This window comes from Xenorhabdus kozodoii (assembly GCF_002632875.1).
GTDB lineage: Bacteria > Pseudomonadota > Gammaproteobacteria > Enterobacterales > Enterobacteriaceae > Xenorhabdus > Xenorhabdus kozodoii.
In genome coordinates this window covers 20448-78118 of sequence record NZ_NJCX01000022.1, presented here as the reverse complement: position 1 = coordinate 78118, position 57671 = coordinate 20448, and the positions used below count along the sequence as shown (strand labels likewise).

The window sequence follows — 57671 nt, the reverse complement described above, 5'->3', positions numbered from 1 at the left end:
GCAGATAGGCATTCAGCGGGGACACACTGAATGCCGCTCGCACGGGCTGCAATCCGGCGGTCAATAACGTTGAGGAAAGCTGGTGCACCCGATGTTCCAGGTCAGCCACATCCTGACCGCGCACCAGACAGGTCAGCGCACTGCGGTACAGTTTATGCCGTCGTCCCAGCAGTTCTTTTACTTCCTGAACATCCTGCCGGACGCGGGCCGATTCGGTATTCTCCCCCACCGCATTTTTTGCCAGCCGGGTAAAACGCTCTTCCAGTGTATCCTGGGCCTGCGCCACGATGGTCAAAGAAACCACGGTGCCTTCCGGCAGCATATCCATCAGGGCGTTGATATTATCGCCCCGTTTGACTTCCCCCGTCAGCGTACCCGGTGCCGGCGGACGGCGCAGGCGTTCAACCGGCACCGCGGTGTGCGGCAGGCCATCAAACCACCAAATGCCCTGGTCAGGATCAGAGACTGGCGGCGTAAACCACAGGCTTTCGGCAAAGTCATTACGTACCGGGAGATCGTGCGGCCTGGGCGTTTCATAGCGCACCGTGTGGTAAAAATCGGCTTTTGCCATGCCCCAGTCCGGTGCCGGGTTAAAATGACGTAACAGCCAGCCGTGAATTTGCCCGCCATGTTGCCGAATAGCCATGACCCCGGCAGACGCCAGCGACGACACCAGACGCTCGCAGACCTGATTTAGCGCGGCAACCGAAGCGAGGGTTGGGGTGTTGGCCTGTGATTTGTGAGCAGGCAGCCAGCGATAGACGACCATCCGCGTCTGGCGCTGCTGCCCCCGCCACGGTTGCCCGGTGATTAAGCTGTCGTGAAATATCCCCGCCGGCAGGGCAATGCTGTTCAGGTGGCGTTCCGATTCCGCCAGAAACGCCTGTGTAAAAGCGCTACCTTGCGCCCACGGTTTAATATAGTCACGTAACGTGTTGAGGTAACCGGTAGGATCATTCTCATCCTGACAAAAAAACTGCACCACCCACGGCGACATATCGTCTTCCTCCAGGCTGTCCTGGATCGCATCTTCCAGTTGATCGCGGATTTCAATCAGTCGTTCCATGGGACGCCCTTCGGTGGCCACCGGTTCAATCCGATAGACCGCACCCACGGAAACTCCGTCATCCAGCAACAGGCATTGCCCGTCTTCCAGATATTCCACCCAGGGCAGGTAGTCGATGATGGAGGGGTTCGCCCGGTAAATCGCGGCTTCATCGGCGTCACGCAACTTGCCGGGGCGATGCAGCGGTTTGGGTTTTTCCATTACTGTGCCTCCGTGCGCTCACCCGGCAGGGCATACTGCACCTGCTGATAAAACGGGAACACGGTACTGTAGCCCGGTATCGGCGTATTGCCTGCCGCCAGATGCGGGAAGACATACATCACCATATCGGGATTGGGCAGACGGGGAAATAACTGGCTGATTTCCTGCATCGCCGAACGGCTGTAATGGTCAGGTTCTTCCAGCGCCCGGTGCCGTTCGGTTTCAGTCAACGTTCTGCGCAAGGCGGTTCTTGCCTGTGCTACGCTATGGCCTGCCTTGTTTCCCTGCCACATCGCCAGCACCGTCTGCTCGCCGGCCGGGAGTAAGGTCTCTTTCGAGGTTGAACAACCGCCCAGCAAGCCTGCCAGACACAACACCATCGCATAGGTTATTTTCTGCATTCGTTGGTCTCCGTCGTGCCAATCGCGGTAAAGGTGGCAAATTCGGGGTGCACGGCCAGCTCGGATAAAGTAAAAGGCATCGGTTCCCACTGTTCAGGGTGCGCCCCTGCCTTGCCTTCAACCACCGCCTGCCACTGGGCGGTTGTCAGACGAAAGACGGTAAAATCACCGTCACCGAGCCATCGGCACTCCCGGCCCACTGAGAGAGACAACCGGGACACTTTTTTACGGACCGGCCGCCAGTCAAGCTGAACCGGTACGGGTTCAGCCTGTGGGGGACGATTAATTTGCAGGCAATAAGGTGGGTTGGCGATGAATAGCCATTGAGCAGAAATCTGTTCCATTAATCTAAGGCTTCCTGAGTATGATCATATTGAGTGGGTTCACTCATGTCGTAGCGCACCTTACGGCCTTTTGTTTCGTAATCCAGCGCCAGACTTTGGGTGATATGCACCACAACACGGGCACCGGGCGGCACGTAAACGGCATCGAATGTCTGGCGGTAGCGCTGCTTAAGCCATTCGCTCATCTCATTCATACCACCGGCCATCGCCTTCCCTAATGCCGCCTGGCCGGCGTTGCCCGTTAAAGCGGACGTGATGCCGCCTGCGCCGTTGGTTTGCGCGGTTTGCTGGCTTTCGTTCAGGGCGTTGCCGGCGGAATTCATCGCTGAGAGGGCAAACAGCGTCGGCAGATAAGTACTGGCGTTAGATTTGCGCTCACCGCTGATACAGGGAATGCCGTTTTCATCAGACAACCAGCCGATGCCGCGGGTGCCCCCGTTTTTGCCCTGACCGGCACCCGGCAAGGTGCGCACCGTGCCATCCTGAAACACAAATGTGATGGCATTGACCTGCCCGCGCACGCAGGCCAGTGTCCAGTCACCACTGGCTGAACCGGAAACCACTGCCCCTTCCACTTCCGGCAGCTCAATACCGTTGGCGGTCAGGTTGTCTTTGCCAATCAAAATCTTGAACGGATAGGGGTCTGTGACCGTGCCATTGACCGGCACCCGGCCGAGCAACGCAGTCATCGCCTGACTGCCCACCAGGGTGGCATTTTCCGGCAGGGTATAGACCGGGGTTTCGCTCTTTTCCTCAAGCGCGGGCGTGTCCTGCACTTTTTGCCCGGCTGTCGGTTGTTCGCTTAAAAAAGCAGTGGGATATTGCGGTGTCGATTGACCATTCCCCATCGCTTGCAACGCGGTCGGTTTTTCATCGGCCGGTGTGACCCAGATAATGTCATCCTGCCCGCTGACTGCGCCGGCAGAATACGGACTCCCAGCCAGCCCGGTGCCCAGTGGTATCTGATTATCCGGTGCCGACAAAGGCGTGGCATTTAACCGCTCCGTGAGCAGGTCAATCTGTGCCAGTAACCCCTGCTGCTCATCCTGCAACGTGCGCTGACGCTGTTCATCGTCTTGACGAATAGCCGCAACCGCCGCCTCGATTTGGCTGGCAACATCAAGGCTTTGGTGCTTTAACTGGTCATTTTCTTTCAGAATATCGGTATTCTGCTGGCTTAATTTTTTCTGCTCGGCACGCACTTTATTGAGAGCGCCTATCAGGGTACGCAGGGTAAACTCCGTGGATAAAAATTGCAGCTCCGTTTTCATCATCATTTGGCTGTGAGACGCGCCCTGTTCCGGCCAGAAAAAGGTCATCCCGACATATTCCAGTAACAGACTGAATAGCCATGACATCGTAATAAAACCAATAAGTTGCCACGGCCATGCCCATAACACACGATATAGCAGGCCATGCTGGCGAGGCGGCTGGGAAGGTGGGCGGGAGTGATTTTCTGACGGTGCCATGACGTGAAATTATCCCTTATCTTCCCACCAGGCTTCACGGGTGCGATAGTGACGCCGCATCAGTTCGGCGATTTTCTGCAAACTCGCGGGCATCAGGGCATCGTCGTCATCCCCGGTGGGCAAAGGCATGCGAATTTTCCATAGCTGGCCGCCTTCCAGCAGGGCAAATGCCTGACCTTTCGGCAGGTTAATCATCTCAGCCGGCGTCACCAGCGGTGTTTTGACGGTGCCGACCCGATCCTGCGTGGAGGAGGTAAAATCCTGTCCCTGTTCAACATCGGCGATATCAGAGTGCCCCGAGACCAGTGTTTTACTGTAGATTTCCACTTCGGGCAACTGGCTGGTGAGCAGTTCGGCCGTCCGGTTATCCCGTACCCGCAGCATCATCAGGGTATTGAAGTTACCAATCACCTGCGCGGTTTTGGCCGGACTGCCGAGACGGGCTTCGATATCCGATGAAGTTTGGGTATAGGCCGTGACCTGCATACCGGCGCCACCGCCTTTATTGATCAGCGGAATAAATTCATCCCCCATCAGTTCATTGAACTCGTCACAATGCAGGTTAATCGCCAGCTTGCCGTCATGGCGCACTGGCAAGCCGGCATTCATGCCATATTTATAAATCTGCCCCGCCACACTGACCAAGTCCGCAAACATGCTGTTGCCTACTGCCGAGGCCACATCGCTGTCAGACAGTGCATCCAGCCCGATATAGACAATGCCGTTCTTGCGGATCACCTGTTCCCAGTCGAAGATAGGGCGTAAATCAGACATATTGAGGTAATCCGGTGAGAGCAGTTCTGAGATTTTACCGGTGGTCAGTTTTTCCAAGAGCGGCAATAAGGATGCAACAATTTTGTCAAAATAGGTGCGGTCATGCGGTCATAACGCACGGCAGAGCGTAATCCATCCAGGATAGGGTCATAGAGTTGCTTACCCGCTTCTGAACTCAGCGTGATTTCCATCGCCCAGAGTCGCAACGCATCCGGCTGTCCCTGCATATTGCGCGGGATATCTTTTTCTTTCAGCTTGCCGAGGGACTGACGGATATGTTCCAGCAGGGCGGGCTGCCGGTCTGCCATTATTTTAGTGGCATACAACTGATACAGTTCACTGATATTATTGACGTAACGGGTGATCAGCGTGTAATCCGGCCGGTGCCCCAATGCCACCAACGCACGAGCGACAATATTGACAAACCGCCAGGCAAATTCCCGAAAAGCCGCACTGTTCCCTTCACCACTGAGCTGCCCGGCCAGACGAGAAGCCACTTCCGAGACCCGGCCAAACCGCCCGACCGCATTATAGCGTGCCGAGATTTCCGGCCAGCCCAGATGAAAGAGGGAAAGTGCATTGCTACGACCTGCCCGGTGCGCTTCCGCCCAGATGCGCCTTAACAGGTCAGCATCCCCTTTGGGATCGAAGACAATCACTACCTCGCCGCGCCGGATATCCTGCGTTATCAGCAACTCCGCCAGACGGGTTTTCCCTACACGCGTTGTTCCCATTATCAGCGTATGCCCGACCCGCTCGCGCAGATCCATAAACACGTCGGTTTCCTGTGGCTCAATACCGTGGATCATCGGATTACCGCCCACCGGTGGCAGTGGTCGCACCGGATTGAACGGGGAATCGTTGCGTAACAGGGTCGACAATGTCGGCCAACGGTATTCCGTTCGGCGCTCCAGCAAACGGGCAAGCTGATAAACCTTAGATGGTTGCACAAAGCGTTCGACTTCCGGTCGCCGCGTATCCTGCAAACGCTGGGTATGCTTTTGCTGCCAGCGAAATCCCCTGCCCAGAAACAAGCGCTGATGGCTGACGGGGATCTGTTTGGTGCTCATCTGGTAACGCGGCAAACGGCGCAGGTTTCGGCGATAGCGGATCACCTGAATGCCCTGCCACGTGCGTATCATCGCCAATACCGCAAAACCCCCTGCCATCACCTCACTGACTGACGGTGCCAGTGCAATCGCCCAGGGTGCGCGGATACAGATAAACGCGGCCACGGCTGAGACCACCGCGGTATTCAGCTCGACGGCAGGCCGTAACAGGGCTTCAACCACATAGCGGCGGCTCATGGTGATAGCTGCTGCGTGAGTGCGTTTTCAGTGATCAGCACCGGATAATGGTGCAGTTGCAAACGACGAGCCAGCTCTGAGCCGGAAGCCGGTGATAACAGGATATCCGGCGCTAAGGCGCGCAATGACTGTAAGCCTGCCATCTCACTGACATTGACGACCAGTCCCACGGCGTGTAATTGCTTGAGTCGTGCTGCATGTTGACTTAACCACCGGCGAGAGGCGGGATCATCCCCTATCAAAAACAACGCGCCAATGCCCGGCAGTTGCAGTGGCCGGCTGACGACTTCTCCCGGCGTGAGTTCCGGTGTCTTGACGGGCATCCGCATAGTGATGAACATTGAAAGCTTTGACCGTACTTAAATGCAGCAGGCGGTATTTCTTCCCGATATCAGGAAGTGACTCCACAAGCTGACGTGCAATGGTTTCATTGGCATTTCGTTGTTGCTTGATTTTTGCCAGTCCTACCCCCGAACAGTTAATGATGGCCACACAACTTTTCACCATTTCCTGCCAGGCGCTGTCGCCTAGTTCACAACTAAAAAACCCCTGATGCGGACGTCTGGTATAGCGTATTACGTCAAATTCTTGTTGCTGAATCAGATAGTCAGCCACTTTTTTGCCAATAAAACCGGTGGCGCCTACGATCAGGATCTTTTTCATTTTTCCCAAATCTCCGCGGTAAAACAACCCTGTTTAAACCTGTCTTTGACGTGGTAGCGATTTTTTTTCAAATGCTTTTTCAGGTAGTGCATTAGATAACCGTGTGAAACAATTGCCACATCGTCATGCTGTTCAAGAAAAGGAAGCAGTGCTTCAGAGCGTTGTAACGCATGCCCTATTTTTTCCTGTGCATGGTTCATTCTCAACAGCCAGGCTAATCGAGACAGTAAAAACCACGTCCTGATTTTCATTTTTAATAGCGGTAGTGGAGTGATTTCAAGCCCAACTTCCCGCAGTTCAGAATGAATTGTATAGCCATCAATGTGTCCAAAAACCAATTGACAGGTACGCTCTGCTCTACCCACTGGTGAACTGTAAACCACCGGACGTCTTGCCTTGATCTCTTGGAAAAGTGCAGAGGAAAGAAACGTTTCTATTTCCTGCTCTTCCACATCTTGTGTTTGATTATATTCCCTCAGCCGTTGCTGAGCCGTTTGGTAATTACATGATGAATAATCAATTTTAGGTGTTGCATGCCGGATTAATACAATCATATTAAATACGCACAAGTAATAATTAAATTGCCGACAAAGAACAGGAATGGCGTATCCCAAGTGTGTGGGGATTTCGCTTCTGTCAACGTCATCGCTAGCGGAAACTCTCTTGCTCAGCATCATAGACAAATAACGCTTTGAGGTAGATTTTTCGGGGGCTCTGTCGGTTTGAATTTTCAGAGCAAAACAGCCGGATCTGATATTTTTGTGTCTCCGCAATCACCGCGTCATGGAAATAACCGGCATCCAATAACAATTTGTCCGGATGATAGAGAGCCATCCAATACAGGTAACTGCTGCGCTTTGACAAATTGACGTTTGGTGTAAGTAGACGGTTCCAGTTTTCAAGTGAATAAGGTCATAAAAGATCTGCGCCTAAAGGAAGAGCACAGATTTTAATGGATAACATGAGCTTTTGCGACACCCTCGATAGGACGAGGGTTTACGGCAGATTTTGCTAAGTATTCTAATGCCTTATCCTCGAGTGTTCTTCACTAATGCGACAGAATCGAATCACCAAGCATCCGGCCCAACCCACAGAGATGTAATATAGTTATTATTATCGCATTCGGCATAAATTTTTTGGCCACTAGAAGCAGCAAAAATTGCCGTTGAAAGCAGGGATTTTCCTGCATCAGTATTGTTTAGATGAGCTGCCCAGAACCAGCTCTGACCACTTTTATTTTTAATTGTAAAGGCCAACCAATTTTTATTTCCCTTATATCCTGTGGAAACGGAAATAATATAGCCTGTAATGGATTTATTGCAGTTTATTGCATCATTCTTACCTGTAGAAACGGAGATATTTGGCTTTAATTGGCTGCCAGTTATCTTGTCTCCATTCCCCTCCGCTGACACACTGCAAGCAAAAAAACAAAATAATACGAACAAGTAAATTGATTTCATAGCAATTCATTCCTTTTCAATTAACCCGAATTCCTTATCAAAAATTCGGGTTAGTTAATTTATTCATATGTAATGTATTCAATTTTCCAGCTTATTACTTTTGGTTGTGATGTACAGGCACTAAAAAAACCATTATTAGTTTCTACGGTAAACGCACGATCAAGATCTGGTTTAATTTCCATGAAAGAGGGGCCTGTACTATAGTAACAAGTTGAATCAACATATGAAATTTTGGCTATGCCACTACCTTTATTTTCAAATTTCATATTATTAGTTGATGAGAAATTTGTTATTCTTGACATTGTGTCGTTTTTTTCTGCACTTCTAGCACTTATGGTGAGCTTTTCGTCATTGATTGATTGGTCATCATGTATGATTAATTGGAATTTATTATGTGACGAATAGTCTCCGCTGGAACAGGAACTTTCACTTCCATCGCATTTTAAACTCAGATTGACCTGACATCCATCCTTGCGGGTAAAGGTGGTATACCACTGACTATAAAAAATAAGCTCTATCTCGTCTGTGGTTTTAAGTTCAACTGTACAAATCTTAACTTTTGGTTTTGGCTTAGGCGTGGAATTACTCAACAATATACTGACAATGGGCACCATTGTTTTTGCTAATGGATGAACAATATTATAATCACAATCTGCATTATTTGAACGTTCACAAAATCCAGAAACCTGATTGAATAAAAACCTTCTTTCATGTTCTGATATAGAAATATTATTAATATTTAATGGCCTGCCAAGCTGTTGATGCAAAGTTAGTAAAAAATAAATTGGATATTCAAGCATTACTGGTGCTTGTGGAACATTACTCTCTAAATCTCTGTATACAGCAAAATCATTTAACCGACTAAACATCGGGTGAACATCTGTACTCGTAAGGTTTATCCCCCGGAGTACATCATCAGGATGACCCAACCCTAAAGCATGACCCATCTCATGAAGTACAAGCGCATATGTATAAATTCTTGCATACCTACTTAAATCAAGATCATCCCCCATTATGGTTTCCCAAGTGTCGTAAAGCCTGTTAGATACAGCAATGGTAGGCACAAAATATATTCCTGGTGACGTAATGCCATAATTAAATCTCATTTCATCATATTCATAGTAAAGAGGCATAGCAGTTATTGCGTCTAAATGTCCAAGATAGTAATTAGGCCGAGTTCTATCTAGCATAGTAGGCAACATTGTTTGTAGAATAAAATTAGGTTGTTCCCCAGATTGAATTATTCTGATAGTAAAATATGGATTCAGCACATTATTCCAATATTCTGCAGCACGGCGCATAAGTGGTTCGATCTGAACATCAGCTTGGAAATCTTCATATGTATATTGTATCGATAAATTTGGGTCGGAAAGACTATATCTTATCGTATTTCCGTAAGCCATCATGGGATTATAAATATTACCGTCTGTATCAAAAAAGAAACCGACAACCGAACGCCTTGGATCACCTTCGGGTAATGGCTGGCCAAATGCCATGAAAATAGAGGGTAAAAATGATAACATTGCAATTATGGCAATAAATATTTTCTTTATTAAATTCATAATATGCTCCCATTATCCTTTTACCAAGCATCTGGCCCAACCCATAACGAGTTAATATTTTGGTGATCTCCGACCGCCTCGCACTCAGCAAGAACTTTTTGCCCACTGGCGACAGCATATGACGCCAGTGTTTGTATGGATTTACCTGCATCTGTATTAGCATCATACTGTGACCAGTACCATTCGGGATTTTTTCTATTTTTATCAACCACGGTAATAGCGATATAATTTTTTATCTTCGGGTCTTTGTTATAACCTCCATACCCAATAGCAACAGAGACAACATAACCGAGGTAGGAAGACTGAGCGGTACATTTTTTTCCTTGCGCAAGTTGAGACGATTTTTCGTTGGCGTTAGGTTTTATTTTATAAATTTGGGTATATGCTGCTGAAAAAAAACTTAGGGTGAATAAAATAAAAACTCCTGACAGTATTTTTTTCATGATATTCATAAATAAGTCTCCGTTTTAATTTTATTAAAAATTTGTGTTATTGGCTTCACCTCATGGTCTTTGTAAAAACTGGAACGGAGCAAGTAACAAGTGAAATACGAGCGTTATCGTCTTTTGTATGTTCAATATAATTGAGTAAGCACCGAAAATAATTCGGGCTATGTTGGTGTAAACCGATAGTTGCATTTGACACCGCTTCTTATGTTGAGAAAGAGAATAAACCTATCATTACACATAATCAGAGATAAAGAATGAATATTTTTTAATAGATTTATGATGAAGAGTGAGTCACAGGGCGGGATTCCACTTTGTATTTAATTTAATCAAAGATAAGTTGGCTGCGGAATTCGCCTGACCAGGTGGCTCTTCGGCGTTTAGCCGCCTGACTGTATCCAAAGGAAGCGAACTAACATACCAACGTGGATCACGGTGGGAAGGTTGACCTTTGACACTTCGTTCACTGACCACGTGCAGGGCCTCAAACCATGTCCCTTTACCGGTTCGCAGGTTTTTTCTATCAAAAAAACTAACAAAACAGAGCCTTACTCCTCACGGCGCGAGGAGTAAGGAAATAGCGTGACTAAATTAACGGGCAATTGCCACATTCGTTTTGATATGTTTAAGGTGAACGACAATCGTAAAGGTGACAACCACCAATAATGACCATGCCCCCCATTTTCCTGCATGAACAACAGACCAAGCACCTAATTGATTCGGGTATTGCCAGATCCCAAAGAAAGTACCGAAGTTTTCCGCCAACCAAATAAAAAAGCCAATCAATATAAAAGCAAGTAATAGTGGCATCCTGCGTTCTCTATCCAACGGCGTATAAAAAACAGTACCACGTGCATACAAACCGAAAATAAAAGCGGTTAAGTACCAGCGATAATCGCCAATATAATGATGACTAAAGAAATTGATATAAATTGCCAGTGCCACCAGTGTTGCCATCCAATACGGTGGGTAATGTTCAATGCGTACCTTAAAAAAGCGCCATGACTGTATAATGTAGCTTCCCACGGCTGCATACATAAAACCGGTAAAGAGTGGGACGCCCCAAAGCTTGGTAAACGCAGCATCAGGATATTGCCATGAACTAATAGATGCGGATGTCTTAAATAGCTCCATGATAAAACCGACTAAGTGAAAGACGCAGATCGCTTTCAATTCATCCCATGTTTCGAGTTTTAACCAGATGAGTAATGTTTGGAAGGTCACCGCAAATACTAATAGTACATCATAACGCGGTATGCCCACGATGCCTTTTGCTGGAACCAAAAATAAAGCCAAAAAAAAGAAACCCGCAAATAGGCACGAGCGTGCATTAATCAATCCAAAGAAAAGAAACTCTAAAATAAATCGCTTAATACCTGTGCAGTTATTGGGCTGATGAGCCATTAAGAAGTTATCAACTTTACGCAGAATATTCAGTTTCTGGTACAGATTTTCCATTTAATTAACCTGTTGTTGTTTTTGAAGAAAATCAATCAGAGCACGTACCTTAGCGGGGATGTGACGAGTGTTGGGGTAAACCGCGTACACGCCCTGCGAAGGGAAATGGTAATCGGGTAGCAAGTGCTGCAATTCCCCGCTTGCCAGAGCGGGTCGGACAAGCCACTCCGGTAGCAGCGCAACACCACAGCCTTCCAGTATAAAACTCATCAACGCAGAAGCACTATCAGTTGAGAACCTGACGGGGCCAGTGATGGAAAAATCGATCTTTTGCGACCCCGGCCCCGTGACTTGCCAGCGTAAGGGGGACTGGAGACGAGTATGAATAACCCATTCCGCCTTACCCAATGTGTTAAGCGAATTTATCGGGTTATTTTTAATCCATTTCGGCGCGGCCACGGGAAGTATCGAAAAGTTGTCTATTAGCGCGGCGTGATAACTGGAATCAGCCAGTTTACCAAGACGAATGGCAACGTCGAAGTGCCCTGAAATGAGATCGGCATGATAGGAAGACGAAACGTGGCAAATACTCAACTCTGGGTGCGCCTGCCCGAATGCGACTAAGGCGGGAATGAGCATTGTCGTGCCATATTCTGGTGTGCTGGTGATCCGCAGTTCCCCACCAAATCCTCGGTGACTGAATTGTACATCGTTCACAATGTCTTCCGTTTCTTTCAGAAGATGGACACAACGCAGATAAAAAGCCTCCCCCGCTTGCGTCAGTGCCAGACGTCGGGTAGTACGTAGTAATAACGACACACCAAGCTCCGCCTCCAGTTGCCGGATATTAAAACTCACCACGGCTTTCGTTTGCCTGAGCGTGGTGGCTGCTAATGTGAAACTCCCCGCTTCGACAACAGCCACAAACATTGCTACACGCTGTAAGTTGAGCATAAATTTTCTGCTTACTGTCAAATATTTTTTGACAGTGTATCACTGGGGTGGTGCTTTATCCTTCCCATTACTGAAATTATATTGTTCATTTTTAACCGGGAAGAAAGTATGAATTATCGTAGTAAAGTCGCCGTCGTTTACCTTCTTGGCTTTTTCCTCGACTTAGTCAATATGTTTATCTCCAATGTTGCTTATCCCACGATAGGTAAGGAAATGCAGGCTTCTGTAGCAGAATTGGCATGGATCAGTAGTGGCTACCTATGTGGACTCACGCTTATTATCCCTCTCAGTGCGTGGTTAACACAGCGTGTAGGTGCCCGGCGGGTATTTTTACTTTCGTTGGCCTTATTCGCACTGGGAACGGCGGCATCTGGATTTGCATCTTCACTTGAGGAACTGGTTTTCTATCGAGTCGTGCAGGGCATTGGCGGTGGACTGTTAATACCCGTTGGCCAGGCGTTGACATGGCAACTTTATGCAAAACATGAACGCGCTAAACTGTCATCTGCAATTATGCTGGTCGCGCTACTGGCTCCTGCCCTATCCCCTGCTTTGGGGGGCGTGTTAGTCCAAACCTTCAATTGGCGCTGGGTGTTTTTTGTCAGCCTGCCTCCCACTTTGCTGACACTGGTGCTGGCTTTCATATGGTTACAGGATGGGATCTCGTCTGAGACAAATAAAACACTCGACCTCTCAGGTCTTGTCATTGGATGTGCTGGCCTGTTTCTTATCTTACTCGGAATGACAAAAATAAGTGAGGCAGGAGACACTGCAAAAGGCGCGATATTTCTCTTATCAGGTATCATTTTGCTGGCCTTTTTCATTATTCGCAGTAATCGGCATCCTGCACCACTTTTCAGCTTTCACCTCCTTTCTGATCCGTTGATGCGTTTCTCAATGCTGGTTTATCAGTTCGTGCCTGGCCTGTTTATGGGGGTAAGTCTGGTTGGCGTCATTTATCTACAAACATTTCTCGGTATGTCTGCCGCTGGAACAGGAGCACTAATGATCCCCTGGGCGCTGTCTTCATTTCTGGCGATCACGGTTACAGGCAAAACATTTAACCGTTTGGGTCCAAGGCCACTCATCATGACCGGTTGTCTGCTACAAGCGATCGGCATTTTATTACTTTCGATGGTGACCCATGACGGGCAAAACTCCCTATTGGTGGCGGCTTTTGCACTGATGGGGATGGGCGGGAGTCTATGTAGCAGTACCGCCCAGAGTAGTGCTTTCCTTGATATATCAACCACAGCCATGCCTGAAGCAAGTGCATTGTGGAACATAAACCGCCAGCTTAGCTTCTGCTTTGGTGTCGCACTGTTGAGCCTACAACTCAATCTGCTTACCCGCCACCTTTCACTGCAACAAGCGTATATGTGGACATTTTATACCGCAGCAGCCGGTGCTCTGATTCCACTCCTGCTCAGCTTGAGCATCAATAACCGAAATGTAAAACTTAATCTTTTATCAGAAGAGGAGAGCTAATGAACCAGTATATTAATGAAGTGTTGGCGGCTCATGTTGCCATTGAGAACTGGCTTGGCAAAGGCGAAGGAGATGTGCAGACACTCCTTGACCGTTTCAGCCGGGATTATTCAATGATCACGATAACCGGCGCGATGCTTGATCATGAATCGTTAAGCCGTTTTTTTGTTGCTCAACACGCAAGCCGTCCAGGATTACATATTGCCGTGGATTCGTTGTCTGTCTTGGGGGAGTGGGAAAATGGGGCTGTGATTTTATATCGTGAACAGCAGACCGAACCCGACAAAGCAACCACAGTGCGCTGGTCAACCGCTATCTTTAACCTTCAAGCAGGGACACCTGTCTGGCTTCATTTGCACGAAACATTACAGCCAAACATGAATAATGATGGGAATGCGGGATTAACCCAATAAATGAACCATCGCAACGATATTGGCAGGGAAATGAATGAAAAGGACAAGTCAGCAATAATTATCATGCCCTAATCAAGGAGGTTATATAACATCTCCTTGTACCCGATAGGTTAGATATATGACTATGATTAAACAACGATTGAACGCCCTTCTCCATTACATTGATGAAAATATTGATACACATATGAACGGAGAGAATTTGAGTCGTATTGCAGCTTGCTCTAAGTATCACTTTCACCGATTGTTTTCCGCGACTTATGGTATCGGTGTTGCTGCATATATCAGGCAAATTCGATTAAAGAGAGCTATTTATGAGCTGGCATATAACGATAGTTCAGTAATAGATATTGCGCTTATATGTGGATATGAAAGTCCTGAAGCATTCTCAAGGGCGTTCAAAAGTTCAGTTGGTCAGAGTCCTATTGAGTTCAGGAAAAAACCTGATTGGGCTGTCTGGTACAGACACTACCAAATCATAAATGAGATTAGGACTAAAATGATGAATGAGAAATTATCTTTTGTTGATGTAAAAACCGTCAATTTTCCAGAAACCACCGTGGCCGTTATGGAGCACAAAGGCTCACCATCAAAGATCGGTAATACAATTAGGACGTTCAAGGAATGGAGAATAAATCATAAATTATCCCCAGATCGCCACCGAACTTTTAATCTTGTTTATGCAGATCCCACAAACATTGATCCGAAAGAGTATCAGTTTGACTTGTGTGTCGAGGTTTCACCAAAATTTGAAGTTAATAATGCAAAAATCATATTAAAAACCATTCCATCAGGGAAATGTGCTCATATTAGATACATTGGCTCAGATGATGGAATCACTCCCATAGTCAATTACTTGTACACAAATTGGTTATCGGAGCACAACCAAGAAGTCCGGGATTTTCCGCTATTTTTTGAACGAGTAAAATGGTTCCCAACAGTGACTGAAGCCGAAGCTGTTACTGACATTTATCTGCTTCTGGCGTAAAAGACCCTACTTTATATCTTACAAGTTATTGCTATGTTAGCTTGCGATATATTGGCTTGAGAATAGTTCCAGCCTATTAGTTAGAGATCTCCGACTAAAAGGCTGGTGACTATAATAAGTGCAAAAAAATAAGTTTAGCACGCGAAATAATATTGCCCTGGTGCGGGCGAGTAAAATTATAATTAAAAAAATATTCTGTCTAAAAGGAGACTTGCGGCCCTAATCTAACATACAGACAAAATACAAATTTCAATCTATGTTTTGATAATGAAATTAATACATCAGACAAATGTAAAAATCAACACATAAAGATACAAATGTTGATTTTAATGATGAATATGGCTATATCATTATTTAATGACTCACAAATAAAAATCGACAAAAACACAATAATCAATTGATATTAAATGAAATATCTCATTGAAAAACATAGGTGCTTTCAATCGAAAAATAAAAACAGAAATATCATTTACCTTGTAAATAAAATGGTTATTGACCAAAAAAATTCAACCAATAAACATGAATTGTATTATTCTAATTATTAAACCCTAATAATTTATATTTTTTTCCTATATCCGAAACGTTCTTCCATGATATCTCCAATCACTATCCAATTATCCAAATTCTCTCTATTAGATTCATTTCTATGAAACTGTTTCTGTTTTAGATCGAAACAGAGTTTTGGCTTGTTATTTTGATAATTCCCTCTTTTTATTATTAATAAATCCCCTGAACTATATTTATCTGAAAAATCGCACTCAATTAAAATGGCAACAATATTAGGGCCAGTGCCAAAATAATAAGTCAGTTGCCTTTCAATAATCAGAGAACCTATCTTACCGTCCAAAAATTCGGGAGTCATGCATTCAGATTGCATGAATAATGGAACAGCACAGGGATTCATGTTGCCTTCATAAGAGACGATCCCGTCCAAGCGCTCCTTTTCTGCAATATCCGTTGATTCTATTTCACCATATGATATGCCAAAGAAATTGGAGACTTTCTGTATGGTGGAAGAGTGAACACTTTTAACCCTGCCATCTAAGATATTATAGAGGGTTGTACGGTTAAGTCCTGTACGATCGCAGAGCGATACTCTTGTTTCTCCTCTGGAATCAAGCAAATACTGCAAATTTTTTCTCAGGTATTCCATTTTTTGTTTTTTATGCATACTGATGCCTAGAAAAATATATAACAATCTAATTTATATGATCTTTTAGGTTAAACATTTATTATCAATACGCGAAAGAGTGAAAAACACTCTTGCCATCAAACAATAAAAATGGTAGCAGTTACTTTTTAGATAGAATTATTTAATGATATAATAAAATTATTTTACATAGAAAATATCATTTTAATAAATTATATTTTAATAAAATAGAAAAATGGATAGAAAACCGCATAAAAGCAGACAAAAATAGAGGGGATATGACTTATGTTAATATTTTTAAATTCCAAATTATCAATTATCTTGGGAAATTAACTTTGATGGATATAAAATCAATGCAAGTGGGAAAATAAATACAAACGTTATTATTTTCAACTAATAATCTACAATTATAAATTATATGAGATTGAGATGAGTTTATCCTATAAAAATAATGAACCCTATTTAAAGGGGCTAATTGCCATGATGGAACATCTCAGCGATCCTTGGGGTATTAAGGATTTGGAATCCAGGCATATCTATATGAATAAAGCGGCTTATCTTTACACCAACACACCAGAAGACTTTGACGTTGAAGGTAAGTTAGATTGTGAATTTCCAACTGATTGGTCTGACGACCAATTTTCACAAGACCTCAAAGAGCACGACCGAAGAACCGAGGAATCAAAAGATAGAGTTTCCATTATCGAAACACATTATTGGTATGGAAAAAACAGTTTGGCGCCTTTTATCAGTGAAAAATTTCCCGTGTATAACGATGAAAAAGAGTGCATCGGGATCGTTTGGAATGCCAAACCACTGAGTAGCTTCTCTCCTTTAAAATACATTAACCGCCATAAACCCAGCATATTGACGACAGAAGCGACCACAAATCTATTTACCCGCAGTGAACTGGATATCATCTTCTTAATGCTGCAAAGACGCTCAAATAAGGAGATTGCCCAAATATACAACGTTAGCCACAAAACGGTAGAAAATAGGGTTTATAACATCTATCAAAAAGCTAATGTTCATTCTATCCAGCAATTTGAGGAATTTTGCAGGCATCTGCAATTGGACAGCTATATTCCAGAGCGCCTAATTGAGAAAGGGGTCCTGTTTCTCTAATGAAATCAAAATTATGGTGGTAGTATCAAAAATTGAAAACGCCCCATTGAGCCGAGTGCCACAAACACAGCGTGTATCACTATTCAGCGTGGCTATCGTCCATATGGGTATGTTAACGGCATTGGATCAATTTATGCTTGGGGCTGTGCTCGGTGACGCTATGGCTCTGAGCGATGCCTTTATTACCATTTTCGTCGGCAGCCTAATCTTTGGCATTGTCACGTTCGGGCTAGGTTTTGCGGGGATGCGTGAAGGATTATCCGGCAGCCTGCTCGCTCGGTGGTGCGGTTTTGGTCGTATAGGATCAGTATTCATTGGCCTGGTTGTTGCTATCAGCTTATTAGGCTGGTTTGGTATCCAAAATGCTATTTTTGCCCATTCCCTTAATTTTGCTTCCGGCCATAAACTCGGATTTGGCTGGGCTGCGGCACTTTCCGGTGCTTTGTTGACAACACTGGTCGCCTTTGGCTTTAAAGCATTACGGTTTACCGCCAGGATCGCTGTTCCCCTGTTTATTTTGCTGGTTGCTTATATTTCCATCACCGTGCTATCCGACAGTACTGGTCAACCGTTGCATGAAATGATCAAATTATCCCATTCTGGTAATACCTTATCCATTAGTGCGGGTATCACGATTGTCGTGGGAGGTGCGATTGTTGCCAGCTTAATGACCCCTGATCTGACTCGCTACACCAAATCCGGTAAGCATGTTTTGGGGATCACCTTACTGACCATTATTGCGGGAGAATTCGTGATTAATGGCCTGGCCATTCTGATTGCAAAAGCCCTGAACACCTCAGATGTTGTCACTATTATGTCGCAAGCCGCAGGAGGGGCAGGGCTTCTGGTTGTCGTTTTCTCAACATTGAGGGTCAACGATTTGAACCTGTACTCTTCATCACTAGGCATTATCAACGCAGTAGAAGGCATCACTGGCAAAAAACTTCGGTATCCCCCAACGGCTATCGTCATTGGAATATTTGGAACGCTACTTTCTATTCTGGGGATACTGGAACGGTTTGTTGATTTCCTGACTGTGTTAGGGGTTATTTTTCCGCCCATTATTGGGATTATGTTGGTTGATTACTATCTCCTGCGTTCCCATCGCAAAGCGTTAGATGAGAGCCGGCAACAAGGCAGGCTTCCGCATGAAACACCAACTATCGGCTGGGCTGCCATTATTGCCAGTGTTATCGGCAGCGTGGTTGCCCTGGGGACAAACTGGGGAGTTCCGGCCATCAACTCATTATTGCTAGCGAGCTTAGCTTATGGGCTATTTAAGTTAGCTTATAAACGCAGTTAGCATCATGCCCCTATGATTTGCTCCCCAAATGGGGAGCAATAGCATGTTTTTCTGCATATTCTTTGCCATTGACCCATTGATGATCTTTTTCCCATTTAAATAACCACTTACGTGTTGGGCCAGCCATGACATTTAGGTAGTAGCTGTCATAACCGGCAATCGTCGCCACGGGGTGATATCCTTTTGGCACCATCACCACATCCTTGTTATAAACCGCCACGGTTTCATCCAACGAGCGGTCGTCAGTATAGACGCGCTGGACACAAAAACCCTGTGATGGATTCAGGCGATGGTAATAGGTCTCTTCCAAATAGGTTTCTAGCGGTTCGTTGTCAGTGTCGTGTTTATGGCTAGGATAGGAGCTGGTACACCCTTCATCGGTATAGACCTCAACAACCAGCAGGCTGTCCGCGGCTTGGTCATCCGGCAGAATGTTATGGACATAGCGTCGGTTATTGCCATGACCACGCTGTTCAGCCCCAATATCTCGCGGGGTTATCAGGCGGGTGGGATAGCGGCCTTTTCCTTTCGCCTGACATACCGCCAATTCAAGTTGCGTTTCGGCAACGATTTCCATCGTTTCATTGGGTGCAACATAGACGGCATAAGGCTTTTTACGCTCAAAGGGATCCATGCGCTCCCCGATTTTCTCAAATTGTTGCCCAGCCGTGACGACCGTCGCTTTTCCGGCCACGAGTACCAGACACGTCTCATTTTCTGAGGCGGGTAAGGTGATGGTTTCCCCCGCCCCCAGTTCATAAACAGCAAAATGAACATACTCCCAGTTTGCTGTTTTCGGCGTAATATGTTGCGTTCGCTTGTCCTGATCCGGTAAGTGATATTTTGACAGTAGCTTAGACATTTCACTTCCTCCCAATTTGTGCGTTTAAATCAATCCCGCTTCTTTGGCAAATTGATGCAAGTTGCGATATCCCATCGTGGCATAAGTCAGTGGATGGGCAACGGCGGGATCTTGCTCTGCTTCAACCACCAACCAACCGTTATAGCCATTCGCTTTTAAGATTGCAAAAATGGCCGGATAATCGATACAACCCGCTCCGGGCACGGTAAACACGCCACTCAATACCGCATCAAGGAAACTGGTTTTACGGTTTTTAACGTCTTTTAACACCTCCAGGCGAATGTCTTTGCAATGCACATGATTAATACGCCCGCACCAACGTCTTGCCACCGCCACAGGATCATCCCCCGCAAAAGTCAGGTGTCCGGTATCCAATAATAACCCCACTTCTTCACCGGTATTTTCCATCAGGTTATCGATATCTTCGGCACTTTCAATCACCGTACCCATATGATGGTGATAGGCAATCTGTACACCTTGTGACTGCGTATAACGGGCAAATGCTGTCAGTTTTTCACCATACTCCTTCCAACGCTCCGCCGGAAACCGTGGACGAAGATGCACGGGTTTCTCCTGATCACCATGAATGCAATACGTTACTTCGGCAAACACCATCACCGTCGCCCTTAACTCACGCAATAAGGTCAAATGGGGTTGAACTGCGGCAATCTCTTCTTCAACACTGTGCGCCAGCAGTCCACCGGAATACCAACCAGATACCAATTTCAAATCATGGGCGGCCAAAATGGGGCCTAAAGTTTGTGGCTGACGAGGAAATTTATTGCCCAGTTCAAAACCCGCAAATCCCGCTTGTCGCCCTTCTGTCAGGCAGGTTTCCAACGGTATTTCTGCCCCTAAGGACGGCAAATCATCATTGGTCCATGTCAGGGGGTTGATGCCAAGTTGAACAGCCATGAGGGTTCTCCTGTAAGGTGAAAAAGTGATGTTCTATTAGTTTTGTGATTTATTGACTTTGCTATCCACGCTGACGCCAGTCGTTAATTAGATTGTGATAGTTAGTTTTGACTTTCTGGATAAACCGTTCCTCATCAATTTCTCCCGCCAGCCATTGCAGTGACGGCTGTCCGAAGAGCGTTCGTCCAACAGCAAAACCTTTGACAATGGATTTACCGGCTGCCGCATTGAAACTGGCTTTTAAAATTGCTTCAGGGGCATCAAGGCCAAGGATCACCACCCCACGGCAATGGGGATCACGCTGTTCAATTAATACAGAAATGTGATCCCAGGTTGCAGATTGCATGGGTGGCAATTTCCACCAGTCTGGTTTAATACCAATATTGTAAAAACGCTGGAGTGCACGCAGATAAAACGCATCAGAATGGGGCATGTCTGCTGGCAAAATAACCTCAAGCAATAATTCATGACCAGATTGACAGCAGGCCGCATAAACTTCTTGCACCGTTTTTTCCTGTTGCAGACGCAATGGATGATTATCTTCTGGATGAAAGAATACTAAACATTTCACGATATGTTCTTGCGGCCAACTGATTAATTGGGAGCCAATATCACCATGTTCGAGACAAAGCGGTCGGGAGCCTGGCAGTTCAATCGGGCGAGCAATCCACAACCCTTTTCCCGTTGCGGCGTTCAGTACGTCTTGACCGAAGCGACTGTCACACAATATTCCCGTTTTTCCGGTCAAATGAGCTTCTGTGCTGACTTCCTGACTCGCGCGGAACAGAAGTTTTTTCAGTTGTGGAATTCGATCGAAGCCAGCATTGACCTTGCGCGCCATTTCCATAAATTGGAGACGATGGTCAAATGCCATGACACATAATTCATTCCATTGTTTGTGACGGCTGCCAACCCGATGCAGGTGGTTGAGATGTGGGTCTAAATCAGGGCGTGGTACTTCCGTTGCCCGCATTAGATAGTCATCCAACTCTGTTTTATCTGGCATGGCGGGAGCACATCCGTGGCGGGAAACAACCAAGGCCCCACAAGCATTGGCATAAGTACAAGCCTGCTCCCAACTTTCATTATTCAGGTAACCACGCAATAGACCGGACATAAAGGCATCCCCCGCCCCTAAAACGTTCAGAATGTCTACCTTAACGCCCTGTACGGTGATCCCCTCATCTAAGGTATCGGGAATATTGGCAGTAAATACCGAACAGCCTAATGCGCCACGCTTGCAAACCAATGTGGCAGTCGTGAGCGCGCGTATTCGACGCAAGGCTTCGAGCGTATCGGTAGAGCCACCAGCAATATGAAACTCTTCTTCGGTTCCCACAATTAAGTCAAACTGGGAGAGTACTTCCTGTAATTGAGCCGTGACTTGCGCTGAGGCGATATAGCGAGTTTCACCGTCACCCAGTGAAGTTAACCCCCACAATACCGGACGATAATCGATATCAATGACAGTGTTGACTCCATTACGGCGGGCATAAGCCAGTGCAGTCAAAACAGCATCACGCGTTTGCGGATGGGAAAGATGAGTTCCGGTAATAGCCAGACAACGGGCAGATGCAATATAGTCTTCGCTGAAATCATCTGGGGTGATCGCCATATCAGCACAATTATCGCGGTAAAAGATCAGCGGGAAAGTTGCGTTATCTTTAATGCCGAGGATGACTAAAGCCGTCAGCCGCTCTTTGTCGGTGATTAAATGGCTGGTATCACAACCAACCCGCTCCAATTCTTCACGCAAAAAGCGCCCCATGTGTTCATCACCCACCCTTGCCAGCATGGAAGATTTTAATCCCTGTCGCGCTGTCCCGTAGGCAACATTTCCCGAAGATCCGCCTAAGTACTTTGAAAAACTTCCCATGTCTTCCAGACGGGAACCAATTTGCTGACCATACAGATCAACCGCGATACGTCCCATGCAGATAACATCCCACGTTTTATGCTGCTCCATTGATTCACCTCTTACCGGATACGGTATTTTGCTGAATTCTTTATGTCATTAGCTTCGGTTAACTCTTTGCTGGCCGTTTAAATAACACCCTACCTATCTGGTAGAAAACATAACCTAATATGCAGGCTGCAAATATATAGTAGAGCACCATCACATAAGCTGGCGCATTTTCGGCCAGAAAAACATACATGGAAACAACAACCAGCGTAATTAGCCACCCCACCGGTTTCACCATTGACCAAGGGGTAATATCCACTTGTTTTGTATAGACTTCTTGATAAGATTCGGCAGGGAAAAAATACCCTATCGTCAACATCAAGATGATATTCAGGACAAACAGAATGCCAACCAGATGGAAGAAGTGAATATTGATGTTCAAGATAAAGTTACAAATGATGTAAGCCGACACACCAAACAACAATCCCAGTTTTGCCGCAATCGGGGGAACACGTTTTGTCATCAGCCCAACCAAAACCACGCTGAGGATCGGGGCATTGAAGATCCCCTGCAACTGCTGGATCAGGTAAAACAAGCCTTCGGGCGCATTAGCGACAAATGGAGCAATAATCATCGTTGCCAGTGCAAGCCCTAACCCCAAATATTTGCCAACCGCTACAGCTTGCGTTTCAGTCGCATTCGGGTTGATCCGTAGCTTATAGATATTAACGGTAAAGAGTGTCACGGAAGAGTTTAACCCACCACTAAACGTCGAGAATACAGCGCCGACAACCACCGCCGCAAAGAAACCAACCAGAACTTTGGGCAAGACTAATTGCACTAACGCAGGGTAGGCATTATCTGGATTATCCATTTGCCCGTTGAAAATATGGAATGCAATTACCCCTGGTAAGATAATAATAGAAGGAATGATGAGCTTAAATAAGGCACACAGCATGACGCCTTTTTGCCCTTGTGCCAGATTCTTGGCACTCAATGATTTCTGCACAATGGATTGATTGGTACACCAAAAGAACATGTTGGAAACGAGCAGCCCTGTGAACAGGGTCGAGAATGGAACCAGTGAATCTTCACTACCGATGGAATTGAATTTCTCTGGGTGAGCCTGATAGACATCAGTTAAGCCTTTCCATACACTGCCATCGCCCACGTACAACAGGGCAAACACCGTTACCATCAAGCCGCCTACAATCAGGCCAACCCCATTAACGGTATCGGCAACCGCAATCGCTTTGATCCCACCAAAGATTGCGTAAATCGCCCCCAATCCACCTACGCCCCAAACCATAATCCAGAGTGCCGTGGTTTTATCGATCTGAAAAACATGAGAAACCTGAAACAGACTTTCCAGGGCAATAGCGCCTGTATACAAAACAATAGGTAATAATGAGATCACATACATTGCCAAAAATAGGAATGATGTAATCAGCAAAGTATTTTTATCAAACCGCCGTTCAAGATATTCTGGAATGGTCGAAATGCCTAATTTTAGATATCTTGGCAAGAAGTAAACAGCAAAAAGGACAATAGTCAAAGCCGCAATGACTTCCCAGGCCATGACAATAAATCCGGTTCTGAACGCTAATCCATTCAAGCCGACCAAATGTTCTGTAGACAGATTCATGAGTAACATGGAACTGCCGATATATATTCCGGTCAAGGAGCGTCCACCAAGAAAATAACCTTCGGTTGAATCACTTAAGTGTTTGTTTCGCGTTTTGTAATAAGCAAATCCGGCTACCAATAAGGTAAAGCCAATAAAAGAAAGAAAAGCTGACATATATCCTCCACCCTGATTAGCTGTTATCAGGCAGTAATGGGCAGACAAGAAAAATGGTTTCTAAAAATAAACCATTGAAAACAATTCCCCTGCCCTTATTCTGTGGAAATGACGAAACGTTTATATTTCTTCATCGTTCAATGGGTGGCTTAATTGGTGACATGCCTCCTTACTTCGGTTACCTGTTTTCACTCACATCGCTTCTGATCTTAACGTGTGTGATTTGAATCTTATCGTTACAGTTTTATTTCCTGACCAGATTGCAAGGATTCGAGCGCCTTATCTGCGAGATATAAAGCCCGTTCTCCATCAATACCACTCGTTTCAGGCATTACCCTGCCCGCCATGACATCAACAAAATGGCTCCATTCCGCAATGTATGCGTCACGATAACGTTGCAAGAAGAAATACTCTGGCTTGGCCGTGGTACAACCGTTTTCTCCCCAGAACTCCACACTGTTTTCCTTTATATTTCCGGCACTCAAAAGTCCCTTCTCGCCGTGCAGTTCCAATCGCTGATCATACCCATAGCCAGAACGGCGACTGTTAGTGATGGTCGCCATTGCCCCCGATGGGAATTTCATGACAATAAACGCAGTATCGATATCGCCAGCCGTACCTATAGCAGGGTCAACAAGATGACTTCCCTGTGCATAAATAGCACAGGGTTCTTCACCAATGATAAAACGTGCCATGTCCAGATCATGAATGGTCATATCCCGAAACAGACCACCCGATACACGCACATATTCTGCGGGTGGGGGGGAAGGATCGCGGGAGATAATAAGCAGGGATTCCGCTTTGCCAACCGTCCCTGCATCAAACAGGTTTTTCAGCTGACGAAATTGTGGATCGTAGCGGCGATTAAACCCGACAAACAAGGGAACCTGACACACCTTTACCGTAGCCAGGCACTGACGAACCCGTTCAAGATCAAGGTGAACCGGCTTTTCACAAAAAATCACTTTATTGTGTCGGGCTGCCAACTCTATCAGATCGGCATGAGTATCCGTTGATGATGCAATCAGAACACCATGTACACCAGGATCAGACATCGCTTCTTCGCCGGTCTGTATTTTGGCCTGATATTGATGAGCCAGCGCCTTCGCATTTGTCGGGTGTGGATCTACTACAGAATAGAGGCATGTTTCTTTATGGTTGGCAATGTTAACGGCGTGAACCTGCCCTATTCGCCCCGCGCCAAATAATGCAATATTGAACATAAATGCTCCTTGATACCTTGGTATCGGCTCTTGGTGTGAAGGAAAACATATCAAATAAAATATTTATTTCAATTTCGTTTTATTTGAAAATTTTATTTTTTAGAGCTGGCTCATATAACTTTCATCCGGGGTGTATCTTGCCGGCCATGGCCGGCATAACGAATTTCTTCCATGTTTCATGAGCAAGGTCGGGTTAATCATAGGGATAAGAAGTGGGGTCGTATCGTCAGTGATAATCTGATCGTTACCAAACTTGATATCACCAACAAGAAGTTGCTATGACAAATGTAGATAGCAGATATTCGATAAATTATCGATTTTTTGTCGGGACAATGTTTCAAAAATTAAAACGCTCAATCCCTTTTCATCATAATTTATGAAAATCCCTTACTCCTCTCAGCACGAAGAGTAAGAAAGTGTCCTATACCAGTCGCCTTTCAAGATGCGTCTTATATCTCCCCGCGTAGCGGGGAAATATAAGCACTCTCATTGGCTTGCAAACTGCAACTTGAAGTTGGATTGGTATATAATTTTGAATCGTTTTTTAGTCTTCCATTCTTCATTAAAATATGATGATAGATCCATATAATAAAGTTAATGATATGAAATAATTTATTTTTATTGTCTTAAAATTTAATATTTTCAAAACTGATAGAAAATTGGCAAAACTATTTTTTTGCGGTAAGAAAAAACGGCAATCCTATTGAACCAATAAGCTCGCGGTGTATTGGCTGGCAGATAGTTTGAACACAGGCTGTGAACAGAAATCACCGTGTATAGACGTGAGGGTTTTGCGCTCAATTCTGATCAATGATACCCAGCATCGGTTAATACTGACGCACTTTTTTCTTCACGTATTGCCTGATGTTTTCCGCTGATGCCGTAATTTCTGGGTTATCAGCCACCTGCGCGGTTCCTGTTCTCCACCATGATTCATAATCATGCGTCATCGTCTTAGGCAGTACTTTTATATCGATCAACGTCGCACCTGGCTGCTTCTGTGCATCCAGCAGCGCTGCAATCAATTGTTGTTCATTATGCACCCGATAGCTTTTGCAACCATAGCTTTCCGCATTCTTGGCAAAATCCACCGGTATTAAGGCACCGTCTAACTTGCCACTTTTTGGGTTGCGATAACGATTTTCGGTGGCAAGACTTCCTATACCTTGGCTCATCTGCAAGTTATTGATGCAACCAAATCCTGCATTATCAAACAGCAATACGGTGATCTTAATGTTTTCCTGAATAGCCGTTTGTAATTCGCTGTTCAACATCAGGTATGAACCATCACCCACCATGGCGTAAACCGGCTGTTCAGGACAAGCGAGTTTGGCCCCCAACGATGCGGCAATTTCATATCCCATACAGGAATAGCCATATTCAAGGTGATAGGTATCAGGCACTTTCGGTTGCCAGATGCGCTGTAAATCTCCCGGCAGAGAACCCGCAGATCCCACAATAATCGCGTTGGGTTCCAAATACTGATCCATCAAGCCAAGCACACGCGTTTGGGTCAGCGTGGTTTGCAGCGTTTCGCTGTATTCTTCCAGTTTTTCATCCAAATGCCCCGCGATCTCTGGCTTGAATCCGGCCTGATATTGAATGGAAAATAATCGTTCTAATTCCTGCTGCCAGTCGGCCTTCGCCTGAGCAATTTCTTGCCGCCATTCTGAACACCATGCTGTTTTTGACAGTTCCTGTGCAATGGCATTTAGCCCTTCTCTGGCATCCGCCACGACGCCGACGGCATCCAGTTTACAGGCGTCAAATTCCGCTACATTGATGGTCAGGAATTCCACTTCTGGGTGCTGGAACAGTGACTTTGACGCTGTCGTAAAATCGGTAAAACGCGTACCAACGCCAATAATTAAATCCGCTTCCCTAGCCAGCCGATTCGCTGCTAAACAACCGGTCGTGCCAATACCGCCACAATTTAGCGGATGGGCTGCCACAATGGCACTTTTTCCCGCCTGGGTTTCAGTAAAGGGGAGATTGAAGGTTTCAGCAAAATGACGGAAAGCCTCATGAGCTTCGGAATAACGTACGCCACCACCACAAATTAATAACGGTTTTTTCTTACGCTGGATCAGTGCAATTGCCGCTTGGATACGTACCTGGGAAGCCGGGCGGCGCTCAATGTGGTGAACGCGTTTCTGGAAGAAGTAATCGGGATAATCCCATGTCTCTCCCTGCACATCTTGCGGAAGACCGATCGTGACAGCCCCCGTATCTGCCGGTGCCGTCAATACTCGCATGGCTTGGATCATGGCTGTCATTAATTGCTCTGGCCGCGAAATGCGATCCCAGTAACGGGACACCGGACGGAAGCAATCATTGGTACTGATAGTGCCATCGCCATACTGTTCCACCTGCTGTAAAACGGGGTCAGGCTGACGGCAGGCAAAAGTATCTCCCGGTAATAACAGTAATGGAATGCGATTCGCCGTTGCCGTGGCCGCAGCCGTCACCATATTCGCTGCCCCAGGCCCAACAGAAGAGGTGACGGCAAAAATTTGCCGACGTTTTTTCTGTTTGGCAAACCCCGTTGCAATATGGGCCATTCCCTGCTCATTACAGCCTTGATACACACGCAGATGCCCCGCGTCCTGCTCCAATGCCTGCCCTAATCCCACCACATTACCATGACCAAATAGCGTGAATACGCCTCGAATAAAGGGATACTCTTCCCCATCAACGTTGATATATTGCTGGTTAAGAAATTTGACCAAGGCCTGAGCCATCGTCATTTGCTTGGTATTCATTGAACTGTTTTTCATGAAATCACTACTCCATCGTTGGCATCACAAAATGACTATCGTGATGTTCCAAACGCACACTGGCAGGCCAGCGGCTGGTGACGGTTTTCATACGAGTATAGAAGCGAACACCATCATTGCCATGTACATTCAGCGGCCCAAAAATGGAGCGCTTCCAGCCACCGAAGCTATGGAATGCCATCGGTACTGGGATGGGAATATTCACACCAACCATACCGGCTTGGACATCTTCACTGAATTGGCGGGCGGTTTCACCATCACGGGTAAAAATGGCCGCACCATTGCCATATTCATGTTGATTAATCAATTTCAATGCAGTGTCATAATCCGGTACGCGGACAATGACAAGCACAGGGCCGAAGATCTCTTCTTTATAGATTTTCATGTCTGGCGTGACATAATCAAACAGTGTGGGTCCCACAAAATAGCCGTTTTCATAGCCAGCGACCTGATGGCCTCGCCCATCAATCAGCAATTTCGCCCCTTGCTCTATCCCACTACAAATATAGCCACAAATTTTTTCCTTGTGCTGCTGAGAAATCACCGGCCCCATGTCGTTTTCTTTTCCATTGGTGATACTCATTTCCTGGTCAATACCAGAACCCACCGACATTTGAGCAATTTGCTGCTGGAGTTTCTCTACCAGTGTGTCTGCAATTTCATCCCCAACCGCCAGTACAACAGACAAGGCCATGCAGCGTTCCCCTGCCGCACCAAATGCCGCCCCCGTGATGGCACTTGCGGCCATCTTTATATCCGCATCCGGCATCAAGACACTGTGGTTCTTCGCTCCCCCCAATGCCTGACAACGTTTACCATGCGCTGATGCAGTGGCATAAACATATTCCGCAACCGGGGTTGAACCGACAAAACTCACGGCCTGAATGTGAGGATCGGTTAACAGTACATCGACCGCTTCTTTATCTCCTTGCACAACATTAAACACCCCATCCGGTAAACCGGCTTGTTGCAATAATTTCGCTAATTCAATCGAAAGGGAGGGATCTTTTTCAGAAGGTTTCAGGACAAAGGTATTTCCCGTCGCCACCGCAATAGGAAACATCCACATTGGCACCATGGCAGGAAAGTTAAACGGCGTGATGCCGGCACAAACGCCTAAGGGTTGCATCAGGGAGTAGCTATCAACGCCTGCCCCGACATTGGCAGAGTGTTCCCCTTTTTGTAAATGAGGTATTCCACAGGCAAATTCGACCACTTCAAGGCCACGGGTTAATTCCCCCACGGCATCGGAATAGATTTTCCCATGTTCTTCAGAAATCAACCTGGCTAATCTGTCTTGGTTTTCTTCAAGTAATGATTTGAATTTGAACAAGATACGGGCGCGTTTCAGGGGCGAGGTTTTTGACCACTCTTTAAAGGCCAGATGGGCAGATTCAATAGCATGCTCAGTCTCATGAACCATACTCAAGGCAACCTTTCGAATCGCCTGCCCTGTAGCGGGATTGAAAACGAGTGAAATGCGATCACTTTGACTATCAACGAGTTGCCCGCCAATAAAGTTTTTAATCTGTTCCATTCTGAGCCTCTCTAAATTCAATGACCTAAATTCAATTAAGATTGAACCAGTAAGTTGTTATTGAACTGCCCGTGTTGGTTCACGGTGTTACACATATATGAAATATATATTTCATTTTCAATTGAATTTGAAATGCGCTTTAATTAATGTGATCAACACGCTATTTTTATGCAATTACATTCATTACACCGTGGCAACTTGCGAGCATCTTCACTTGCCTCAAGCATACTTGCCAGAGGATGAATGAATTCAATTTCATGACTATTTCTTTCTGGGGGCATGATGTCTGCTGCATCTAATTTGAATGAACTTCAAGAACAAGTCCAATCCCGTTATGGTGAATTAAGCAAACGATTACAACAAGTTGCAAGGTATGTATTGGATAACACGAATAGTGTCGCATTTGACACTGTTGCCGTTATTGCCAAAGAGGCCGATGTTCCACCTTCCACCTTGATTCGCTTCGCCAATGCCTTTAATTTCAGTGGGTTCAATGAAATGAAACAACTGTTTCGCATGAATCTGGTGGAAGAAACCGCCAGCTATACTGATCGGGCGCGGCTGTTCAAGGAGCTGGATAGCGATCATCAGATAGAAGATCCTCAACATATTTTGCAGGCGTTTGCCCATTCCAACGCTCAAGCCATGCAGCAACTCGCAGCCCGTACGCCCGCAGAGGATTTAACCAAGGCGGTGAACTTACTGGCAAGTGCCGACAATATTTATATTATCGGCCTGCGCCGCTCTTTCAATGTTGCCTCCTATCTAGCTTATGCCCTCAGCCACCTGGAATGCCGCCCGCGGTTAATCGATGGCTTAGGGGGGATGTTCCGCGAGCAGATGAATATGATTGGCCCTAAAGATGTTGTGGTATCAATCAGTTTTACGCCGTATGCCGAAGAAACGGTGATGGTCAGTAAAAAGGCAGCACAGGCTGGTGCGAAGCAAATTGTGGTTACTGACAGCCAAATTAGTCCGCTTGCAAATCTCAGCGATATTTGTTTTGTGGTGAAGGAAGCACAAGTTGATGCGTTCCGCTCTCAATCTGCAACTTTATGTTTGGTACAATCTTTGGCGGTAGCACTGGCATATCGGCAGGGAGAATAAACCAGATAGACCCGATAAGCACAGAGCGTGATCGTAGGACATATTGATCACGCCCGGCGCGATGATTAAATCACTACCACTAAAATCTCAGTTCTTAATATTTTATAGATATAGGTTTATTTAAAATAATCTTTAATCATCGCCAATCTACGGGTATCCTTTTCAAACAAATAGCTTAATAATGATATCACTGCATCAATGAATAAAATTATCATCAGTCGATGTACTAACCAAAAAGCCCCTTCCTTGCCAAACAAAATAATCAAGCGATTATTAGTTTATAGAATGTCATAGTAATGACATTTAATATCAGCAAGTGAATTCTTAAATCATTAATTATTTACTCGCTATTAATTTAATTGTTGGGATGGATTTGACTCACTGTTTTTTCCATCTAACAAAATACAGACTGAGTATGCTTGAAAAACAGATTTCAAGCTATTTTGAATATAAATTAGGATCATAACGGAGTATTCACATGGATAAGATTCTGGCTTCTCCATTTATTCATTTCTTTTGGAAATCATGGGTTCTCGAACCCCACTCATCCACCTACAATATTATTGTAGAACAGATTATTAAGGGCAATTTGGATGAAAACAGATTAAAACTGGCACTACAGGAATTCCTTAATATTTATCCTTTACTTAAATATCGGGTTGAAGAAGAAGAGGGTGATTTATATTGGAAATTTGGCTCAGATGATATTAATTTCACCGTTCTTTCTAATAATGAAGAACAATTGGATCAGTTTGCCCTACAGCCATTTGATCTCATCAAAGGGCCATTAGTTCGATTTGGTTTAATCAAAGAGGCAAAACAACAATTTCATTTATTGATTGTATTGCATCATATTATCGGTGATGGCCAGGGTATAGAGGAATTTATCCACAATATGTCTGATCTGTACAACCAACGTCCTCTGCGTCATTCCCCCATGACGCTGCAACAAGTAGCAGAGAAATTTGAACAAGATCGCCAGCTTTTAAAATTATTAGGCCAATATAACCCCGAACAATACTGGGAGAAATGCCTATCAGATGTGACTAACACCAACCCATTGCCCTATTTGTCTCCACAAGCGATAGGGGAGCCTGAATTATCCCATGAATTTCGTTTCAACTTGCTATTAGCCGATTGGCAGGATCTCTCCCGCTTTTTACTCCCTAATAAGCCTTTTCTGGTGTTTAAAACGTTGTGGGCAACATTAGTGGCTCAATATACTGGAACGGGTAAAGCTCACTTTATCTATCCCGTTGCAATCGCTGGCGGGGCATCTGTTTCACTTGGTGCCCAAATTAATGCGGTTATTTTTCCCTTTCGTTTTAATGAAACGGATAGTTTTAATTCTCTCTATCAGGCTACGTTGAACTATAGTGCATCATTGAAGGCTCAACCGGATCTGCGCTTTTCAAGTTTACCTCTATTTCAGGCTGCCCCCATCCATGTTGTAGATAAGCTCAATGTGGGTATTAATCAAGCCAGTTTTAAGGATATCAGTCTGGAATTAGACGGATGTGAAGTCACCCATGGCCATCGTTTCAATAATGATTTAGCCCATACAGAATGGATACTGGAATATCATCTGGAAAAGGATCATTGGGCTTTTCGCATCCGTTATCATCCCAACCTTTTCCATGCCAAACAAATTAAAGCGTTAGGTGAACAATTCCAGCAATTGTTGGTGAATGCCCTGACCTATCCCGAAACGCCAATATTACAATTCCCTTTATTAACGCCTGATCAGGCACAGACATTACTGGAATACGGGAGTCCACAACAATCAGGTGACACAGGATCAGAACGACACGACTCTCTGGTGATTGATCTAATACGGAAACATTATCAACAGGCAATCGGGCAATCACAAGCGGCTGAAATATCAGGTATCCAGACCTATGTGCTAAATGAACGATTACACATGGTGCCAATGGGAGTCAAGGGCGAACTTTATCTATCTGGATCAGAATTGGACAATAAATATTTGGGGCAATCCGTATTGGCAAAAAACCCGCTTATTGCCAACCCGTTTGTCCAATCTACCCATCATAAATGGCTCTACCCTACTGGCGAGCAGGTACGCTGGTTGCCAAATGGGGAGCTGGAATATTTGGGTATCAATCACTACGATTCATTGAAAGAAGCAAGTTAAATTAACAATCGGGTAAACAATGGCGTGACGATTATGCTAAGCAGGCAGACAAGTCACGCCAAATTATTACCGCATCAAACGGTACATGACCACTGTTTATTTACTTCGATTTATTCAACATCCTGAAAAGTGGGTCCCTGGAAATAAATCGCTTTGATATGGCAACTACGGGGTTGCGTGATGACAAACCGGAGGGTTTCCCATACTGACCGGCCATTAAGCATTTGCTCGCCCATTTTTTTCTGATTATCCAGAACCTCATCAAAACCATTAAGCTCAAAATCAGGGGGATAAAGCCCAGTTACGCGAATATTTTCTTTACTTAAGTGGTGGGCTAAATTCTGGCTAAAGCCACTCATGGCATGTTTGGCGGCGAAGAATGCCGGATGAGCGACAGATTCGGTAAATTGAGGAATACCACAAACCGAGACCATAGCAACAATATCGGCACCTGGTGATCGGCGCAAACTCGGCAATAATGCTTTGGTCAACAGGATAGAACCCGTTATACCTGAATTCACCGTACTGACGATATCGGCATCACTGTCACCTTCCCCCAAATGCCCTTCCAGCCATTGGGCAGCGCTTAAGATCAGGATATCGATAGGCAGGTTGTCTTGCAGTAATTGGGCGGCAAAATGGCTAACGGATTGGGCATCACTCATATCACATTGATAACCTCTGGCTATGCCACCTTCACGGCGAATAAGCTCACATGTTGCTTCTGCACTGGCTAATTGGCGGGCACAGAGGTCAACATGGGCGCCTTCCCGTGCTAACCAGACCGAAACCGCTTGCCCAAAATCACGTCCTCCGCCTGTTACCACAACACGTTTATCTTTCAAAACACTCGATTCGTTAACTTCATTGAATATCATATTAGCTTCCTTACATCGGTTATCGCTGGATGAGGAACTGCCACTTTGTCGACCAGATTTTTATTGATAATCCACTGCTTAGAAAGCCAATCTTACTTGAGAGTATCCACCATAGCTCTGCTGTTTTGTGCTATTTGTCCGTTTCACCACGGATTAAACAGCGCGCTATTTAATCAAGGTTTGTTCATTAAAATAACAGGAACTGCATTTTGGGTATTGATCAATTACGGATTATAAAGAGTTGGATAGATGCACGGGGTAAAAAATCATCTGTCATGGTGACGGGAAATACTTCAATTTTTCTACTAAAAACTTACCTGTATTCTTAAACTATTCTCTCTAATATTTCTGATAAAAAACAGAAAAGCCGCCGCAATATACTGCATTATTACCCTTATGCAATTCATTACGGCGGCCTTTTTACTTTACTTGATACTCGGTTTGATTTCCTGGTGAATTAACTAATTAATACATTAATAAACATTCAATCTATAGTTAGCGTTCTTCGTCCAAATTTTGTTGAGAGGGATTGCCGATAGCAATAAATTCATCCAATAACCCTAAAAGTTGGCCCAATTTTTCGGGGGAAAAGGCATTTTCAATCGCCATATAACCCTCTGCAATCTGCCCTCTTGCTTGCTCATAGAGTTCCTGGCCAGCCGGAGTCAAAGAAACATACAGCTTACGCTGATCATTCATAGGTTTAAGGCGGAAGATAAGTCCGTCACGCTCCATACGTGTCAAAATGCCGGTTAGGCTTGGACGTAATATACAAGTGAGACAAGCTAAATCGTGAAAATCAATAGAGCGGCTACTCGCAAGTACACGAATAATACGCCATTGCTGCTCAGTTAAATTATAGCTCTTCAAAATAGGGCGAAAAAAACCCATCGCAGTTTCTCTCGCTTGAAGCAATGCAATTGTCAAGGATTCATGCATAAGTAAAAGTGACTCTTTAGTTAATCGCTAGTCATTCTCTATAAGTTTAACGCTCACGCTATTTATTATAGACAACATGAACACCAAAAAGACTAACACGCTCAAAATCATCCACAAAGGGGAAAGACTTCAACATTAACAAATAAATAAAACCATCCCTTCTCCACAAAGTTAACAAAAAGTTAAATCCAATCCCAAATGACCTTGGTTAAAAATATAACAACCTGATCTTTATGTGGTAAAAAGATCATCAACAAAGTGTTGTTACATAGATCACAATTAAAATTAACAATTTCTTTAACATGTTGAAGATTATCCACGCATGACTTATTAATATATTAACAAGTCATCTTGCAACACGTCATTCAGGTTTCAAGGAGTTGTCTATGAAAGGCACTGTCTTTGCCGTTGCCCTCAACCATCGTAGCCAGATCAATTTCTGGCATGAGGCATTTAACGAAGCACCTTATAAAAAACCCCCTAAAACACCAATTTGGTTTATCAAACCCCGCAATACTTTGATTCATTCAGGGGATGTTATTCCTTATCCTGTCGGGGAAACGGTACAAAGCGGTGCCACGCTGGCACTGTTGATTGGAAAAACAGCACGCAAAGTTTCAGTTCAGGATGCCGAGCAATATATTGCCGGCTATGCATTGGCAAACGAAGTTAGCTTACCTGAGGCGTCGTTTTACCGTCCGGCCATTAAAGCAAAATGTCGGGATGGTTTTTGTCCGATAGGTCAAATGATCAAGACTAACGCCGTAAAATCACTCGATATTGTGACCGAAATCAACGGACAGGAGGTTGATTGCTGGTCTACCCAAGATCTCGTCCGTTCAGCAACAGAATTATTGTCAGCATTAAGCGAATTCGCCACCTTAAAAGAGGGGGATGCCATTCTATTGGGAACGCCCCACCAACGCGTTACCCTCCACCCTGCCGATAAAGTCACCGTCAAGGCCAAGGGCTTCCCTGATTTGGAAAATAGGGTCGGATTGGCAGGAGGTCAGGCATGAGATACGCCAAGGTTCATTATCAGGGTCAGGATCTCGATGTTACCGTTGATGAAAGGGAAAATATTCTCTTGCCAGATGGAAATAGCGTAAGCGGTACAGACGTTATATGGCTTCCCCCCGCCAGCGGCACACTGTTTGCGTTAGGGCTAAATTATGCCGATCACGCAACAGAGCTGGAATTCAAGCCCCCAGAAGAACCCCTGGTCTTTATCAAGGCCGCCAATAGCTTAACCGGGCATCGTCAGGTTTCTGTCCGCCCTGATAATGTGGAATATATGCACTATGAAGCCGAATTGGTTGTCGTGATGGGTAAACCTGCTTATCAGGTTTCCAGAAAAGAGGCCATGAATTATGTTGCGGGTTATACCGTTTGTAACGATTACGCCATTCGTGATTATCTGGAAAATTACTATCGCCCTAACCTGCGGGTAAAAAGCCGCGATACGCTCACACCAATCGGCCCGTGGATCATCGATAAACAAGCGATCGCTGATCCGCATAATCTGACGTTGAAAACCTGGGTGAACGGTGAACTCCGTCAACAAGGTACAACCGCCGATTTGATCTTCGACATTCCTTTTTTAATCACCTACCTCAGCGATTTTATGACATTGCAACCTGGAGACATGATCGCCACTGGGACGCCCAAAGGGTTGTCCAATGTTGTTGCGGGGGATGAAGTCATCGTGGAAGTCGAAGGTGTTGGGCGTTTGGTCAATCGCATTGTCAGCCAGCAAGAATATGAGGAGAGTTTGTCATGACCATGATTAATCATTGGATCAACGGCAAGAATGTCGGCAGCAAAACCTATTTTGAAACAACCAATCCTGCAACGGGCGAGGTGTTGGCTGAAGTTGCATCAGGTGGGCAGGAAGAGATAGCCCAGGCTGTTGAGGCGGCCAAAGCAGCCTTCCCCAAATGGGCCAATACCCCAATGCAAGAACGTGCTCGTTTAATGCGCCGTTTGGGTGAATTAATCGACCAAAATGTCCCCGATATTTCAGCGCTGGAAACCAAGGATACCGGTCTTCCCATTCACCAGACACAACATGTTTTGATCCCACGGGCTTCCCAAAATTTCAATTTCTTTGCTGAAATTTGCCAGCAGATGAATGGGCGTACCTATCCCGTTGATGACAAGATGCTCAACTATACCTTGATCCAGCCGGTGGGGGTTTGCGCACTGATTTCGCCGTGGAACGTGCCTTTTATGACCGCGACGTGGAAAGTTGCGCCTTGTCTGGCGTTGGGAAATACGGCGGTTTTGAAAATGTCCGAACTGTCCCCGCTGACGGCCAATCGTCTGGGCGAACTGGCACTGGAAGCCGGAATTCCGGCTGGGGTGCTGAATGTGGTACAGGGCTACGGCAACACCGCAGGCGATGCACTGGTAAAACATCCTGATGTGCGCGCCGTCTCTTTCACTGGCGGAACCGCAACAGGCCGCCTGATCATGCAAAATGACGGACTGAAAAAATATTCCATGGAGTTAGGCGGAAAATCGCCGGTTCTCATCTTTGAAGATGCTGATATTGAACGCGCACTGGATGCCGCCCTGTTCACCATTTTCTCCCTCAATGGCGAACGCTGTACGGCAGGTTCCCGTATTTTCATTCAAGAAAGCATCTACCCCGAATTTGTTAAACGCTTTGCTGAACGCGCCAATCGGCTGCGGGTCGGCGATCCCCAAGATCCGCAAACCCAGGTTGGTAGCCTAATCAGCCAGCAACACTGGGCAAAAGTCTCCAATTATATCCGTTTGGGGATTGAAGAAGGCGCCACACTGCTGGCCGGCGGTCCCGATAAACCGGCCGATTTACCTGCTCATCTGAAAAATGGCCACTTTTTGCGTCCCACGGTATTGGCGGATGTCGATAACGCCATGCGCGTGGCACAAGAAGAGATCTTCGGCCCTGTCGCTTGCCTGCTGCCATTCAAGACAGAAGAGGACGGTCTGCGCATGGCTAACGATGTGGAATATGGCCTTGCTTCCTATATCTGGACACAAGATGTCAGCAAAGTGTTGCGGCTGGCACGGGGCATTGAGGCAGGCATGGTGTTTGTCAATTCCCAGAATGTTCGTGACTTGCGTCAGCCATTTGGCGGCATAAAGGCCTCCGGTGTGGGGCGTGAAGGTGGGGAATACAGTTTTGACGTGTTTGCCGAAGTGAAGAACGTTTGTATCTCAATGGGAGAGCATCCTATTCCTCGTTGGGGTGTTTGAATAATAGGGTTTGAATAATACAGTTTGCGCAATTAAGGAATGTCATCAATCTCAGCGTTAACCCTAGATTGCCATCCTGATACCAAGTGAGGAGTTATGGGAAAGTTAGCGTTAGCAGCGAAAATTACACATGTACCTTCTATGTACCTGTCTGAATTGCCAGGCAAGCATCACGGTTGCCGACAAGCCGCTATTGATGGACACAAAGAGATCAGCCGACGCTGTCGTGAGATGGGGGTCGATACGATTATTGTCTTCGATACACATTGGCTGGTTAACAGCGCCTATCATATTAACTGTTCCGACCATTTTTCCGGTATCTATACGAGTAACGAGCTACCCCATTTTATCCGCGATATGACCTATGAATATGAGGGTAACCCTGAACTCGGCCGAATGATTGCACAAGAAGCCCGCCAAATGGGTGTCCGTGCTCAGTCACACGAGATCCCAAGCCTGAAACTGGAATATGGCACGCTGGTGCCGATGCGTTATATGAACAGTGACCGCCGTTTCAAGGTGATTTCAATTTCTGCCTTTTGTACTGTCCATGCGTTTGAAGATAGCCGCAAGCTGGGAGAAGCTATTTTACGGGCAATTGCGAAATACGATGGTACGGTTGCGGTGCTGGCAAGCGGTTCGCTGTCACACAGTTTCATTGAGGATCAACGCGCTGAAGAAGGCATGAACAGTTATACCCGTGAGTTCGATGAGCAGATGGATCACCGCGTTGTGCAACTTTGGAAAACAGGCAAGTTCAAGGAGTTCTGCAAGATGCTGCCGGAATATGCACAATATTGTCGGGGTGAGGGTAACATGCATGATACCGTCATGCTGCTGGGACTACTCGGATGGGACAAGTATGACGGCAAGGTGGAATTTTTGACGGAATTGTTCGCCAGCTCAGGAACAGGGCAGGTTAACGCAGTTTTTCCGCTACCGGATGATAGGGTTAATCAAAATAAAACTGATGCGACAGGAGAAAACTGTGCCACATTTTTACGCTGAATGTACTGAAAATATCCGTGAAGAGGCCAGGTTGCCGGAATTATTTGCCAAAGTGAACCAGGCGCTGGCAGATACGGGTATTTTTCCGCTGGGCGGTATCCGCAGCCGTGCCATCTGGTTGGATACCTGGCAAATGGCAGATGGTCAGCAAGATTACGCCTTTGTTCACATGACCCTGAAAATAGGTGCCGGACGCCGGCTTGAAGATCGGCAAAAAGTCGGAGAAATGTTGTTTAGCTTAGTCGAGGCCCATTTCAGTGAATTGATGGCACAGCGTTATCTTGGGCTATCTTTCACTCTGGAAGAGCTTGATCCTGTGCTGAATTATAAATCCAATAACGTCCATGACCTGTTTAAGACAATTTGTTAAAACAATTTGTTAAAACAATTTATTAAGACAATTTGAGTGAGAGGAACTATGACCCGTCATTTGGATACCACATTGCTGCGTCAACAAGCCTATATCAACGGCCATTGGGTTGATGCGGAAAATAAAGCAACTTTTGCCGTCACTAACCCAGCTAATGAGGAAGTTATTGCCAATGTTAGTGATTTAGGCGCGAAAGAGACACAGTTCGCCATTGAAGCCGCCCAAAATGCCTTACCTGCATGGCGGTCACTGACCGCAAAACAGCGTAGCCAAAAACTCAAACAATGGTTCCATCTGATTATGGAAAACCAAACCGCCTTGGCAAACATCTTGAGTACGGAACAGGGTAAATCCCACGCCGAGGCTATGGGAGAGATTGCTTACGGTGCCAGTTTTATCGAATGGTTCGCAGAAGAAGGCAAGCGTGTTTATGGCGAAACCTTGCCTTCCCCCATGCCCGGCCGCCGTCTCGCGACCATCAAACAACCGGTTGGGGTCGTCGCGGCCATTACACCGTGGAATTTCCCCAATGCGATGATCACCCGTAAGGTTGCACCCGCGCTGGCTGCGGGATGTACGGTCGTCCTGAAACCTGCGGCTGAAACGCCCCTTTCTGCCCTGGCTTTGGTCGTCTTAGCAGAGCAGGCGGGCATTCCTGCGGGTGTCCTCAATATCGTCACGGGAATGGATGCCAGGGCAATAGGTGAAGTGCTAACCGCAAGCCCTATCGTGCGCAAACTGTCGTTCACCGGCTCCACACGGGTTGGCAAGTTATTGATGGCACAAAGCGCCAATACGGTGAAAAAACTCTCCCTCGAACTGGGTGGCAACGCGCCTTTTATTGTGTTTGACGATGCCGATCTTGATGCTGCGGTAGAAGGTGCGGTGGCCGCGAAATTCCGTAATAGCGGGCAAACGTGTGTCTGTGCCAACCGCATTCTGGTACAGGAAGGTATTTACGATGCTTTTGCGGAACGTCTGGTACAGGCCGTAAAACAACTGCGGGTTGGACCAGCCACGGATAGCTCATCACAACAAGGCCCCCTGATTAACCCAGCGGCAGTAGAAAAAGTCCAGGCGCATATCCGTGATGCGGTTTCCAACGGCGCACGTATCAGGACGGGCGGAAAAACCCATGCTCTGGGTGGCTTGTTCTTTGAGCCAACGGTACTGACAGACGTTACCGATGCCATGCTCGTTGCCCATGAAGAAACCTTCGGCCCTCTGGCGCCACTGTTTAAATTCCGTGATGAAGAGGAAGCCATCCGTATTGCCAATAACACGGAATTTGGCCTGGCTGCCTATTTCTATTCCCGTGACATTGGCCGAATTTACCGGGTAGCGGAAGCGCTGGAAAGTGGCATGGTCGGCATCAATGAAGGGTTGATCTCCAACGAAGTTGCCCCCTTTGGTGGCATCAAGCAATCCGGGGTGGGGCGTGAAGGTTCGTGTTACGGTATTGAAGATTATCTGGAAGTGAAATACCTCTGTTTTGGGGGATTGGCAGCGAAAGGAGCTTAACATCCTATGCTACAGCAAGAAATCGTATTACAGGTGGCTCGCCGTTTACATCAGGCAGAGAAAAGCCGTCAGCAAATCCGACAAATCTCTCTGGACTATCCAGAGATAACGATTGAGGATGCCTATGCCATTCAACGTGAATGGGTCGATTTAAAAATCAGGGAAGGCCGCACTCTCAAGGGGCACAAGATTGGCCTGACATCCAAGGCCATGCAAGCCAGTTCACAGATTGACGAACCGGATTATGGTGCTCTGCTGGATGATATGTTTTTTCCAGATGGCGGTAATATCCCTCGCGAACGTTTTATTGTGCCGCGTATTGAAGTCGAACTGGCCTTTGTGCTGGCAAAACCTCTGCGTGGCCCAAACTGCACCCTGTTTGATGTGTATAACGCGACAGATTACGTCATTCCCGCCCTGGAATTGATCGATGCCCGTTGTCACAACATCGATCCGGAAACCCAACGGCCACGCAAGGTATTCGATACGATTTCTGATAACGCCGCCAATGGCGGCGTGATTATGGGAGGACGGCCAATTAAGCCAGATGAACGGGATCTGCGCTGGGTAAGTGCTCTGCTCTACCGTAACGGTGTGATTGAAGAGTCCGGCGTGGCCGCCGCGGTGCTCAATCATCCGGCCAATGGTGTGGCATGGCTTGCCAATAAACTGGCCACACATGATGTCCAGCTAGAAGCTGGCCAGATTATTCTGGCTGGCTCTTTTACCCGCCCAGTCCCTGCCCGTAAGGGGGATACCTTTCATGTCGATTACGGCGAGTTAGGTTCAATTAGCTGTCATTTTATTTAAGTCTCCCGAAATACCCGATCTAAAGTAGGGATTATACCGAGGTAACATCATGGATCAGCTAACAAATAAGTTTAAACAAACCCTGAAAGCAGGGCAGCCACAAATTGGGTTATGGCTTGGGCTATGCAGTGGATATAGTGCAGAAATACTGGCAGGAACCGGATTTGACTGGCTATTGATTGATGGGGAACATGCGCCCAATGATATTTCCACCATCCTAGCCCAATTACAGGGTATCGCGCCTTATCCCAGCCAGCCGGTCGTGCGCCCTGCGTGGAATGATCCGGTACTCGTCAAACAGTTATTGGATATCGGTGCACAAACGTTATTGTTTCCGATGATCCAGAATGCGGCGCAAGCACGTGAAGCGGTCAGGGCGACCCGTTATCCCCCCGCAGGTATTCGTGGCGTAGGGAGTGCCCTGGCGCGCGCTTCCCGCTGGAACCGCATTCCTGACTATCTATCCCGTGCCAATGGCGAAATTTGTGTCTTGGTTCAGGTAGAAACGCGCGAAGCCCTGCAAAACCTGCCGGAAATAGCGGCTGTCGACGGTGTCGATGGCGTGTTTATCGGCCCGGCAGATCTCAGCGCCGATATGGGATACATCGCTAACCCACAACATCCTGACGTTCAGGCGGCCATTGAACAAGCCATTGGTCAAATCCGCGCTTCCGGCAAGGCCGCTGGCATTTTGACGACCCATATTGATATGGCAAAACATTATCTCAATCTGGGCGCACTGTTTGTCGCCGTAGGGGTGGATACCATTTTGCTGACCGCAGCAGCCAGCGCCCTGGCAACGCATTTCGACCGAAAATGATGACGCAATAATGGCTGATGTTGAACGCGACATCAGCCATTGCAGTTGAAGTTCCTAATCGCCAATAGATTGCCAATCCCCACCAAAGGAAAATCAAGCCACCCACAAAACAAGGAATAGCAAAATAGGGGGATAAAAAAGAATAAAAAAGAATAAAAAGGAAACAACAATGAGCGCTTCACCTGACACCATACCAAAATCAGAACATCTGCCCCATCAACATCACAAGCTGACTGCCCAGCAGCAAAGTGTCATCAATAAATTATTCCGGCGCCTAATTTTCTTTCTCTTTATCCTGTTCGTTTTCTCTTTTCTGGATCGCATCAATATTGGTTTTGCGGGTTTGACGATGGGAAAAGATCTCGGTTTAACCTCCACGATGTTCGGCCTGGCCGCTACGCTGTTTTACGCCACTTACGTCATTTTCGGCATTCCCAGCAATGTGATATTGAGCATCGTGGGGGCGCGGCGCTGGATCGCGACCATTATGGTGTTATGGGGGATCGCGTCCACCGCCACCCTGTTTGCCACAGGGCCCACGAGCCTGTATATCCTGCGTATGCTGGTCGGCATTGCAGAAGCGGGTTTTTTGCCGGGGATTTTGGTTTACCTGACCTATTGGTTTCCGGCCTATTATCGGGCACGTGCCAACGCGCTGTTTATGATCGCCATGCCGGTGACGATGGCATTTGGTTCACTGATTTCCGGTTATATTCTGGAAATGGATGGCATCTGGGATTTGCGGGGCTGGCAGTGGTTATTTTTGCTGGAAGGCTTCCCTTCTGTGCTGCTCGGTTTTGCGGTCTGGTTTTATCTGGATGATTCACCCGCCAAGGCCAAATGGCTGACGCGTGAAGATAAACAGTGCCTGCAAGCGATGATAGAAAACGATAAACTTTCTTTACCGCAGCCTAATGGGAACAACAGTCAACAACAAAAAATCAGCCTATGGCGCGAGATTTTTACTCCCATTATATTGATGTACACCGTTGCTTATTTCTGCCTGACCAATACCCTGAGTGCCATTAATATCTGGACGCCCCAGATTATGCAGAGTTTTAATCAGAGCAGCAGCCATATCATCATCGGTTTTTTGACTGCCATTCCCCAATTTTGCACGATCTTAGGCATGGTGTACTGGAGCCGTCGCTCAGACCGCCTGCAAGAGCGCAAAATGCACACGGCCTTGCCCTACCTGTTTGCCGCCGCAGGCTGGATTTTAACTTCACTCACCGATAACAGCCTGGTGCAACTATTGGGGATCATAATGGCTTCCACCGGATCGTTTACCGCCATGGCGGTATTCTGGACAACGCCAGATCAAGCGATCAGCTTACGCGCCCGCGCGGTGGGGATCGCCGTGATCAATGCGACGGGTAATGTGGGATCGGCCGTCAGCCCTCTATTGATCGGTTGGTTAAAAGATCAAACAGGGAGTTTCAACGCTGGGCTTTATTTTGTTGCCGGGTTGCTGATCATCGGGGCGTTCATCGTTTTTCTGATCCCACGTCCACAGATAACCTCGTAAATGACGAGCAATAGATTGATCCCTCTTAGCCAACGATAACATACCGGAGAAAATCGATGCCTGCATCCAATGGACTCAAAGCCAACAAATCCATCATTGCCAATATCGATATTGCCAAAGACTATGATGAAACACAGGGATCGGATGATGTTCATTACCAAACTTTTGGTCACATGGCGGCATTTTTTGGGCGTGATATGCAGGCACATCGCCATGATGGTTTTTACCAACTGCATTTTCTGGTCACGGGTCGGATTGAATTGCAATTGGACGAACAGCATTATTCCGTACAAGCCCCGCTGTTTATTCTGACACCGCCTTCTGTCCCTCATGCTTTTTTTACGCAGGAAGATACAGATGGTTATGTACTGACCGTCCGACAGGAACTGATCACCCCGTTGCTCAGTTCGCTTTATCCTACTCAGCAAGAATTGGTTGATATTCCTGCCATCTGTCTTTCTGTTGCGGATAAATATGATGAATTGGAAACATTTAACCATTATTGGGCGCTGATCGGGCGTGAGTCTGCCAATCAATTTGCCGGGCGGGCGCAATCTCTCGCTCTTCTGGCCCAATCTTTGTTTACCTTTCTGCTGCGTAATATTCCCCTCGACGATCATCGTTCCAGTAGTGTCAGAGGAGAGTTGAAACTGTTCCAGCACTTTCACCAATTGATTGATAAATATTATTATCAGCATCTTGCCGTGCCAAAATATGCGGAAAAATTGGGCATTACGGAATCACGCCTAAAAGATATGTGCCGACGCTTTGCCAACCGGCCACCGAAGAAGCTGATCTTTGACCGGCTACTGCGAGAGGCAAAACGGTTATTGCTGTTTAGTGATAGCCCTGTATTTGAAATAGCGTACCAGCTTGGCTTTAAAGATCCGGCTTACTTTACCCGATTTTTTAATCGGTCAGTGGGGTGTTCACCGAGTGTTTGGCGGGAAGGGCATTCTGGTGGATAGTGTCTTGAATATATACCTTCTCTTTTGCATATTATACACTTCCCACTATTGTTTAATTTCTTTCTTATCCACAGTCCAATAAAGTTTAACAATTTATCCCATTCCTCCATTAAACAGGAATATCATTATGTCGATGAGAACATTATATAATCTCTTTATGGCTAAAAAAGCCATTAATTATGTGAATAATTCTGTTGAGGTTATATCCCCAAATCAAATCCCTAAGATACCAGAATTACTTCCATATCGGGATGACATGAAACTTCAACTTCACCACATGCGAAAAATGATAGATCAAACAACAAGAAAAAATGTAATAAGAGATAACATAAAAAGAGACGAACCTCATTTTTATCAAAAACTTTATGGAAAACGTATTCCCATTCGCAGTGCTTATGCAACTGAATGGCATGTGGGTAATTGCGGGGAAAAAGCGGCCATAGCATTTGCCCATTTAAAATTTAATCGCGTAAAACCCCTCGATTTTTTTTCAATCGATATTGACAACTTAGGCAATGATCACCACTCCATTGTCGTTATTGGTAGAGTAACGGGGAACAGCACCGATCCAGCAACCTGGGGTCGTGAAGCTGTGATTTGTGATCCATGGGATAAAACAGCATATCCTGCCCATCTTTATCCAGATAAAGTGGCTTTTAAGGGAAGGTTAAAATTACGCTATAGATATGAATAAACCATTATTTTATTTATCTTCGCCACACTAAAACACAATAACATCATAAGGCTAATTATGGGAAAAGCATTAAATTTATACTTGGCCAAAAAAGCAATTGAACATATTAATAATACACTTGGAATTATTTCGCCAAACCGACTGCCAGAACATTTACTTTTTCCACCTTCGAACAGAACTTTTTATAATCGGCGTCTTCAAACCCTACGTGAGAAAGGAAAAGAAACATTAAATAATTATTATAAAAATCGGGCTGACGATGCAATTAAAAAAGATCCTAACATTATTAATAAAGAGCCGGGGATCACTAATCCCGCAAGGTATTATGCTGCTAAAACGCCACAAGAACATATCATCAGGCAACGATTAATTTCTAATAACTATGCCATAGAAGCAGGTGTCGGTAACTGTAATGAAAAGTCACAAATTGCTTTCACTTATTTATTACTGCGAGGCGCTCGCCCGCTGGAACGCTTCGTCATCATTAATGAGATGGGGATCAGTGATCATGCTTTTATCGTCATTGGCAGAAACCAAGGTGAACCCCATCAATCAGAAAGTTGGAACCATGAGGCGGTGATTTGTGATCCTTGGGACGACAATGTATTCCTCGCTATTGGTCGTGATCTCAGCACTTTTTTTAATGGCACATTAAGGCTGATGTATCGCTATGAGTAAATTTTCCGAAATAAGGAGAAATAACAATGACAATGTTACTGCCCTATAACCTGTTTTTAGCAAGAAAAGCCATTAACTATGTAAATATTCAGATTGGTGTGACGTCGACAAACCAGATGCCTATCCAGACACCTGAACAAATAGATAGGAAACACCACTACGAGGTTGAGTTATTCAAAATCAGAGATTCTGTCATGCAAAGGGTTCAGGAGCATGTTGGCAATACACGCTCTAACTCCTTTTATAGAAAACATATGATGTTTTCTAACGCTGCCACTATAGAATCCCATTTGGGAAATTGTGGAGAAAAAGCCATTCTTGCTTTCTCTTATCTTAAAAATCTGGGAGCAAAACCGCTTGATCTATTTGATATTGACCTCGAAAATGATGGGCATACATTTGTGGTTATTGGTAGGGAAACGGGATATATGATGCCCCCTAATACATGGAACCCTGAATCAGTGGTGTGTGACCCATGGACCAACCAGGCCTATCCGATCAAACTTTATGACAGCAAAGCTCCATTTACGGGAAACTTAATTTTACACTATCGTTATGGAGGCAGCCCGTCATAATAGGGTTATTCCATTTTTATCCCTCAATAATAAAGCAGAAAAATACGGGTGATCAAAACACTAGATCGATCACATTTTTGTAACAAATGTGCTGTTTTCGCCGAAAAATACCAGTAAACCCTCTGAAAGTCTCTTCAAGAGAAGCTGTTTAGTCGTTTCAATCAGACAACGAAAGAAACATACGATTAACACTTACCCCCCATGTGGATAACAAATCAACGTGGGGGATTGTTTGGAGCATGAGGTTGCTATGAGACTAGAAGATTTGCGTACTGATCATAAACGCCCATTTACTGGTAAAGAATACCTAAGTTCACTTCAGGATAGCCGCGAAATTTACATCTATGGTGAACGCGTCAACGATGTCACAACCCATCCGGCTTTCCGCAATGCGGCAGCTTCAATGGGTCAACTGTATGATGCCCTTCATGCCCAGGAAACGCACGATGCACTTTGTTGGGATACGGATACCGGCAATGGTGGCTATACCCACAAATTTTTCCGTTTCGCCACCAGCGCTGATGATATCCGCCAACAGCGCGATGCCATTGCCGAATGGTCGCGCCTGAACTACGGCTGGATGGGGCGTTCGCCCGATTATAAAGCGGCTTTCTGCTGCTCATTGGGTGCCTATCCTGAATATTATGGACAATTCGCCGACAATGCCCGCACCTGGTATAAGCGCATTCAGGAAAGTTGCATCTATTTTAATCATGCGATTGTCAATCCGCCGATTGATCGCCATATGCCAGCCGATCAGGTCAAAGACGTTTTTATCCAAATCGAAAAAGAGACGGATGCCGGCATTATTGTCAGTGGCGCGAAAGTCGTCGCAACCAATTCAGCCCTGACTCACTATAATTTTATCGGCTTTGGCTCTGCACAGGTGATCGGAGATAATCCTGATTTTGCCCTCATGTTTGTTGCCCCCATGGATGCCGATGGCGTGAAATTAATCTCCCGCGCCTCCTATGAATTGGTGTCAGGGGTTACCGGTTCACCGTTTGATTATCCCCTTTCCAGTCGGTTTGATGAAAATGACGCCATTCTGGTGATGGATAAGGTATTAATTCCATGGGAAAACGTGTTAATTTATCGCGATTTTGATCGCGCCCGTCATTGGGCAGTGCAAAGCGGTTTCGCGCGGCTATTCCCTATGCAAGCCTGCGTCCGTTTTGCCGTTAAGCTGGATTTCATTACGGCGCTGCTACAAAAAAGCCTTGAATGCACCGGCGTGGTGGAGTTCCGGGGGGTTCAGGCCGATTTGGGCGAAGTTGTCGCATGGCGCAATCTGTTCTGGTCATTGACCGATGCAATGTGGGCGGAATCCAAGCCGTGGGAAAATGGCGCTTATCTGCCCGATACGCAAGCGATTCAAACTTATCGCGTGATGGCACCGATGGCTTATACAAAAATCAAGAACATTATTGAAAGCAATGTCACCAGTGGCTTGATTTATTTGCCATCCAGTGTGCGTGATATGCATAACCCTGAGATCAATAAGTATCTTGAAAAATATGTCCGTGGTTCTAACGGGATTGACCACGTAGAACGCATTAAGATTTTGAAATTAATGTGGGATGCCATTGGCAGTGAGTTTGGCGGACGCCATGAATTATATGAAATTAATTATGCCGGCAGCCAGGATGAAATTCGCCTGCAATGTCTGCGTCATGCCTATGGTTCCGGTAATATGAAGAAAATGACGGAATTAGTGGATCGTTGTCTCTCTGACTATGATGTGAATGGCTGGACCAGACCCCACTTACACAACAACTGTGATATTAACCTGTTAGATAAGCTGTTGAAATAAGTCAGCAGCAGGAGGCCTATTATGTCTGTAGAAAATGAATATCGCTTGCGTTTCAGAGATGCGATGGCAAGCCTTTCCGCGGCGGTGAATATCATCACCACCGATGGCCCCGCGGGGCGCTGCGGTATGACTGCAACCGCAGTGTGCTCTGTGACAGATACGCCTCCAACCCTGATGGTATGCATTAATCACAATAGTGCCATGAATCCGGTATTTCAGGAAAATGGTCATTTGTGTGTCAATATCCTAAACCATGAACAGGAGTTGATGGCACGCCATTTCGCTGGCATGACGGGAGTCAGTATGGAAGAGCGTTTCAATTGGAATATCTGGAAAACGGGTGTACTGAGGCAACCCTTGCTGCAAGAGACGCTCGCCAATTTAGAAGGATGTATTAAGCAAGTACAGGAAGTTGGGACTCACTATGTCTATCTGGTGGAAATAAAACAGATCATGGTTCGTGAAGAAGGCCACGGGTTGATTTACTTTAAGCGTAGTTTTCATCCGGTGATGGATAAAACCGCAATAACTGCCGCTTAAACCAAAGCACATTAAAGCATAAATATTTTCAATGTCGTCTCCTAATATGAAGGTTCTTTAACAAAGGGCCTTCACGCCTAAATTCTTATCAATATCGTTTTAATTGATATTTCATAAAGTTCATACTGAATATTAACCCAAAACCTCAATTTTAAAATCCTCCATCTCATATTATACCAATCCAACTTCAAGTTGCCGTTTGCAAACCAATGGAAGTGCTTATATCTCCCCGCTGCGCGGGGAGATATAAAACGCATCTTGAAAGGCGACGGGTATAAAAAAATGAAACAAACAGCCAGGTCAAATGGCAGCCAAATTGATTTATTTGCAAGCATATAATCCACTTATTAATAATTTTTGATATTAATTTAGTGAATATTCTGTCAAATCTGGTATTACTTTTTTTAGTTAGTGTGATCTATCGTTGAGAAGATACCATCCCAGTATATTAACCTCCCTCGCTTCACGATCACCATGATTAAATAAACAAAATCACAACCCATGCGATACATTAAGTTACAAGTATGTTAACAACAGTACAATGATCTGAATATATTTTTATCTGAATGTATTACCCATAAGAGTTAACAGAGGCATTCACTATGAGTAAAACCGCTCCGGTCGGTTTATGGGATCAACCCAAACCCTTTTTTATGATCTTTTTTGTAGAACTATGGGAACGATTTGGCTACTACGGCGTTCAAGGCATTCTGGCTGTTTACTTCGTTCAACAACTTGGTTTTTCCGAAACTCAATCATTTATCACTTTTGGCGCCTTTACTGCGCTGGTCTATGGTCTGATTTCAATCGGTGGTTATGTTGGTGATCACTTATTGGGAACAAAACGGACGATTGCCCTGGGTGCTATTGTACTGGCAATCGGCTATTTTATGATTGGCCTTTCCATCATAAAACCTGAGCTGATTTTTTATGCCTTGGGAACCGTCGCTGTCGGTAATGGCCTTTTCAAAGCTAACCCGGCCAGCCTGCTGGCAAAATGTTACCAGCCGCAAGATCCGCGTTTGGATGGGGCATTTACGCTATTTTATATGTCCATTAACCTTGGCTCCCTGGTTTCCCTCTCTCTTGCCCCCGTCATTGCCGAAAAATATGGTTATGCGCTCACCTATAATATCTGTGGTATTGGCCTGATTATCGCCCTGTTGGTTTATATCGCCTGCCGTCATATTGTACATAATATCGGTTCAGAGCCAGACCACGCCCCTTTGAATTATGCCACCTTGTTTTTCGTCTTGGTGGGTGCAGTGGTGATGATTGGCATCTGTGCCTGGTTATTGCATCACATCAAAATTGCCAATATTGCCCTTATAACGATCTCAATCATTGTTGTCGCGATCTTCTTCTGGCAGGCATTCAAACAAGACAGGGTCGCCCGCAACAAGATGTTTGTGGCATTTATTCTGATGCTCCAGGCCATCGTGTTCTATATCCTGTATAACCAGATGCCAACATCTCTCAACTTCTTCGCCATCAACAATGTTCATCACCAGATTTTGGGGTTTAATATCAATCCCATCAGTTTCCAGGCACTGAACCCATTTTGGATCATCGTCATCAGCCCTATCCTGGCCATTGTTTACACCAAACTGGGTAACAAGGGTAAAGATTTTTCCATGCCAACGAAATTCACCTTCGGCATGTTCCTGTGCTCTCTGGGCTTCCTGACCGCCGCCGCCTCTGGTTTATTTGCCGATGCGAATGGTATTACCTCTCCATGGTTTATTGTGCTGGTGTACCTGTTCCAGAGCGTCGGTGAGTTAATGATCAGTGCGTTGGGATTGGCAATGGTAGCAACTTTTGTTCCTAGCTATCTGACGGGGTTTATTCTGGGTATGTGGTTCCTGTCACAAGCTGCGGCATCAGTCTTGGGCAGTTATGTGGCAACCTTTACTGCTGCGCCAGAAGGTGTGACTAATCCACTGCAAACCCTGCCAATTTATACTGGCGTCTTTGGTAAGATCGGGGTTGCCACCCTGGTTGTCGCTGTGATTATGGCCTTTATGGTGCCGTGGTTGAACAAGTTTATGAAAGCGTAATCTGCTTAATTAAGCCAATTTTTCGCTCGTTGATAATTCAAATGATGGGCGGGGAATATCAGATCAAGCTGGCTAATTCAAAAAAACTTAGCCAGCTTTTTTAACGAGTAACGTTGCTTTTATAACAACGAATTACAGCACATCAACCGCATTCAGCTCTTTAAAAGCCTGTTCCAGACGAATAACCATGGAAGACTGCCCCGCACGCAGCCAAACACGTGGATCGTAGAATTTCTTGTTTGGCTTATCCGCACCTTCTGGGTTACCCAACTGGCCTTGCAGGTAGTCTTCGTTCTTTTTGTAGTAGTTCAGGATACCTTCCCACGCTGCCCACTGGGTATCGGTATCAATATTCATTTTCACTACACCGTAGCTAACCGCTTCCTTAATCTCTTCTGCGGTAGAGCCGGAACCACCGTGGAAGACGAAATCCAAGCTGTTGTGTGGCAGGTTGAATGTCTCGGAAACGTAGTTTTGTGAGTTACGCAGAATTTTTGGTGTCAGTTTCACGTTACCTGGCTTATAGACACCGTGAACATTACCGAAAGAAGCCGCGATGGTGAAACGTGGGCTGATAGCGTTCAGCTTCTCATACGCATACGCGACATCTTCTGGCTGCGTGTACAAGGAAGAGCTGTCCAGATGCGTGTTATCAACACCATCTTCTTCACCCCCCGTGCAACCCAGTTCAATTTCCAGCGTCATATCGATTTTCGCCATGCGGGCCAGATACTGGCCGCAAATCTCAATATTTTCTTCCAGCGATTCTTCTGACAGGTCGATCATGTGAGAGGAGAACAGAGGCTTGCCCGTTTGTGCGTAGTGTTTCTCACCCGCGTCCAACAAACCGTCGATCCATGGCAGCAGTTTACGGGCACAATGGTCGGTATGCAGGATAACAGGCACCCCATAATGCTCTGCCATTTGGTGAACATGGTGAGCACCTGAAATAGCACCGATAATTGCTGCTTGTTGTCCTTCTGCTTTCAAACCTTTACCGGCAATGAAAGAAGCACCGCCGTTAGAAAACTGGACAATGACCGGAGCACGTACTCTTGCCGCCGTTTCCAACACTGCGTTGATAGAATCAGTACCGACACAGTTAACCGCTGGTAACGCGAAGTTGTTTTCTTTAGCGACGGCAAAGACTTTTTGAACATCATCACCAGTGATGACACCCGGTTTTACGAAATCAAAAATTTTAGACATGTTACGTGGTCCTGTATTGACATTGAACAGGCAGCCAATGCTGCCTGTTATCACAACTTAATGACTTTTAGCACGTTCTTCCAGCATCACAACGGCGGGGAGTTTTTTGCCTTCAACGAACTCAAGGAAAGCCCCACCCCCCGTAGAGATGTAAGAGATCTTATCGGCAATTTCGAACAGATCGATTGCCGCCAAGGTATCACCACCCCCTGCGATTGAGAAAGCATCGCTTTCAGCAATTGCACGGGCAATAATCTCGGTTCCTTTACGGAAATTAGGGAATTCAAAAACACCTACCGGACCATTCCACAAAATAGTCTTGGCGTTTTTCAGGATTTCAGCCAGACGTGCAGCAGAAGCATCACCCAAGTCAAGGATCTGCTCTTCGTCTTTAATTTCATTGGTGTATTTCAGCGTTGCTTCGGCAGTCTCAGAGAATTCTGTCGCAACACGAACATCGGTAGGAACTGGGATGTCACAGCTTTCCATCAGTTTTTTTGCTTCTGGAATCAAATCATCTTCGTACAGTGAACGGCCAACGTTGTGCCCTTCTGCGGCAACAAACGTATTGGCAATCCCACCACCGACGATCAGCTGATCGGCAATTTTGGACAATGAATCAAGGACTGTCAGTTTGGTTGAAACCTTAGATCCCCCCACAATCGCGACCATTGGGCGAGCAGGGTTGTGCAGTGCTTGACCCAACGCTTCCAGTTCACCAGACAGCAGCGGGCCGGCACAAGCAATTGGGGCAAACTTGGCGACACCGTGAGTTGACGCTTGCGCACGATGGGCTGTACCAAAAGCATCCATGACATACACATCACACAATGCAGCGTACTGCTTTGATAATGTCTCATCGTCTTTTTTCTCACCTTTGTTGAAGCGAACGTTTTCCAGAACAACTAATTCGCCTTCTGCTACCTCAACCCCATCCAGATAATTTTTTTCCAGACGAACAGGGGAAGACAGTGCTTCTTTCAAATAATCAACGACAGGTTGCAGTGAGAACTCTTCGTTGTATTCTCCCTCAGTCGGGCGTCCCAGGTGAGAAGTAACCATGACCTTGGCTCCCTGACTCAACGCAGCCTCAATCGTCGGCAAAGACGCACGGATACGAGCATCAGAAGTCACTTTGCCACCTTTTACAGGCACATTCAGATCAGAACGGATCAATACACGTTTACCCGCGAGATCTAAATCAGTCATCTTAATTACAGACATGGTGAATCCTCTCATTGATTCTTTATAAAATTACTCAATCTTCTGCTGTGTGCTGTTTGTGACACAACAAATGATTATTTGAAACCGGTTGCGGCCATTGCCAGCGTTGTATCAATCATACGATTGGCAAAGCCCCACTCATTGTCACACCATACCAGAGTCTTAATCAGGTGTTTCCCGCTCACTCTCGTTTGTGTGCCATCCACAATAGCACTGTGGGGATCGTGGTTGAAATCCGTTGATACCAACGGCAAATCCGTGTAATCCACTATACCACGAAACTCCCTGACCGCTGATTTTTGCAGGAGCTGGTTTACATCTTCAACACTTACAGCCGTACGGACCGTGACACTTAAGTCAATGGCTGTCACATTAATCGTGGGGACTCGAACAGAAATCGCCTCAAACCGATCATTGAATTTAGGGAAAATACGCGTGATCCCCGCAGCCAGTTTTGTATCAACGGGAATAATGGATTGACTGGCCGCGCGTGTTCGACGTAAATCACAGTGATAAGCATCAATCACGGGTTGATCATTCATCGATGCATGGATGGTTGTCACCGTACCAGATTCAATATTGAACGCATCATCCAACACTTTGATAACTGGAATGATGCAGTTTGTTGTACAGGATGCATTAGAAACAATGCGATCTTCGGCAACCAATGAATGGTGGTTGACACCATATACCACGGTCGCATCCAGATCATTGCCTCCCGGATGTGCAAACAGAACCTTTTTAGCGCCACTCGCGATATGAGACTCTCCGTCGGCTCGTTCGCCATATTTGCCCGTGCAGTCAAGAACAATGTCGATACCTAACTCTTTCCACGGCAGGGCTGAGATTTTCGGTTGATGAAACAGCCGAATATTGTCTTCCCCTATTTGCAATAAATCATTATTCAGGCGTACATCCCATGCAAAACGCCCATGACTGGAATCGTATTTCAACAAGTGAGCAATGCCTTGTGCGTTTGCCAACTCATTGATAGCGATCACTGAAATTTCAGCTTGACGCCCGGATTCGTACAGAGCGCGCAAGATGCTGCGCCCTATTCTCCCAAAACCGTTAATCGCTACCCTGATAGTCATGTTACTCCCTGAATTTCTCTGTAGTCACGCAACCGCTTAGGATAACTGAGCAATCTCTGCTTGTACTGATAATTCACCACAAAATTAACCAGATTGTGACAGACAAGACATTTTATAGACTAAATCACATCCTTAACTGAAACGGTTCAGCCACTATAAAATCAGGTTACGAGAAAAAAAGCACGATGGCAAGCGCCACTCGTCACATTATGGGGGAAAGGTTGAACAAAAAAAGAGCGCATTCGCCCTAAAATTGATACGAATGCGCTTATATGGATTATTTGCTGATTATTTCAGCAGAGCTGTTGCCTTAGCGACGACATTGTCAACAGTAAAGCCAAACTCTTTGAACAGAAGATCAGCAGGCGCAGATTCACCGAAAGTGCTCATACCGACGATAGCACCATGGATGCCAACATATTTATACCAGTAATCAGCAATACCCGCTTCGATGGCAACACGCGCAGAAACAGCCGCTGGCAGCACCGCTTCACGATATGCCGCATCTTGCTTATCAAAAGCATCCGTTGATGGCATAGAAACCACACGAACCTGACGGCCTTCAGCAGTCAGTTGATCAGCCGCTTTCACAGCCAGTTCCACTTCGGAACCCGTTGCAATCAGGATCAATTCAGGCTGGCCTGCGCAATCTTTCAGGATGTAAGCCCCTTTCTCAATATTCGCCAATTGCTCAGCGGTACGCGCCTGCTGGGCCAGATTTTGGCGGGAGAAGATGAGGGCCGTTGGGCCATCTTTGCGCTCAATGGCATATTTCCATGCCACCGCAGATTCGACCTGATCACAGGGGCGCCATGTGCTCATATTTGGCGTGACACGCAGGCTAGCAATCTGTTCGACTGGCTGGTGGGTTGGGCCATCTTCACCCAGGCCGATAGAGTCGTGGGTATAAACAAAGATGCTACGCACTTTCATGAGTGCTGCCATACGTACAGCGTTACGGGCATATTCCAGGAACATCAGGAAGGTTGCGCCATAAGGCACAAAGCCACCATGCAGTGCGATACCATTCATGATGGCAGACATGCCGAATTCACGCACACCGTAGTGAATGTAATTACCGTCCTGAACTTCGTTCAGCGGCTTAGAGCCAGACCACATGGTCAGGTTACTGGGTGCCAAGTCAGCAGAGCCGCCCATGAATTCTGGCAGGACTTTACCGAAGGCTTCCAGGGCATTTTGGGATGCCTTACGGCTGGCGATGGAAGCGGGGTTTTGTTGCAGTTTTTCAATAAATGCCTTGGATTCGGCTTGCCAGTTTGCTGGCAGTTCACCGCGGGTACGGCGGGTGAATTCAGTCGCCAGTTCTGGGTAATTTTGCGCATACGCAGCAAATTTCTCTGCCCAGACGGCTTCCTTAGCTTTGCCGGCTTCTTGGGCGTTCCAGCCAGCATAAATATCCTGAGGAATATCAAACGCAGGATGTTCCCAACCCAGCGCCTTACGGGTCGCTTCGATTTCCGCATCACCCAATGGCGAACCATGGCACTCTTCTTTGCCCGCTTTATTGGGTGAGCCAAAGCCGATGATCGTTTTGCACATCAACAAGGATGGCTTGCCTGTTTCTTGGCGTGCGGCTTCAATGGCGGCGGCAATCGCGTCAGCGTCATGACCATCTATGCCACGGATAACATGCCAGCCATAGGCTTCAAAGCGGGCGGCGGTATCATCGGTGAACCAACCTTCTACCTCACCATCAATAGAGATACCGTTGTCATCATAAAAGGCGATCAACTTGCCCAGTTTCAGCGTACCCGCCAAAGAGCAAACTTCATGGGAGATCCCTTCCATCATGCAGCCATCACCCATGAACGCATAAGTGAAATGATCAACGATATCATGACCAGGACGGTTGAACTGCGCGGCCAGTGTGCGCTCTGCAATCGCAAAACCTACTGCATTGGCGATACCCTGCCCCAATGGGCCAGTCGTGGTTTCTACACCTGGCGTATAGCCATATTCTGGATGGCCTGGAGTCTTAGAGTGCAGTTGACGGAAGTTTTTCAAATCATCAATAGAAACATCATAACCCGTCAGGTGCAAAAGGCTGTATATCAGCATGGAGCCGTGGCCATTGGATAACACGAAACGGTCGCGATCAGCCCAGTCTGGATTAGAAGGGTTATGGTTCAGATAATCGCGCCACAGCACTTCGGCAATGTCAGCCATTCCCATTGGTGCGCCAGGATGCCCTGATTTTGCTTTCTGCACAGCGTCCATGCTTAAGAAGCGGATAGCATTAGCAAGGGTTTTACGAGTGGTCATTCTTTACTCCAAGTCGGATAGAAGCGTTAGTGAACTAGGGATTAATTTTCGCAGCGCAGCATACAAATCGCAATCATTAATGCCAGATAATTAATACCATATAAGGAGAATTATCTTAATTTTTCTCTGACAATAATGCTTTGATTTACCCCGTTGTTTTGGTTTCCCTTCAAGGTCGTGTATGCAACTCAAGGTGATCTTGCGCAAAAAAGGGATCATTTCCCGATGTGGTTTGCGCAATAGATAGAAAGCCACATATTAAACATGATAATCTGTAAATCAAGGCCAAAAAGGGGGAGTTCTTCTGCTAAATTAGGCTCATATACGGAAATGATAACTTCCTCTAACTCGAAAAATTAACTGACTTTAGGGAACGATCTGATAATTTTCATCAGCAAAACAAACGAGGAAGTGTTATCTGCATTAACAATCGTATCAACTGCAATTTTAGTGATATCACCTTGAATGATATTAATTCTGCTGTTGCTCATTTGTCATACTTCTCCCATCTTGCCATATACATTTATATTCATATATACGCAATTAACTTGAAGATGCAGGAATTAAAGTCTGGAAATTATCTGTCAACCGGGTGGTCAATTCCTGTGCTTTTTCGGGTAATGTAACATGAAA

At 45.9% G+C, this 57671-nt stretch carries 48 protein-coding genes and 3 pseudogenes (1 of these 51 only partly in view); 23 read left to right on the top strand and 28 right to left on the bottom strand.

Annotation, left to right across the window (positions count from 1 at the left end; genetic code table 11):
* The 14 genes and pseudogenes from Xkoz_RS14790 to Xkoz_RS14720 all read right to left on the bottom strand — a co-directional run.
* Positions 1-1267 carry the 5' portion of a conjugative transfer ATPase gene (locus tag Xkoz_RS14790; protein WP_099142894.1) on the bottom strand. 1484 nt of this gene lie to the left of the window's left edge, so the window shows 1267 of its 2751 coding nt (coding positions 1-1267); it begins with the start codon at positions 1265-1267; the stop codon falls past the left edge of the window.
* Positions 1267-1668 (bottom strand): TIGR03751 family conjugal transfer lipoprotein, encoded by a 402-nt coding sequence (locus tag Xkoz_RS14785; RefSeq protein ID WP_099142893.1) that lies wholly within the window; start codon positions 1666-1668, stop codon positions 1267-1269. Before Xkoz_RS14785 ends, Xkoz_RS14790 begins: the two co-directional genes overlap by 1 nt.
* Complete coding sequence (locus tag Xkoz_RS23070; protein ID WP_244183485.1) at positions 1656-1880, bottom strand: hypothetical protein; 225 nt, start codon at positions 1878-1880, stop codon at positions 1656-1658. Before Xkoz_RS23070 ends, Xkoz_RS14785 begins: the two co-directional genes overlap by 13 nt.
* A gap of 131 nt (positions 1881-2011) precedes the next feature.
* Positions 2012-3481 (bottom strand): TIGR03752 family integrating conjugative element protein, encoded by a 1470-nt coding sequence (locus tag Xkoz_RS14775; protein WP_244183484.1) that lies wholly within the window; start codon positions 3479-3481, stop codon positions 2012-2014.
* A gap of 9 nt (positions 3482-3490) precedes the next feature.
* Positions 3491-5562, bottom strand: a pseudogene (traD, locus tag Xkoz_RS14770) (type IV conjugative transfer system coupling protein TraD).
* Positions 5559-5885, bottom strand: a pseudogene (locus Xkoz_RS14765) (integrating conjugative element protein); the annotation flags it as partial. The pseudogenes Xkoz_RS14765 and traD, both read right to left, overlap by 4 nt.
* Positions 5791-6225 carry an NAD-dependent epimerase/dehydratase family protein gene (locus tag Xkoz_RS14760; protein ID WP_099142891.1) on the bottom strand — a complete coding sequence of 145 codons (435 nt, stop codon included), beginning with the start codon at positions 6223-6225 and terminating at the stop codon, positions 5791-5793. The gene Xkoz_RS14760 and the pseudogene Xkoz_RS14765, both read right to left, overlap by 95 nt.
* Complete coding sequence (locus tag Xkoz_RS14755; protein ID WP_099142890.1) at positions 6222-6902, bottom strand: phosphoglycerate mutase family protein; 681 nt, start codon at positions 6900-6902, stop codon at positions 6222-6224. Before Xkoz_RS14755 ends, Xkoz_RS14760 begins: the two co-directional genes overlap by 4 nt.
* Before the next feature lie 390 nt (positions 6903-7292).
* Entirely contained in the window at positions 7293-7685 is a 393-nt protein-coding gene (locus Xkoz_RS14745) for a hypothetical protein (RefSeq protein ID WP_099142888.1), read from the bottom strand.
* A 59-nt stretch (positions 7686-7744) separates the two neighbouring features.
* Positions 7745-9247 carry a zinc metalloprotease gene (locus tag Xkoz_RS14740; RefSeq protein ID WP_099142887.1) on the bottom strand — a complete coding sequence of 501 codons (1503 nt, stop codon included), beginning with the start codon at positions 9245-9247 and terminating at the stop codon, positions 7745-7747.
* A 20-nt stretch (positions 9248-9267) separates the two neighbouring features.
* The gene (locus Xkoz_RS14735; protein WP_099142886.1) at positions 9268-9699 is read right to left on the bottom strand and encodes a hypothetical protein; all 432 of its coding nucleotides are present in this window, start codon (positions 9697-9699) and stop codon (positions 9268-9270) included.
* 319 nt (positions 9700-10018) lie between these two features.
* A pseudogene (locus Xkoz_RS14730) lies at positions 10019-10173 on the bottom strand (ISAs1 family transposase); the annotation flags it as partial.
* A 111-nt stretch (positions 10174-10284) separates the two neighbouring features.
* The gene (locus Xkoz_RS14725) at positions 10285-11151 is read right to left on the bottom strand and encodes a DUF817 domain-containing protein (RefSeq protein ID WP_099142885.1); all 867 of its coding nucleotides are present in this window, start codon (positions 11149-11151) and stop codon (positions 10285-10287) included.
* Positions 11152-12045, bottom strand: coding sequence for a LysR family transcriptional regulator (locus Xkoz_RS14720; RefSeq protein ID WP_099142884.1), 894 nt, complete (start codon positions 12043-12045; stop codon positions 11152-11154).
* 108 nt (positions 12046-12153) lie between these two features.
* On the opposite strand from Xkoz_RS14720, the gene Xkoz_RS14715 reads away from it, so the two are divergent.
* From Xkoz_RS14715 to Xkoz_RS14705, 3 genes are all read left to right on the top strand, one after another.
* Positions 12154-13533: an MFS transporter gene (locus tag Xkoz_RS14715; protein ID WP_099142883.1), complete on the top strand. Its 1380-nt coding sequence runs from the start codon at positions 12154-12156 to the stop codon at positions 13531-13533.
* On the top strand, positions 13533-13946 hold the full coding sequence (locus tag Xkoz_RS14710; RefSeq protein WP_099142882.1) for a DUF4440 domain-containing protein: 414 nt from the start codon (positions 13533-13535) through the stop codon (positions 13944-13946). Before Xkoz_RS14715 ends, Xkoz_RS14710 begins: the two co-directional genes overlap by 1 nt.
* Positions 13947-14064: 118 nt before the next feature.
* Positions 14065-14931, top strand: a complete 867-nt coding sequence (locus Xkoz_RS14705; RefSeq protein ID WP_099142881.1) for an AraC family transcriptional regulator — start codon at positions 14065-14067, stop codon at positions 14929-14931.
* Between the two features lie 556 nt (positions 14932-15487).
* Here the strand turns inward: Xkoz_RS14705 and Xkoz_RS14700 are convergent.
* A complete protein-coding gene (locus tag Xkoz_RS14700) occupies positions 15488-16102 on the bottom strand; it encodes a helix-turn-helix domain-containing protein (protein ID WP_099142880.1) in 615 nt (204 codons plus the stop codon).
* 408 nt (positions 16103-16510) lie between these two features.
* On the opposite strand from Xkoz_RS14700, the gene Xkoz_RS14695 reads away from it, so the two are divergent.
* Both Xkoz_RS14695 and Xkoz_RS14690 read left to right on the top strand, forming a co-directional pair.
* A complete protein-coding gene (locus Xkoz_RS14695) occupies positions 16511-17206 on the top strand; it encodes a helix-turn-helix transcriptional regulator (protein ID WP_099142879.1) in 696 nt (231 codons plus the stop codon).
* A 13-nt stretch (positions 17207-17219) separates the two neighbouring features.
* Positions 17220-18509: a cytosine permease gene (locus tag Xkoz_RS14690; RefSeq protein WP_099142878.1), complete on the top strand. Its 1290-nt coding sequence runs from the start codon at positions 17220-17222 to the stop codon at positions 18507-18509.
* A 10-nt stretch (positions 18510-18519) separates the two neighbouring features.
* On the opposite strand, the gene iolB is transcribed toward Xkoz_RS14690, so the two are convergent.
* The 7 genes from iolB to Xkoz_RS14655 all read right to left on the bottom strand — a co-directional run bounded on the left by iolB (position 18520) and on the right by Xkoz_RS14655 (position 29527).
* Complete coding sequence (gene iolB / locus Xkoz_RS14685; protein ID WP_099142877.1) at positions 18520-19371, bottom strand: 5-deoxy-glucuronate isomerase; 852 nt, start codon at positions 19369-19371, stop codon at positions 18520-18522.
* A 24-nt stretch (positions 19372-19395) separates the two neighbouring features.
* The gene (gene iolE, locus Xkoz_RS14680; RefSeq protein ID WP_099142876.1) at positions 19396-20286 is read right to left on the bottom strand and encodes a myo-inosose-2 dehydratase; all 891 of its coding nucleotides are present in this window, start codon (positions 20284-20286) and stop codon (positions 19396-19398) included.
* A gap of 61 nt (positions 20287-20347) precedes the next feature.
* Entirely contained in the window at positions 20348-22252 is a 1905-nt protein-coding gene (locus Xkoz_RS14675) for a bifunctional 5-dehydro-2-deoxygluconokinase/5-dehydro-2-deoxyphosphogluconate aldolase (RefSeq protein WP_099142875.1), read from the bottom strand.
* 58 nt (positions 22253-22310) lie between these two features.
* A complete protein-coding gene (locus Xkoz_RS14670) occupies positions 22311-23990 on the bottom strand; it encodes a solute:sodium symporter family transporter (protein WP_099142874.1) in 1680 nt (559 codons plus the stop codon).
* 236 nt (positions 23991-24226) lie between these two features.
* The gene (gene iolG, locus Xkoz_RS14665) at positions 24227-25213 is read right to left on the bottom strand and encodes an inositol 2-dehydrogenase (RefSeq protein WP_099142873.1); all 987 of its coding nucleotides are present in this window, start codon (positions 25211-25213) and stop codon (positions 24227-24229) included.
* Between the two features lie 827 nt (positions 25214-26040).
* A complete protein-coding gene (gene iolD / locus Xkoz_RS14660) occupies positions 26041-27975 on the bottom strand; it encodes a 3D-(3,5/4)-trihydroxycyclohexane-1,2-dione acylhydrolase (decyclizing) (RefSeq protein WP_208615272.1) in 1935 nt (644 codons plus the stop codon).
* Positions 27976-27997: 22 nt separating this feature from the next.
* Positions 27998-29527 carry a CoA-acylating methylmalonate-semialdehyde dehydrogenase gene (locus Xkoz_RS14655; RefSeq protein ID WP_099142871.1) on the bottom strand — a complete coding sequence of 510 codons (1530 nt, stop codon included), beginning with the start codon at positions 29525-29527 and terminating at the stop codon, positions 27998-28000.
* Between the two features lie 282 nt (positions 29528-29809).
* Here Xkoz_RS14655 and Xkoz_RS14650 point away from each other — a divergent pair, with 282 nt between their 5' ends.
* The gene (locus Xkoz_RS14650) at positions 29810-30634 is read left to right on the top strand and encodes a MurR/RpiR family transcriptional regulator (protein ID WP_099142870.1); all 825 of its coding nucleotides are present in this window, start codon (positions 29810-29812) and stop codon (positions 30632-30634) included.
* A gap of 478 nt (positions 30635-31112) precedes the next feature.
* Positions 31113-32786 (top strand): condensation domain-containing protein, encoded by a 1674-nt coding sequence (locus Xkoz_RS14645; RefSeq protein ID WP_099142869.1) that lies wholly within the window; start codon positions 31113-31115, stop codon positions 32784-32786.
* A gap of 110 nt (positions 32787-32896) precedes the next feature.
* Here the strand turns inward: Xkoz_RS14645 and Xkoz_RS14640 are convergent, their stop codons facing one another.
* The gene (locus tag Xkoz_RS14640; protein WP_099142868.1) at positions 32897-33664 is read right to left on the bottom strand and encodes an SDR family oxidoreductase; all 768 of its coding nucleotides are present in this window, start codon (positions 33662-33664) and stop codon (positions 32897-32899) included.
* Positions 33665-34159: 495 nt separating this feature from the next.
* Positions 34160-34603: a homoprotocatechuate degradation operon regulator HpaR gene (gene hpaR, locus Xkoz_RS14635; protein ID WP_099142867.1), complete on the bottom strand. Its 444-nt coding sequence runs from the start codon at positions 34601-34603 to the stop codon at positions 34160-34162.
* A 386-nt stretch (positions 34604-34989) separates the two neighbouring features.
* Between hpaR and Xkoz_RS14630 the strand changes: the two genes are divergently transcribed.
* The 16 genes from Xkoz_RS14630 (at position 34990) to dtpB (ending at position 51228) form a co-directional block, all read left to right on the top strand.
* Positions 34990-35622, top strand: a complete 633-nt coding sequence (locus tag Xkoz_RS14630) for a fumarylacetoacetate hydrolase family protein (protein WP_099142866.1) — start codon at positions 34990-34992, stop codon at positions 35620-35622.
* The gene (locus tag Xkoz_RS14625) at positions 35619-36383 is read left to right on the top strand and encodes a fumarylacetoacetate hydrolase family protein (protein WP_099142865.1); all 765 of its coding nucleotides are present in this window, start codon (positions 35619-35621) and stop codon (positions 36381-36383) included. The genes Xkoz_RS14630 and Xkoz_RS14625 overlap by 4 nt, the downstream gene beginning before the upstream one ends.
* Positions 36380-37846: a 5-carboxymethyl-2-hydroxymuconate semialdehyde dehydrogenase gene (hpaE, locus tag Xkoz_RS14620; RefSeq protein ID WP_099142864.1), complete on the top strand. Its 1467-nt coding sequence runs from the start codon at positions 36380-36382 to the stop codon at positions 37844-37846. Before Xkoz_RS14625 ends, hpaE begins: the two co-directional genes overlap by 4 nt.
* A 96-nt stretch (positions 37847-37942) precedes the next feature.
* Positions 37943-38854, top strand: coding sequence for a 3,4-dihydroxyphenylacetate 2,3-dioxygenase (gene hpaD / locus Xkoz_RS14615; protein WP_099142863.1), 912 nt, complete (start codon positions 37943-37945; stop codon positions 38852-38854).
* Positions 38835-39224, top strand: a complete 390-nt coding sequence (locus Xkoz_RS14610; RefSeq protein ID WP_099142862.1) for a 5-carboxymethyl-2-hydroxymuconate Delta-isomerase — start codon at positions 38835-38837, stop codon at positions 39222-39224. Before hpaD ends, Xkoz_RS14610 begins: the two co-directional genes overlap by 20 nt.
* A gap of 48 nt (positions 39225-39272) precedes the next feature.
* The gene (locus Xkoz_RS14605) at positions 39273-40745 is read left to right on the top strand and encodes an NAD-dependent succinate-semialdehyde dehydrogenase (RefSeq protein ID WP_099142861.1); all 1473 of its coding nucleotides are present in this window, start codon (positions 39273-39275) and stop codon (positions 40743-40745) included.
* 6 nt (positions 40746-40751) lie between these two features.
* The gene (gene hpaH, locus Xkoz_RS14600) at positions 40752-41555 is read left to right on the top strand and encodes a 2-oxo-hept-4-ene-1,7-dioate hydratase (RefSeq protein ID WP_099142860.1); all 804 of its coding nucleotides are present in this window, start codon (positions 40752-40754) and stop codon (positions 41553-41555) included.
* Between the two features lie 49 nt (positions 41556-41604).
* A complete protein-coding gene (hpaI, locus tag Xkoz_RS14595; protein WP_099142859.1) occupies positions 41605-42375 on the top strand; it encodes a 4-hydroxy-2-oxoheptanedioate aldolase in 771 nt (256 codons plus the stop codon).
* A 169-nt stretch (positions 42376-42544) separates the two neighbouring features.
* The gene (gene hpaX / locus Xkoz_RS14590; RefSeq protein ID WP_099142858.1) at positions 42545-43903 is read left to right on the top strand and encodes a 4-hydroxyphenylacetate permease; all 1359 of its coding nucleotides are present in this window, start codon (positions 42545-42547) and stop codon (positions 43901-43903) included.
* Positions 43904-43959: 56 nt separating this feature from the next.
* Positions 43960-44871, top strand: a complete 912-nt coding sequence (gene hpaA / locus Xkoz_RS14585; protein WP_099142857.1) for a 4-hydroxyphenylacetate catabolism regulatory protein HpaA — start codon at positions 43960-43962, stop codon at positions 44869-44871.
* Between the two features lie 127 nt (positions 44872-44998).
* Positions 44999-45565, top strand: coding sequence for a hypothetical protein (locus tag Xkoz_RS14580; RefSeq protein WP_099142856.1), 567 nt, complete (start codon positions 44999-45001; stop codon positions 45563-45565).
* 57 nt (positions 45566-45622) lie between these two features.
* Positions 45623-46243 (top strand): hypothetical protein, encoded by a 621-nt coding sequence (locus Xkoz_RS14575; protein WP_099142855.1) that lies wholly within the window; start codon positions 45623-45625, stop codon positions 46241-46243.
* 26 nt (positions 46244-46269) lie between these two features.
* A complete protein-coding gene (locus tag Xkoz_RS14570; RefSeq protein ID WP_099142854.1) occupies positions 46270-46818 on the top strand; it encodes a hypothetical protein in 549 nt (182 codons plus the stop codon).
* A gap of 250 nt (positions 46819-47068) precedes the next feature.
* A complete protein-coding gene (hpaB, locus tag Xkoz_RS14565) occupies positions 47069-48631 on the top strand; it encodes a 4-hydroxyphenylacetate 3-monooxygenase, oxygenase component (RefSeq protein WP_099142853.1) in 1563 nt (520 codons plus the stop codon).
* A gap of 21 nt (positions 48632-48652) precedes the next feature.
* Positions 48653-49171 carry a 4-hydroxyphenylacetate 3-monooxygenase, reductase component gene (hpaC, locus tag Xkoz_RS14560; RefSeq protein WP_099142852.1) on the top strand — a complete coding sequence of 173 codons (519 nt, stop codon included), beginning with the start codon at positions 48653-48655 and terminating at the stop codon, positions 49169-49171.
* A 602-nt stretch (positions 49172-49773) separates the two neighbouring features.
* Entirely contained in the window at positions 49774-51228 is a 1455-nt protein-coding gene (gene dtpB / locus Xkoz_RS14550; protein WP_099142850.1) for a dipeptide/tripeptide permease DtpB, read from the top strand.
* A 132-nt stretch (positions 51229-51360) separates the two neighbouring features.
* On the opposite strand, the gene fbaA is transcribed toward dtpB, so the two are convergent.
* From fbaA to tkt, 4 genes are all read right to left on the bottom strand, one after another.
* Complete coding sequence (gene fbaA / locus Xkoz_RS14545; protein WP_099142849.1) at positions 51361-52437, bottom strand: class II fructose-bisphosphate aldolase; 1077 nt, start codon at positions 52435-52437, stop codon at positions 51361-51363.
* Positions 52438-52494: 57 nt separating this feature from the next.
* Entirely contained in the window at positions 52495-53661 is a 1167-nt protein-coding gene (gene pgk, locus Xkoz_RS14540) for a phosphoglycerate kinase (RefSeq protein ID WP_099142848.1), read from the bottom strand.
* 74 nt (positions 53662-53735) lie between these two features.
* The gene (epd, locus tag Xkoz_RS14535) at positions 53736-54755 is read right to left on the bottom strand and encodes an erythrose-4-phosphate dehydrogenase (RefSeq protein ID WP_099142847.1); all 1020 of its coding nucleotides are present in this window, start codon (positions 54753-54755) and stop codon (positions 53736-53738) included.
* Between the two features lie 288 nt (positions 54756-55043).
* A complete protein-coding gene (tkt, locus tag Xkoz_RS14530) occupies positions 55044-57038 on the bottom strand; it encodes a transketolase (RefSeq protein ID WP_099142846.1) in 1995 nt (664 codons plus the stop codon).
* Positions 57039-57671 lie beyond the last annotated feature (633 nt).

What these genes read in the sequence shown, in the direction of transcription:
- Xkoz_RS14745 (WP_099142888.1), bottom strand. Translation starts at nt 7,685, where the DNA reads ATGAAATCAATTTACTTGTTCGTATTATTTTGTTTTTTTGCTTGCAGT.
- Xkoz_RS14760 (WP_099142891.1), bottom strand. Translation starts at nt 6,225, where the DNA reads ATGAAAAAGATCCTGATCGTAGGCGCCACCGGTTTTATTGGCAAAAAA.
- Xkoz_RS14655 (WP_099142871.1), bottom strand. Translation starts at nt 29,527, where the DNA reads ATGGAACAGATTAAAAACTTTATTGGCGGGCAACTCGTTGATAGTCAA.
- Xkoz_RS14705 (WP_099142881.1), top strand. Translation starts at nt 14,065, where the DNA reads ATGACTATGATTAAACAACGATTGAACGCCCTTCTCCATTACATTGAT.
- Xkoz_RS14625 (WP_099142865.1), top strand. Translation starts at nt 35,619, where the DNA reads ATGAGATACGCCAAGGTTCATTATCAGGGTCAGGATCTCGATGTTACC.
- Xkoz_RS14735 (WP_099142886.1), bottom strand. Translation starts at nt 9,699, where the DNA reads ATGAATATCATGAAAAAAATACTGTCAGGAGTTTTTATTTTATTCACC.
- hpaB (WP_099142853.1), top strand. Translation starts at nt 47,069, where the DNA reads ATGAGACTAGAAGATTTGCGTACTGATCATAAACGCCCATTTACTGGT.
- Xkoz_RS14690 (WP_099142878.1), top strand. Translation starts at nt 17,220, where the DNA reads ATGGTGGTAGTATCAAAAATTGAAAACGCCCCATTGAGCCGAGTGCCA.
- iolE (WP_099142876.1), bottom strand. Translation starts at nt 20,286, where the DNA reads ATGGCTGTTCAACTTGGCATCAACCCCCTGACATGGACCAATGATGAT.
- hpaD (WP_099142863.1), top strand. Translation starts at nt 37,943, where the DNA reads ATGGGAAAGTTAGCGTTAGCAGCGAAAATTACACATGTACCTTCTATG.
- hpaH (WP_099142860.1), top strand. Translation starts at nt 40,752, where the DNA reads ATGCTACAGCAAGAAATCGTATTACAGGTGGCTCGCCGTTTACATCAG.
- Xkoz_RS14605 (WP_099142861.1), top strand. Translation starts at nt 39,273, where the DNA reads ATGACCCGTCATTTGGATACCACATTGCTGCGTCAACAAGCCTATATC.
- iolG (WP_099142873.1), bottom strand. Translation starts at nt 25,213, where the DNA reads ATGTTCAATATTGCATTATTTGGCGCGGGGCGAATAGGGCAGGTTCAC.
- Xkoz_RS14575 (WP_099142855.1), top strand. Translation starts at nt 45,623, where the DNA reads ATGGGAAAAGCATTAAATTTATACTTGGCCAAAAAAGCAATTGAACAT.
- iolD (WP_208615272.1), bottom strand. Translation starts at nt 27,975, where the DNA reads ATGAATACCAAGCAAATGACGATGGCTCAGGCCTTGGTCAAATTTCTT.
- Xkoz_RS14725 (WP_099142885.1), bottom strand. Translation starts at nt 11,151, where the DNA reads ATGGAAAATCTGTACCAGAAACTGAATATTCTGCGTAAAGTTGATAAC.
- Xkoz_RS14650 (WP_099142870.1), top strand. Translation starts at nt 29,810, where the DNA reads ATGTCTGCTGCATCTAATTTGAATGAACTTCAAGAACAAGTCCAATCC.
- Xkoz_RS14755 (WP_099142890.1), bottom strand. Translation starts at nt 6,902, where the DNA reads ATGATGCTGAGCAAGAGAGTTTCCGCTAGCGATGACGTTGACAGAAGC.
- hpaC (WP_099142852.1), top strand. Translation starts at nt 48,653, where the DNA reads ATGTCTGTAGAAAATGAATATCGCTTGCGTTTCAGAGATGCGATGGCA.
- Xkoz_RS14630 (WP_099142866.1), top strand. Translation starts at nt 34,990, where the DNA reads ATGAAAGGCACTGTCTTTGCCGTTGCCCTCAACCATCGTAGCCAGATC.
- Xkoz_RS14700 (WP_099142880.1), bottom strand. Translation starts at nt 16,102, where the DNA reads ATGCATAAAAAACAAAAAATGGAATACCTGAGAAAAAATTTGCAGTAT.
- Xkoz_RS14715 (WP_099142883.1), top strand. Translation starts at nt 12,154, where the DNA reads ATGAATTATCGTAGTAAAGTCGCCGTCGTTTACCTTCTTGGCTTTTTC.
- hpaA (WP_099142857.1), top strand. Translation starts at nt 43,960, where the DNA reads ATGCCTGCATCCAATGGACTCAAAGCCAACAAATCCATCATTGCCAAT.
- Xkoz_RS14670 (WP_099142874.1), bottom strand. Translation starts at nt 23,990, where the DNA reads ATGTCAGCTTTTCTTTCTTTTATTGGCTTTACCTTATTGGTAGCCGGA.
- hpaR (WP_099142867.1), bottom strand. Translation starts at nt 34,603, where the DNA reads ATGCATGAATCCTTGACAATTGCATTGCTTCAAGCGAGAGAAACTGCG.
- Xkoz_RS14740 (WP_099142887.1), bottom strand. Translation starts at nt 9,247, where the DNA reads ATGAATTTAATAAAGAAAATATTTATTGCCATAATTGCAATGTTATCA.
- epd (WP_099142847.1), bottom strand. Translation starts at nt 54,755, where the DNA reads ATGACTATCAGGGTAGCGATTAACGGTTTTGGGAGAATAGGGCGCAGC.
- Xkoz_RS14645 (WP_099142869.1), top strand. Translation starts at nt 31,113, where the DNA reads ATGGATAAGATTCTGGCTTCTCCATTTATTCATTTCTTTTGGAAATCA.
- fbaA (WP_099142849.1), bottom strand. Translation starts at nt 52,437, where the DNA reads ATGTCTAAAATTTTTGATTTCGTAAAACCGGGTGTCATCACTGGTGAT.
- Xkoz_RS14775 (WP_244183484.1), bottom strand. Translation starts at nt 3,481, where the DNA reads ATGGCACCGTCAGAAAATCACTCCCGCCCACCTTCCCAGCCGCCTCGC.
- hpaX (WP_099142858.1), top strand. Translation starts at nt 42,545, where the DNA reads ATGAGCGCTTCACCTGACACCATACCAAAATCAGAACATCTGCCCCAT.
- Xkoz_RS14710 (WP_099142882.1), top strand. Translation starts at nt 13,533, where the DNA reads ATGAACCAGTATATTAATGAAGTGTTGGCGGCTCATGTTGCCATTGAG.
- Xkoz_RS14580 (WP_099142856.1), top strand. Translation starts at nt 44,999, where the DNA reads ATGTCGATGAGAACATTATATAATCTCTTTATGGCTAAAAAAGCCATT.
- Xkoz_RS14785 (WP_099142893.1), bottom strand. Translation starts at nt 1,668, where the DNA reads ATGCAGAAAATAACCTATGCGATGGTGTTGTGTCTGGCAGGCTTGCTG.
- Xkoz_RS14720 (WP_099142884.1), bottom strand. Translation starts at nt 12,045, where the DNA reads ATGCTCAACTTACAGCGTGTAGCAATGTTTGTGGCTGTTGTCGAAGCG.
- Xkoz_RS14675 (WP_099142875.1), bottom strand. Translation starts at nt 22,252, where the DNA reads ATGGAGCAGCATAAAACGTGGGATGTTATCTGCATGGGACGTATCGCG.
- Xkoz_RS14695 (WP_099142879.1), top strand. Translation starts at nt 16,511, where the DNA reads ATGAGTTTATCCTATAAAAATAATGAACCCTATTTAAAGGGGCTAATT.
- hpaE (WP_099142864.1), top strand. Translation starts at nt 36,380, where the DNA reads ATGACCATGATTAATCATTGGATCAACGGCAAGAATGTCGGCAGCAAA.
- Xkoz_RS14640 (WP_099142868.1), bottom strand. Translation starts at nt 33,664, where the DNA reads ATGATATTCAATGAAGTTAACGAATCGAGTGTTTTGAAAGATAAACGT.
- Xkoz_RS14570 (WP_099142854.1), top strand. Translation starts at nt 46,270, where the DNA reads ATGACAATGTTACTGCCCTATAACCTGTTTTTAGCAAGAAAAGCCATT.
- dtpB (WP_099142850.1), top strand. Translation starts at nt 49,774, where the DNA reads ATGAGTAAAACCGCTCCGGTCGGTTTATGGGATCAACCCAAACCCTTT.
- tkt (WP_099142846.1), bottom strand. Translation starts at nt 57,038, where the DNA reads ATGACCACTCGTAAAACCCTTGCTAATGCTATCCGCTTCTTAAGCATG.
- hpaI (WP_099142859.1), top strand. Translation starts at nt 41,605, where the DNA reads ATGGATCAGCTAACAAATAAGTTTAAACAAACCCTGAAAGCAGGGCAG.
- pgk (WP_099142848.1), bottom strand. Translation starts at nt 53,661, where the DNA reads ATGTCTGTAATTAAGATGACTGATTTAGATCTCGCGGGTAAACGTGTA.
- iolB (WP_099142877.1), bottom strand. Translation starts at nt 19,371, where the DNA reads ATGTCTAAGCTACTGTCAAAATATCACTTACCGGATCAGGACAAGCGA.